The following is a 54,718-nucleotide window of genomic DNA, read 5'->3' on the forward strand; positions in this document are numbered from 1 at the left end:
GCGCCACAGCGCCAGCGCCCGGCCGAGCAGCGCCGAGGCCCGCTCGGCCGCCTGCGCGGCGGCGGCGGCGCGGGCGCGGTCGGCCAGGGCGTCGAACCGGTGCAGGTCCAGGGCCTCTTCGGGCACGTCGATGACGTACCCGCGCGCGCAGGTGCGGATCGGCCCACCGGCCGGACCGCCACTCAGGGTGCGGCGCACCCGCAGCACATAGTTCTGCAGGGCGTTGCGGGCGCCGTCCGGCGGGTCGTCCCAGAGCCGGGCGATCAGGGTGTCGATGGGGACGACGCTGTTGGCGTCCACGAGCAGCGACGCCAGAAGCGCACGCTGCTTGGCCGCCCGGATCGCCACGGGCCTGCCGTCGGACAGCACTTCGAGCGGCCCCAGAATCCTGTACTCGAACTCCGTCTCCCTCACCCCCCAGTCACGTTCCGTCATATTCCCATCACGACAAGTGAGTGTCGAGTGACTGCCGAGTGACCGGCGCGACAGAGCGACGCGGAAGCATCAGCAGGACAGACGGCGGTGCGCGCCCCGCACGCCGAGCCAGCACCCGAGAAGGAGAAAACACATGAACAAGATCAAGCAGCGCCGCTTCACCGGTCCCGCCCTCAGGCTCGCCACCGTGGCGGCCGCCGCGACGCTGCCGGTCGCCGCCGTCGCACCGAGTGCGGCGGCGGCACCGCCGGGGCAGGCCATGGTCGAGAACATCCTCACGTGCAGCACGGACACGGACGGCTGGACGGGCCACGCGCACTGCAAGAACAACACCAATGTGGTGCGGGCCTTCCGCGCCGTGGTGGTCTGCGGGGCATGGCCGGACGCCCGGGGCGCCTGGAAGACGCTGAAGCCGGGCGAGTCGAACGTGTCGAGCGCGCGCTGCTTCGGTGGCACGGGCGTCGGCAGCGTGTCCTGGCAAGAAGGATGACCACGCGCTAGCGCGGCTCGAACCAACGGGGGAGCCCACCCACCCGGCCCCTGCCTCGCAGCTCAAGGCGGGGTGAACAGCCGGGTGGGTGGACGGCCGCGTGCGGCATGAGGCGCAGGGCTGGTTCGGCCGTGAGTCGCTCACGCGCGGTGCGCCGCTGCTCAGGCGGGCCGCCCCTTGGGCCTCCGCAGCCCCGCCCCCGTGAGCCGCCGCACCAGCTCCTTCGACCCCACCTCCACGGCCCCCGCCCGCACCGCGTCCTCGTACCGGTGCGACGGAATGTCGTAGTGGTCGCGGTCGAAGGCGCGCGACGGGGCGCCGATGGACGCCGCGAACGCGTGCAACTCCCCGTACGAGACATCGCTGACCAGGTGGGACCACATGCGGCCGTGGCCCGGCCAGGTCGGCGGGTCGATGTAGACCGTCACGTCAGGCTGCCCACCCGGGCGACGACGACACCCGCCTTGCCGCACACCCAGTGCGGGTCGGGTCCAAGCTCCGGCTCCACTTCGAGGGCGTGCGGGTCACCCGAGCCGCACACGGGGCACAGCGGCCACCGCCCGTGCCGCTCCAGCAGCGCGTCCTGTACGTCCTGGGCGACGAGCCCGCTGACGTAGTCGATGCCCTCGGGCCACTGCTCGACCCACCAGCGGCGGTGCGCCACCGACTCCTCGACGAGCGAGACGACCTCGGCCTCGGCGACCTCACGGGCGACGAGATCGGCGAGAACAAGTGCGCGGGCGGCGTGCAACGCCTGCTCCAGGGGGTCGATCGTGTCCATGCAGCCATTGTCACCCCCACGTCTTGACCCCGCTCCGCCCTGAAAATACCTTCCAGGCGTGACCAATGAAGTGAAGGAAATTTTCGCGGGCACCGCACCCCCGGCCCCCGCCGCCCTCGCGGCCAAGGTGCGGACGCTCGCGCCGACGATGACCCGCTCCATGCAGCGCGTCGCCGAAGCCGTCGCCGGAGACCCCGCCGGCTGCGCCGCCCTCACGGTCACCGGTCTCGCCGAGCTGACCGGCACCAGCGAGGCGACGGTGGTCCGCACCGCCCGCCTCCTGGGCTACCCCGGCTACCGCGACCTGCGCCTCGCCCTCGCGGGGCTCGCCGCCCACCAGCAGTCCGGCCGGGCGCCCGCCGTCACCGCGGACATCGCCGTCGACGACCCCATCGCGGACGTCGTCGCGAAACTCGCCTACGACGAGCAGCAGACCCTCGCCGACACCGCCGCCGCACTCGACACCGCGCAGCTCGGCGCCGCCGTCGCCGCGCTCGCCACCGCGCGGCGCGTGGAGATCTACGGCGTCGCCGCCTCCGGCCTGGTCGCCCAGGACCTGGCGCAGAAGCTGCTGCGCATCGGCCACATCGCGCACGCGCACTCCGACCCGCATCTGGCCGTCACCAACGCGGTGACGCTGCGCGCCAAGGACGTGGCGATCGCGATCACCCACTCCGGTTCCACGGGCGACGTCATCGAGCCGCTGCGGGTCGCCTTCGAACACGGGGCCACCACGGTCGCGATCACCGGCCGTCCCGACGGAGCGGTCTCGCAGTACGCCGACCACATACTGACCACCTCCACGGCGCGCGAGAGCGAGCTGAGGCCGGCCGCGATGTCGTCCCGTACGAGCCAGCTCCTGGTCGTGGACTGCCTGTTCGTGGGCGTGGCACAGCGGACGTACGAGACGGCGGCCCCCGCGCTGGCCGCCTCCTACGAGGCGCTGGCGCACCGCCACAGCCAGCGCGGCGCCCGCTGACGCCGCCCCTGTCCCCCTGACCACTCCCCACCGGATACGAAAGAGCCACAACGCCATGACCTCCTCCACCGAGAACTACGGGGAGCTGCGCGCCCAGCTCGCCGCCCTCACCACCGAGGCGTTCCGCCCGGAGCTGTCCGAGATCGACCGGCTGGACACCCTGGAGATCGCGCGGATCATGAACGGCGAGGACACGACCGTCCCCGCGGCCGTGGCCGAACAGCTGCCCGCGATCGCCGCCGCGATCGACGGCACCGCCGAGCGGATGGCCCGCGGCGGCCGGCTGATCTACGCGGGCGCGGGCACGGCGGGCCGCCTCGGGGTGCTCGACGCCTCCGAGTGCCCGCCCACGTTCAACACCGGCCCGAGCGAGGTCGTCGGCCTGATCGCGGGCGGCCCGAGCGCCATGGTGCGGGCGGTCGAGGGCGCGGAGGACAGCAAGGACCTGGCGGCCGAGGACCTGGACGCACTGACGCTGACGGCGGACGACGTGGTGGTCGGCGTCTCGGCCTCGGGCCGCACCCCGTACGCGATCGGCGCCGTGGAGCACGCGAAGAAGCGCTACGGCGCGCTCACCATCGGCCTCTCCTGCAACGCGGACAGCGCGCTCGCGGCCGCCGCCGAGCACGGCATCGAGGTCGTCGTGGGCCCCGAGCTGCTCACGGGCTCCACGCGCTTGAAGGCGGGCACGGCCCAGAAGCTCGTACTCAACATGCTGTCGACGATCACCATGATCCGCCTGGGCAAGACCTACGGAAACCTCATGGTGGACGTACGCGCGTCGAACGAGAAACTGCGCGCCCGCTCCCGCCGCATCGTCGCCCTCGCCACGGGCGCCGCCGACGAGGAGATCGAGGCCGCGCTGGCCGCGACGGACGGCGAGGTGAAGAACGCCATCCTGACCATCCTCGGCGGAGTCGACGCCCCCACCGCCGCGCACCTCCTCACCACGTCGAACGGCCACCTGCGAGCGGCCCTTGACAAGGCCCGCGCGAGCTGAGCCTGCGGCTTCGGAGCGCAGGTGTACACGTCCACGCGTACACTAGAGGTATGAGCGAGAACGTCACCATCCGGGAAGCCCGTGCACACCTCGCCGAGGTCGTCGACAAAGCCGAGGCCGGCGAGGTGACCGTGCTGACCCGCAAGGGGAAGCGCGTAGCGGCCCTGGTGCCCATAGAGGTACTGGACGCGCTGGATGAAGCCGCCGACGAACTCGCGGCACGCGAGGCCGAGCGGCACCGCGACGACCCCACCGTCGGCATGGCCGAACTCCTGGCGGACCTTTTCGAAGGCGACGGCAAGGGCAGCGGCAAAGCCGAGGGCGACGCCGCGTGAAGTATGCCTTCCGCTTCACCACCCACGCTCAGCGTCAGCTCCGCTCCATCGACCGGCAACAGGCTCTGCGCATTCTGACGGCCCTCGCATCGCTCGGGGACGACCCGCATCGCGATGACACCGACACCAAGAAGCTCACCGGCCACGACGGGCTGTACCGGCTACGCGTCGGAAGCTTCCGAGTGGTCTACGAGATTCAGGGCGACGTCCTGGTGATCCTCGTTGTCCACGTCGGCAACCGCCGCGATGTGTACCGCGGCCTGTGAGAACCGGTCCGCCAGAGGAAGCTCCCCGAGTGCCTCGCCCAGGCCAGGATTTCCCGCATCGAGGGCGCGGGTCGGCCGCCCCGCCCGGCGCCTTCGCGACATACTTCCCCCGCTTCCGCGGGCGGATCCCGACCGGCCCGGCCGCCTCGATGGCCGACGCGCCGTCGAAGCCCGCCCGCTTCCCGGCCGCCGTCGCCCGAGCGCCCCTGGCCAGGAAGCCGGCTCCCCTCCCGCCCCACCCGTAAACGGCCGAAGCCGCGCTGTCCGAAAGGGCCCCGGCCGACTGTCGGCGGCCGACCGACGTACCCAAGATGGCGCGACGAACGGCACCGGCGCGCGTACGCCATCACGCGTCGACCAAGCGGCACCACCGGAGGGGACCCTCATGACCGACCCCAACCAGCCCGCCCAGCCCGGCCGACCCGCCCAGCCCGACCCGCTCAGCGAAGCCGACGCCCGGGAGATCTCCGAGGCCTTCGGGACCGCCGCCCGCGTCACGCTCGCCCCCGGACCGCGGGAGGCCCGGGAGGCCCCCGCCGCCGCGCCCGAGCCGGATGACGAGTGGACGCTGCCCGAAGGGCGTGCCTGGGTGTATCTCGCCGACCGGGAGCGGGGGCTGACCCGCCCCGTCATCCTCGGGGACGGCTTCAACTCGGGCCCGAGCGAGCTGGACTACTCCTGGGAGATCCTGGAGCGCGGCCCGTATCCGTTCGTCAGCGCCCTGCGGCAGCGCGGCTACGACGTCATCCTGCTCGGCTTCGACGAGCGCGGCGCCTCCATCCTCGACAACGCCAAGGTCGCGCGGGCCGCCATCCAGGAAGCCATCGCACGGCGCAACGGCAACCACCCGCTGACCGTCGGCGGCTTCAGCATGGGCGGCCTCGTCACGCGGTACGCGCTCGCCAAGATGGAGCACGACGGCGGCGAGGAGAACGACCACCAGACCGCCCTCTACTTCTCCTACGACAGTCCGCACCGCGGCGCCTGGATCCCCCTCGCCCTCCAGTCGTTCGCGCACTACATCCGGCGGCTCAACGCGGCGTTCTCGGACCAGATGAACAGCCCGGCGGCCCGCCAGCTGCTGTGGCAGCACATCGCCGAGTGGGACGACCTCCCCGAGACGGACAAGGAGCGCGGCACCTTCCTCGCCGAGCTGGAGCGGGTCGGCGGCTGGCCGGCGCGGCCGAAGAAGATCGGCGTGGCCAACGGCGTACGCATCGGGCAGAGCAACGGCGTCCGCCCGGGAGAGAGGGCCTTCCACGGCAAGGGCCTGGCCATCACCGGCACGCACCTGCACATCCAGTCCGCGGGCGAGGACCAGCTCGTCGCGCAGCTGAGGGTCGTGACGCTGCGCAAGCCCCGCATCCGCACCTCGGGGCTGCCGGAGATCGACGGCGCGCCGGGCGGCACCCTGGAGGGCTTCGGCATCCTCGCCGACGAGCTGAACAAGATCCCCGCGCTCATCGGTCTCGGCTCCGAGGCGGACATCCGCGCGCACTGCTTCGTGCCGACGGTCAGCGCCATCGCCCTGCGCGACATCGACACCCACGAGAAGCTGTACGAGCCGGTCACGGCCGCCGACGAGGAGCTGAGCGAACTCGACGAGTTCCGCTGCGCCTCCGAGAACGAGGGCCACACCCTGGTCACCGAGGAACTCTGCACCTGGATCATGGACCGGCTGCCGTAGCCCGTAGCCCGTAATCCGTAATCCGTCATTCGGAAACGCCCGAGGGCGGCACCCCTTCGTGAGAAGGAGTGCCGCCCTCGGAACGTACGGGACGTCGATCAACCAGAGGTCGATCAGAAGTCCATGTCACCGCCCGGCATGCCGCCGCCGGCCGGGGCAGCGCCCGCCTTCTCCGGCTTGTCGGCGATGACGGCCTCGGTGGTGAGGAACAGCGCGGCGATGGACGCGGCGTTCTGCAGGGCAGAGCGCGTGACCTTCGCCGGGTCGAGGATGCCCTCGGCGATCATGTCGACGTACTCACCGGTCGCGGCGTTCAGGCCGTGGCCGATGGGCAGGTTGCGGACCTTCTCGACGATGACGCCACCCTCAAGGCCGGCGTTGACCGCGATCTGCTTCAGCGGGGCCTCAAGGGCCAGCTTCACAGCGGCGGCACCGGTGGCCTCGTCACCCTCGAGCTCAAGCTTCTCGAAGACGGCGGAGGCCTGGATGAGGGCCACGCCGCCACCGGCGACGATGCCCTCCTCGACGGCCGCCTTCGCGTTGCGAACGGCGTCCTCGATGCGGTGCTTGCGCTCCTTGAGCTCGACCTCGGTCGCGGCACCGGCCTTGATGACGGCCACGCCGCCCGCGAGCTTCGCCAGGCGCTCCTGGAGCTTCTCGCGGTCGTAGTCCGAGTCGCTGTTCTCGATCTCGGCGCGGATCTGGTTGACGCGACCCTGGACCTGGTCGCTCTCACCGGAGCCGTCGACGATCGTGGTCTCGTCCTTGGTGATGACGACCTTGCGGGCGCGGCCGAGCAGGTCGAGACCGGCGTTCTCCAGCTTGAGGCCGACCTCCTCGGAGATGACGGTGCCACCGGTGAGGATGGCGATGTCGCCGAGCATGGCCTTGCGGCGGTCACCGAAGCCCGGGGCCTTGACGGCGACGGACTTGAAGGTGCCACGGATCTTGTTGACGACGAGCGTGGACAGCGCCTCGCCCTCGACGTCCTCCGCGATGATCAGCAGCGGCTTGCCCGACTGCATGACCTTCTCCAGGAGCGGGAGGAGGTCCTTCACGTTGGAGATCTTGGAGTTGACGATCAGGATGTACGGGTCGTCGAGCGACGCCTCCATACGCTCCATGTCGGTGGCGAAGTACGCCGAGATGTAGCCCTTGTCGAAGCGCATGCCCTCGGTGAGCTCAAGCTCGAGCCCGAAGGTCTGCGACTCCTCGACGGTGATGACGCCTTCCTTGCCGACCTTGTCCATCGCCTCGGCGATGAGCTCGCCGATCTGGGTGTCGGCGGCGGAGATGGAGGCCGTGGAAGCGATCTGCTCCTTGGTCTCGACATCCTTCGCCTGCTCCAGCAGAGCGCCCGAGACGGCCTCGACGGCCTTCTCGATGCCGCGCTTGAGGGCCATCGGGTTGGCACCGGCGGCCACGTTGCGCAGACCCTCGCGCACCAGGGCCTGGGCCAGGACGGTCGCGGTCGTCGTGCCGTCACCGGCGACGTCGTCCGTCTTCTTCGCGACCTCCTTGACCAGCTCGGCGCCGATCTTCTCGTACGGGTCCTCGAGCTCGATCTCCTTGGCGATGGACACACCATCGTTGGTGATCGTGGGGGCGCCCCACTTCTTCTCGAGGACGACGTTGCGACCCTTGGGGCCCAGGGTCACCTTGACGGCGTCGGCGAGCTGGTTCATGCCGCGCTCGAGGCCGCGCCGTGCCTCCTCGTCGAACGCGATGATCTTGGCCATGTGAAGTGGTCCTCCCGGACGGGGTGGAAACGCAAACGGACCGTGCTGGTGCCCGCGACGGACGGACTGCATGCCGTGTGGTTCCTTGCCCCACGCGGCCTGCGGACCTCACCGACCCGATCCAAGTTCTGTCACTCTCACTGGGAGAGTGCTAAGCCCAATGATTAGCACTCGACCCCCACGAGTGCAAGGTGCTCACGCCAGATCCGCCCCGCGCGGGGGAGCCGCGCGGGGAGCGCGGACGCACACGAGGGGCCCGTACCCCGATGGGATACGAGCCCCTCACGATGCTTGCTTCGGTGGTCGATCGCGCCGAGCTAGACGGCGAGCTTGACCATGTCCGCCTGCGGACCCTTCTGGCCCTGCGAGATCTCGAACTCGACTCGCTGACCTTCTTCAAGGGTGCGGTAACCGTCCATCTGGATCGCGCTGTAGTGGACGAAAACATCCGCACCACCGTCGACCGCGATGAAGCCGTACCCCTTCTCCGCGTTGAACCACTTGACGGTGCCCTGAGCCATGCCTAACTCCCCTATTACTGGCCCTTGCACAGGACCGCACTTCGCGGACCCGGGTCAGACCTCACCCCCCAATGGATGGGGGTGTGCGCCGGAACGCGTCGACCGCCGCTGAATGTATCTGTCCAACTGCCCTCTGCAACAGGTCAATCGGACGAGAATTCTGGGCACGCCTGATCGGTAATATGCGGAGAATTCGCCGGAATCCAGGGCAAGTCGGGCCGGGCAAATGCCACGTAGTGCTCAAAGGGGCGGCTCGCTTTGGCTGCTTCTTGTCGACTCGGGGCCGACTTCGTATATGCACTCGGCACAAACAGCGAAGCGTCTTTCCCAACTGTACCGCGCTCAACCATGCAGAATTGCCCCCTCCGTTTCTCTCCCGGAGGGGGCGATCGGGGTTATGCAGGGAACCTGCGGAAACGGATCATCCGCCGGCGACCGCCGGAATGATCGAGACGCCCGCGCCGTCCGGGGTGGCCGTCTCCAGGCCCTTTTCGAAGCGGACGTCGTCGTCGTTCACGTACACGTTGACGAAGCGGCGCAGCTTGCCCTGGTCGTCCAGGACGCGGGCCGCGATGCCGGTGTGGTTCTTCTCCAGGTCGGCGATGATCTCGCCCAGGGTCGCCCCCTCGGCGGCCACTTCGGCCTTGCCGCCGGTGTAGGTGCGAAGGATGGTGGGAATCCGGACGTTCACGCTCATGGGTTCACCTCGGTAGTTCAGGTCGGAAGGAAAGCTCAGGCCCTACGGCGGCTAACCGGCAAGCCCCGCGGCGCGGAACGCCTCGACACTGGGCCGGATCGTGGCAGTGGCCTGCGACGTCTCAGCGACGGCGTCCAGCGTCTTCAGGCCGTCCCCCGTGTTCAGCACGACCGTGGTCAGCGAGGGATCGATGAGCCCCGCCTCGACCAGCTTCTTCGTGACGCCCACGGTCACACCCCCGGCGGTCTCCGCGAAGATGCCCTCGGTCCGCGCGAGGAGCTTGATCGCGTCGACGACCTGCTCGTCGTTCACGTCCTCCACGGCGCCGCCCGTGCGGCGCGCGATGTCCAGGACGTACGGGCCGTCGGCGGGGTTGCCGATGGCGAGGGACTTGGCGATGGTGTTCGGCTTCTGGGGGCGCACGACGTCGTGGCCCGCCTTGAACGCGGCCGACACCGGAGAGCATCCCTCGGCCTGCGCACCGAAGATCTTGTACGGCTTGTCCGCCACGAGGCCGAGCGCGATCAGCTCCTTGAGCCCCTTGTCGATCTTCGTGAGCTGCGAGCCGGAGGCGATCGGGATGACCAGCTGGTCGGGCAGCTCCCACCCCAGCTGCTCGCAGATCTCGTACGCGAGGGTCTTGGAACCCTCGCCGTAGTACGGCCGGAGGTTGACGTTGACGAAGCCCCAGCCCTCGCCCAGCGGGTCGCCGATCAGCTCGGAGCAGAAGCGGTTCACGTCGTCGTAGTTGCCCTCGATGCCGACTAGCTCACCGCCGTAGACCGCGGCCATGACGACCTTGCCCTGCTCCAGGTCGTGCGGGATGAACACGCAGGAGCGGAAGCCGGCGCGGGCGGCGGCGGCGCCGACGGCGCCCGCGAGGTTGCCGGTGGAGGAGCAGGAGAGCGTGGTGAAGCCGAAGGCCCTCGCCGCCTCCAGGGCCTGCGCGACGACGCGGTCCTTGAAGGAGTGCGTGGGGTTGCCGGAGTCGTCCTTGACGAACAACTTGCCCTGCTCGACGCCGAGTTCCCGGGCGAGGTTGTCGGCCTTGACGAGCTTGGTCCAGCCGGGGTTGAGATTCGGCTTGTCGGCGACGTCGGCGGGGACGGGCAGCAGCGGGGCGTAGCGCCAGATGTTGGCGGGACCGGCCTCGATCCGCTTGCGGAGGGCTTCCGGGTCACCGAGGGGCAGGTCGTACGCGACTTCGAGGGGCCCGAAACACTCGGCGCAGGCGAAGATCGGGCCGAGCGGGAACTTGGTGCCGCATTCCCGGCAGGAGAGACCCGAGGCGGGACCGAGGTCAACGGTCGTGGCGGGGGTTTCGGTGGCGACAGTCTGCACAGCCATGGAGGGGAGGCCCTTTCTCCTCATCTTCCCCGCGGCGCATCTCGCCGCGAGACGGAATTGGCACCTTCCCTAGCCGGGAGCCTCGCGGCGCTTTCGCGCGAGACCGGCTGGAGGGTTGCCGGGGCTTCAACGGGCCGTATCCCTCTGCCCCTCTGGATGAGCGGTATTCGATTATGGGTTTCAGTTGTCGATCTCGACGTGGTTGTCGATCTCGAACGCGGCGGCGACCCCGACATGCGATGGTCACCGGCGTTGTTCAAGACTGTAACCGAAGCCCTGGACCCTTGAGATAGTCGTCCGCACCGCGAGATGGATCACATATGGGAGGACCCTGACCGTGCTGGAAGAGGTCGAGCGCTGGCTGAACGGACGTTCGTGGTCCGTCGCCGACCGCCCGCTGGACCGGTTGTCCGCCGCCAAGCGCGCGTCCGGCGCGTCGGTGAGCGTCGTGCTGCCCGCGCTGGACGAGCAGGAGACGGTCGGCGCGATCGTCTCCGAGATCCGCCGCGAGCTGATCGAGAGGGTTCCGCTGGTCGACGAGCTGGTGGTGATCGACTCCGGCTCGTCGGACCGAACGGCGCGGGTCGCTGGGGAGGCGGGCGCCAAGGTCGTCCACCGGGACGAGATCCTGCCGCGTATCGCGCCGCTGCCCGGCAAGGGCGAGGTGCTGTGGCGTTCGCTGCTCGTGACGAGCGGGGACATCGTCGCGTTCGTCGACGCGGATCTGCGGGAGTTCTCCGCGGACTTCGTCACGGGGATCGTGGGCCCGCTCCTGACCGACCCGGACGTGGCCTTCGTGAAGGCGATGTACGACCGTCCGCTCGGCGAGGCCGCGGGCCAGGGCGGCCGGGTGACCGAGCTGATGGCGCGGCCGCTGCTGAACATGCACTGGCCGCTGCTCGCCGGTTTCGTCCAGCCGCTGGGCGGCGAGTACGCGGCCCGCAGGTCGCTCCTGGAACGGCTGCCGTTCCCCGTCGGGTACGGCGTGGAGCTGGGGCTCCTCGTCGACGCGCTGCACACGGTCGGCCTGGACGCGCTGGCGCAGGTGGACGTCGGGGTGCGCAAGCACCGGCACCAGGACGGGCAGGCGCTCGGGCGGATGGCGGCGGCGATCTACCGGACGGCGCAGCTGCGGCTCGCGCGCGGACATCTCGTACGCCCGGAGCTGACGCAGTTCGAGCGGGGCGAGCACGGTTTCGTGCCGCGGACCCACGCCGTGGACACGGAGGAGCGGCCGCCGATGGCCGGCATCGCGGAGTACGCGCACCGGCGCGTGGCGTGACCGCTTCCGCTCGTACGTTTGCCCGGCCCCGGGACGGGCTACGTTTTGCCACATGGTCCCCGAGCCCCGAACAGCAGCAGCGCAAGCACAGGTACTCGTCGCGTCCAACCGCGGCCCCGTCTCGTACACCGTCGGAGAGGACGGGGAGCTGACCGCCAAGCGCGGCGGCGGCGGCCTCGTCTCCGGGCTGAGTGCCATCGGCGACGAGGCGGACGCCCTGTGGGTGTGCGCGGCGCTCGGCGAGGGCGACCGGGAGGCGGTGCGGCGCGGCGTCGGCGAGCCGGGCGTGCGGATGCTCGACATCGACGCGGGCTCCCGCGAGGGCGTGCACGCGGCGGCGTACAACGGCATCGCCAACTCGGTCCTCTGGTTCGTCCACCACATGCTGTACCAGACCCCCCTGGAACCGGCCTTCGGCCCGGAGTTCCGCGCGCAGTGGGAGGCGTACGAGACGTACAACCGCGCGTTCGCCCGGGCGCTGGCGGCGGAGGCGGCGCCGGGGGCGGCGGTCCTCGTGCAGGACTACCACCTGACGCTGGTGCCGGGCATGCTCCGCGAGCTGCGCGAAGACCTGCGGATCGGCCACTTCTCGCACACCCCGTGGGCGCCGGTCGACTACTTCCGGATGCTGCCGGACGACGTGGCGGAGCAGGTGCTGCGCGGGATGCTCGGCGCGGACCGGCTCGGATTCCTGACCGGACGCTGGGCGGACGCCTTCACGGAGTGCTGCGTGCGGCTGCTCGGCGGGACGTCCGGTACGCGCGTCGGGGTGCACGGCCTCGGCGCCGACGCGGACTTCCTGCGGGAGCGCTCACGGCGGGACGACGTCGAGCAGCGGATGGCGACGCTGCGGGAGCAGGTCGGCGAGGGCCGCAAGACGATCGTACGGGTGGACAGGACGGAGCTGTCCAAGAACATCGTGCGGGGCATGCTGGCCTACCGGGAGCTGCTCGACACCCGCCCCGAGTGGCGGGAGCGGGTCGTCCACGTCGCCTTCGCCTACCCCTCGCGGCAGGACCTCGCGGTGTACCGCGACTACACCGCGGAGGTCTCGCGCGTCGCCGAGTCGATCAACGCCGAGTACGGCACGCCCGGCTGGACCCCGGTGCTCCTCCACGTCGACGACGACTTCGCCCGCTCGCTCGCGGCGTACCGCCTCGCGGACGTGGCACTGGTCAACCCCATCCGCGACGGCATGAACCTCGTCGCGAAGGAGGTGCCGGTCGTCTCCGACGAGGGGTGCGCGCTGGTGCTCTCGCGGGAGGCGGGGGCGTACGAGGAGCTGGGCGAGGACGCGATCCCGGTCAACCCCTACGACGTGACGGCGACGGCCGCCGCGCTGCACGCCGGGCTGTCCATGCCGGTCGAGGAGCGGGCGGAGCGGACGAAGCGGCTCGCGGCGGCGGCTACGGCGTTGCCGCCGGCGCAGTGGTTCCTGGATCAGTTGCGGGCGCTGTAGGGCTTCACGTCCGCTCAGTCCAGGTGCTCTGTGATGGACGACAGCAGGCCCACCACGCCGAGGGGGCCGGGCACCACCAGGTCGGCGCGGTCCGCCAGTTCCGCGACCTCCGCGCTGCCGCTGCACACCAGCAGGCCCGCCACGCCGTCCGAGCGGAGTTTCTCGACGGCGGCGAAGGCGGGGAGGTCACCGAGGTCGTCGCCCGCGTAGAGGACGGATTCCGCGCCGACCTCGCGTAGGTACGCGGCGAGGGCCACGCCCTTGTCCATGCCCGGCGGGCGCAGCTCCAGGACCATGCGGCCCGGTTCGACGATCAGGCCGTGCCGGTGCGCCAGCTCGGCGAGCGGTTCGCGCAGCGCCTCGAAGGCGGCCTGCGGATCCTGCGCGCGGCGCGTGTGGACCGCGACGGCCCGCCCCTTCTCCTCTATCCACGTGCCGCGCCAGGCGCCGATCGTGTCGAGGAACCCGGGCAGCTCGGCGCGGACGGCCGCGACCCCGGGGTGCGGTTCGGCGGCGTGGACCGTGCCGGTCACCGCGTCCCAGCGCTCGGCGCCGTAGTGCCCGAGGACGACGAGGTGTTCGAGCCCCGGCACACCCGCGAAGCCGCCGTAGCGGACGGCGACGCCCGCCGGGCGGCCCGTGACCACGGCGACGGACCGCAGCCGCGGGGCGAGCGCGGCGAGCGCGGGCACGGCGTCCGGGTGGGCGCGGGCCTGCTCGGGGTCGGGCACGATCGCGGCGAGCGTGCCGTCGAAGTCGAGGGCCACGACGGACCTTTCGGGCCGCGCGAGGAGAGCGGCGAGGCCGTCGCGTCCCGCGGGCGTCACGGGCTCGGGCAGTCCGGGACGCCCGGGCCGGTCGGACTGCGCGTACGTTGGGTCACCCATGGGCCCGACCTTAACCGCGTCAGCGCTCTTCGCGCCGTGACTCCCGCACCCGGCGCAGCCGATTGACCGTAATCGGGTCGTGCGCGAGGGCCCGGGGGTCGTCCAGGAGGGCGTTCAGGAGCTGGTAGTAGCGCACCGGCACCATGCCGAGCTCCTCGCGGACGGCGCGTTCCTTGGCGCCGGGGCCCGGCCAGGAGCGCCGCTCCAGGGCGAGGACGGCGCGGTCCCGATCGGAGAGTCCCCGACCGGAGAGTCCCCGATCAGAGCGTTCATGGCCGGAGACTTCATGGCCGGGTTCGTGGTCGGTCATACGACCCACGCTATTCCGCGTTCTCCGCGGTCGCCGCCTTGTTCTGGATCTGGGAGAGGACCGAGGAGGGGTTGCCGTTCTTTCCGACGGTCCCGCCGATCTGCTTCTTGATGTCGGCCGAGACCTGCGCCCACGACGTCTTGCCCACCGGGTAGAGCTGCGAGGTCGGCAGCTCCTTGAGGAACTTGCCCAGCTCGGTGTGGCCGCGGTCCTTGGCCATCGTCTCGGACGCGGAGGTCGTCACGGGGAGAATGTCGTACTCGTTGGAGAAGTCGAGCACGTTCTTCTTGCTGTAGACGTAGTCGAGGAACTTGCCGGCCTCCTTGCGGTGGCCGTTCTGCTTGAACGCCATCATCCAGTCGGCGACGCCCATCGTGGCCCGCGCCTTGCCGTTGATGCCGGGCGCCGGCACCATGCCGAACTTCACGCCCTTCTTGGCGGCCATCTTCATCAGCGTCGGGTGACCGTTGAGCATGCCGACCTCGCCGCGCGAGAACGCGGCGAACGCCTCGGCGCGGTTCATCTCGCCGGGCGGCGTCGGGCCCGTCAGGCCCTTGCCGACCAGCTCGTCACGGAGCCAGGAGAACGTCTTCGCGTTCTGCTTGGAGTCGATGTCGTACGAGCCGACGTTGTCGGTGTAACCGCCGCCGCCGCTGAGCATCCACATCAGCGTCTCGGCGGGCGCCTCCTCGGGGCCGAGCGGCAGGGCGTACGGGATCTTCACGCCGCGCGCCTTGAGGGCCTTCGCGTCGCTCTGCAGCTCGCTCCAGCTCTGCGGCGGGGTGAGGTCGGCGTCCTTGAACAGCTTGGTGTTGTAGAAGAGCAGGCGCGTGGAGGAGGCGAACGGCATGCCGTACTGGATGCGGTTGACCTCGCCGGCCTGGGCGAGCGGGGCCAGGAAGTCGGCCTGGGTGGCGATGGAGAGGAGTTCGTCGGCCTCGTAGAGCTTGTCCTGCGCGGCGTAGTCGGCGTACGCGCCGATCTGCGCCAGGTCGGGGGCCTCGCCCTTCTTGACCATCTCCTTGACCTCGCGGTCCACGTCGTTCCAGGAGTGGACGGTCACCTCGACGTTGATGCCGGGGTTGTCCTTCTCGAAGCCCTCGACGACGTTGTCCCAGTACTTCTTGGAGCTGTTCGCCGCGGAGTCGCCGTAGTCGGCGGCCACCAGCTTGAGGGTGACGTCGCCGGAGTCGCCGGGACCGCCGCAGCCGGCGAGCACGCCCGCCATGCCCAGTGCGGCCACCGCCGCGGTCAGTCCTGTCACGCGCCGCTGCACAGCTGTCCCACCCTCATCGCTTCCGCGTACTTACTGGGGGCTTCTGCGTCCCAGCACTGTTGAACTGCGAGTTTCTCCCGAGTCCGGGCACAAGGTCTACACCACCCGAGTATCACTTGTGCAACGGGCTCCGGTGGGGGGAGGGCCGTTGCTCTGTGGAGGCCCTGGCTGCTATGCACGTCACGTTCACGAGCAGGTCCGAGCAGTCCGAGCACGTCCGAGCACGTCCGAAGTCCTGCAGCATCCCGCAGCAGTTCCGCACTGACGAGGAGCCTTGGCGCATGTCGCGTACCGCAGCAGAAATAGCCACTCAGCCCGCCTGCTGGCACCGGGCGGCGGAGGCAGCCGCATCGTTCGACGGACTGCCGGAGCCGGGTGAGCGGGTCGCCGTCACCGGGTGCGGGACATCGTGGTTCATGGCCATCGCGTACGCGGCTCTGCGCGAGGCCGCCGGGCAGGGGGAGACGGACGCCTTCGCGTCGTCGGAGTTCCCCGCCGGGCGGCGCTACGACCGGGTGGTGGCGATCACCCGGTCCGGCACGACGACGGAGGTCCTGGAACTCCTCGGACAGCTGAAGGGCACGGTCCCTACGGTCGCGCTGACCGCCGATCCGAAGACGCCGGTCATGGACGCGGCGGACACGGTGGCGGTCCTGGACTGGGCGGACGAGGAGTCCGTCGTCCAGACCCGCTTCGCCACGACCGCGCTCGCCTTCCTGCGGGCCGGGCTCGGCGACATCCCCGGCGTGAAGTCGGTGGCCGAGGCGGCGGTCGACGCGGAACTCGCGGTGACGGAGCCGCTGCCGCCGGCGGTGCTCGGGGCGGAACAGTGGACGTTCCTGGGCCGCGGCTGGACGTACGGACTGGCCCTGGAGGCGGCGCTGAAGATGCGGGAGGCGGCGGGGGCGTGGACGGAGTCGTACCCGGCGATGGAGTACCGCCACGGGCCGATCTCCATCACCGGCCCCGGCCGCGTGACATGGATGTTCGGCAAGCTTCCGGAGGGCCTCGCGGGCGACGTGGCCCGCGTCGGCGGCGAACTGGTGGCCCGCCAGGAGACGGACCCCCTGGCGGACCTGATCCGCGCACAGCGGCTCGCGGTGGCGCTGGCGGAATCCCGCGGCTACGACCCGGACCGGCCTCGGAACCTGACGCGGAGCGTGATTCTCAGCTGAGGCCGGCGGGGGCGCCTTGGCGGGCGGGTGGCTGTCCGGCTCGGCCGGCCGAAGGCGCCCCGACCCGCCGCTTCGCGGCGGATGTCTCCCACCCCCCACCCGTTCACCCCGCACCCAAGCCTCCACGTAGGAACACCCCCCGGGGGCCCGAAGAGGGGATCCCCGGCACTGGACAGCGAAGTGGACTAGACCTTTCGTAGGGTGACGCGCGAGACTGTCTGCGTGAGACACGTCATCGCCCTCGATGTGGGCGGCACCGGAATGAAGGCCGCCCTGATAGGGGCGGACGGCACCCTGCTGCACGAGGCGCGCCGCCCGACCGGGCGCGAACGCGGCGCCGACGCCGTGGTCGAAGGCATCCTCGGCTTCGCCGAGGACCTCCGCGCACACGGCATCGCCCACTTCGGCGAACCCGCGGCCGCGGCGGGCGTGGCGGTGCCCGGCATCGTCGACGCCGCCGGCGGCATCGCCGTGTACGCGGCCAACCTCGGTTGGCACGACGTACCCCTGAGGGACCTCCTCAGCGCCCGCCTGGGAGGCGCCCCCGTGGCGCTGGGCCACGACGTCCGCACGGGCGGCCTCGCGGAGGGCCGCATCGGGGCGGGCAAGGGCGCCGACCGGTTCCTCTTCGTACCGCTGGGGACGGGGATCGCCGGGGCCATCGGGATCGGCGGGGCCATCGAGCCCGGCGCCCACGGCTCGGCCGGCGAGATCGGCCACATCGTCGTACGCCCCGGCGGCCCGCCCTGCGGCTGCGGCCAGCGCGGCTGCCTGGAGCGCCTGGCGTCCGCGGCGGCGGTCAGCAGGGCCTGGGCCGAGGCGAGCGGCGACCCGGAGGCGGACGCCGCGGACTGCGCGAAGGCCGTGGAGTCCGGTGACCCCCGCGCCGAGGAAGTCTGGCGGAACGCCATCGACGCCCTCGCCGACGGCCTGCTCACCGCCCTCACCCTGCTGGACCCGCACACGCTGATCATCGGTGGCGGTCTGGCCGAGGCCGGGGAAACCTTGTTCACGCCGCTGCGGGCCGCCGTCGCTGCACGCGTCGTCCAGTTCCAGACGCTGCCGGAGATCGTCCCCGCGGCCCTCGGCGACACCGCCGGGTGCCTGGGCGCGGGCCTGCTCGCCTGGGACCTGCTCAACGAGAAGCCCACGCCCGACCCCAAGTCCGACCCAAAGACCGGCCCCACGCCCGACCCCACGGAGGAAACCGCCTGATGGCCACTAGCAAGGTTCTCGCCGGTGCCCAGGTGGTACTGCCCACCGGGACCGTCACCAACGGCCGCGTGACCGTCGACGGCGCGCGCATCGCCGGGAGTCCCACTCCCGGGGACGCCGAGACCGTCGACCTCACCGGCCACTGGGTGGTCCCCGGCTTCGTCGACCTCCACAACCACGGCGGCGGCGGCGCCTCCTTCACCTCCGGCACCGTCGACGACGTACTCAAGGGCGTCCACACGCACCGCCTGCACGGCACCACCACCCTCGTCGCCTCCACCGTGACCGGCGAAATGGACTTCCTCGCCCAGCGCGCCGGACTGCTCAGTGAGCTGGCCGAGCAGGGCGACATCGCCGGTATCCACTTCGAGGGCCCCTTCATCTCGCCCTGCCGCAAGGGAGCCCACAGCGAGGCGCTCCTGCGCGACCCCGACCCGGCGGACGTCCGCAAGCTGATCGACGCGGCCCGCGGCCACGCCAAGATGCTCACCCTCGCCACCGAACTGCCGGGCGGCATCGACTCGGTGCGCCTCCTCGCCGAGCACGGCGTCATCGCGGCCATCGGCCACACGGACGCGACGTACGAGCAGACGGTCGAGGCCATCGACGCCGGCGCCACCGTCGCCACGCACCTCTTCAACGCGATGCCGGGCCTCGGCCACCGCGCGCCCGGCCCGATCGCCGCCCTCCTTGAGGACGAGCGGGTCACCGTCGAGCTGATCAACGACGGCACGCATCTGCACCCGGCCGCCCTGGAGCTTGCCTTCCACCGCGCGGGCGCGGACCGCGTCGCCTTCATCACCGACGCGATGGACGCGGCGGGCTTCGGCGACGGCCGGTACATGCTCGGCCCGCTGGAGGTCGAGGTGAAGGACAGCGTGGCGCGGCTCGTCGAGGGCGGCTCGATCGCGGGTTCGACGCTGACCCTGGACCGCGCCTTCAAGCGCTCGGTGACCGTCGACAAGCTGTCCGTCGAAGCCACCGTCCGCGCCCTGTCGGCCAACCCTGCCAAGCTCCTGGGGATGTACGACCGGGTGGGCTCCCTGGAGCCCGGCAAGGACGCGGACCTGGTCGTCCTGGACGCGGACTTCGACGTCAAGGGTGTGATGCGCAAGGGCGCATGGGTGGTCGAGCCCGCTTAGACCGAGCCCGCTCGGACCCACTGGGCAAGTGGCGGAAGGCGGTTGGCCCTCACCCCTGGGCCAACCGCCTTCTGTTTGGCATGATCAGAACCGGAAGCAGGGCGACAGCCGGACAGGCACCGGCACCGGCACCGGCACCGGCAACAGCCGTACAGGCACTTCGGGGGTGGCAAAGGTGATCCTCACCGTCACGCTGAACACCGCCCTCGACCTCACCTACCGCGTCCCCGCCCTCACCCCGCACACCTCGCACCGCGTCACCGAGGTGACCGAACGCCCCGGCGGCAAGGGCGTGAACGTCGCCCGTGTCCTCGCGGCCCTCGGCCACGACGTGACCGTCACCGGTTTCGCGGGCGGCGACACGGGACGCGCCCTGCGCGAGCGCCTGGCCGCCGAGCCCCGCCTCACGGACGCGCTCGCCCCGGTCGCGGGCGCCACCCGCCGCACCCTCGCCGTGGTCGACGCGGCGAGCGGCGACACCACCCAGCTCAACGAGCCGGGCCCGAACGTCGCACCCGCCGAGTGGGCCGCTTTCCTGGAGACGTACGAGGAGTTGCTGCGCGCTCCCGGTACGACGGCGGTCGCGCTCTGCGGCAGCCTGCCGCCCGGCGTGCCCGTCGGCGCGTACGCTCTCCTGATACGTTCCGCGCGCACCGCCCGCGTACCGGTGCTGCTCGACACCAGCGGGGAGCCGCTGCGTCGCGGCGTCGCCGCCCGCCCCGACGTCGTCAAGCCCAACACCGACGAACTCGCCGAGCTGACCGGCTCCCACGAACCCGAGCGGGCCACCCGTGACGTCCGCCGCAGGGGCGCGCACGCCGTGGTCGCCTCGCTCGGCGCCGACGGCCTCCTCGCCCTCACGCCGGACGGCTGCTGGCAGTCGCGGCCGCCCGCGCTGGTGCGCGGCAACCCGACGGGCGCGGGCGACTCGGCGGTCGCGGGGCTGCTCTCCGGGCTCGCCGAAGGCCTGCCGTGGCCGGAGCGGCTCGCGCGCGCCGTCGCCCTGTCGGCGGCGACCGTGGCGGCACCGGTGGCGGGCGAGTTCGACCCGCCGACGTACGAAGACCTGCTGGCGCGAGTCACGGTGACCGCCCGTACCACCGCGGCGTAACAGACACAGCCCACCCACCACTCACCACCCACGACACACCGCCACGCACAACCGACGCACGCACCGCCACGCACCACCCACGAAGAGCCGTACCCGCACCGCACAACGGGGCGCAGCGCCCCGGGAATTGGGGAGCACGTGCCACTCGTCAGCACCGGCGAACTCGTCGCGGAGGCCCGCGCCGCGGGTCACGGCGTCGCCGCGTTCAACGTCATCACGCTGGAGCACGCCGAGGCGATCGCGCTGGGCGCCGAGCGTGCCGGGACCGCGGCGATCCTCCAGGTCTCCGAGAACGCGGTGAAGTTCCACGGCGGCCACCTGGGTGCCATAGCGGCGGCGACGGCGGCGGTGGCCCGCGCCTCGTCGGCCCGGCTCTCCCTCCACCTGGACCATGTGACGGACGTGGAACTGCTGCGGTCCGCCCACCCGGAGGGCTTCAGCTCCGTCATGTTCGACGCGTCGAAGCTGCCGTACGGCGAGAACGTGAAGGCGACGGCGGACGCGGTGCGTTGGGGCCGCGAGCGCGGCATCTGGATCGAGGCCGAGCTGGGCGAGGTCGGCGGCAAGGAGGGCGAGCCGCCGCTGGACGCGCACGCGCCGGGCGTGCGCACGGACCCGGTGGAGGCGGCCACGTACGTCGCCGACACGGGCGTGGACGCGCTCGCGGTGGCCGTCGGCTCCTCGCACGCGATGACGGAGCGCACGGCAGCCCTGGACCACGAGTTGATCGCGTCACTGGCGGCGGCCGTCCCCGCGCCCCTGGTCCTGCACGGCTCAAGTGGCGTACCGGACACGGAGATCCGCCGGGCGATCGCCTCCGGCATGGTGAAGATCAATGTCGGCACGGCGCTCAACACGGCGTTCACTACGGCCGTGCGCGAGTACCTGGCGGGCGCCCCCAAGGGCGTCGATCCGCGCAAGTACCTGGTCCCCGCCCGGGAGGCGATGGCAGAGACAGTGACGCACTTTCAGCAGATCTTGTTTGAATAATTTGCTGACCAGCAAGTAACTTAGCAAGATCAAAAGCTGACTGTGTTCAGCGTGTCACCGGCTTCCGCCGCAGCATGCGCAAAGGCCAAGGTCTGCATGTGGGCAAAGCAGGGCTTCGGCGGACCTCAGTCCGTCCGCAAGCTGTGGTCAACAGCGTTGCCGTTTGGGGCTGAAACACCCTCCTTGGTCCAGCCGAAGAGAGCGGGTAGCAGCCCGACGCGCAGCAACCCGCGTTGCCCCATGCAAGGCGCTCGACCGAGCGTCGGTCGAGCGCCTTGCATGGGACTCTTCGCGGTCAACCCTTCGCATGACCAGCCTTCAACCAGAACTGGTCCAGATTGGCGCCGCACTGGTCACCCTGCTGGCAAGAGACCGTGAGCGTGTTGGTGCCTTTGGCCAATTGGACGTACACGTAGGTCTGCGTCCACCCCTTGTCCCAGGCACCGTCCTCGGCATGGGCGAAGTTGTCCATGTTGAGCTTGCGTGCCTCCGGCTTGCCGTTGACCGTGAGCGTTGCCTTGGCAGGCTTACCAGGCACTCCATAGCCCACGAAGAGCGTGTAGGCGCCGTCCTTCGGAATGCCGTTGACGGTCCACGTCACCTGGGCGCCGACCTTGTCGAAGCCCGCCACGTAGACCCCGCCGGCGGCCTTGGCGCCGGCGACGTCGGACGCCGTGGTCGTGCCGCCCTCCAGCTTCAGGGCCTTCGCGTCGGTCTGGGGCAGCTCGGTCTTCTTCTCCGGCTTCTTCGTCGGCTTCTCGCTCGGCTTGACCGACTCGGCCCGCGTCGGCTCGGCGCCCGCTTCCTTCTCCCCGCCCTTGTCGTCGTCGCGGCCGAACAGCATGGCGGCGCCGATGCCGACGGCGACGACGGCCACCACGGCGATCGCGGCGATCAGCAGCCCCTTGGTGTTGGGGCCCCTGCCCCGGCCACCGCCACCGCCCACGCCCCCGGGCGCGTACTGCGGTGACGCGACGGGCGCGCCGCCGGGCTGTGCCTCGGGCGCGGTGTAGTGCGCGTTCGGTCGGCCGTAGGGCTGCTGGCCCTGCGGGGCCTGCTGCTGCGGGACCTGCTGACCGTACTGCTGGGTGGCCTGGGCCTGTCCGTACGAGGGGCGCCGGTCGCCGACCGCTCTCACCTGGTTGTAGGACCGGGGACCCGGGTACCCATAGCCGCCGCCACCGCTGGGCGGGGTCGCTCCGGCCGCCTGTCCGTCCTCGTACAGATAGCCGAACGGATCGTCGTCGCCCTGCGGCGCGCTCGGCGTGTTCTCGCCGTTATTGCCGGGCGTCATTCCCAGGTCACTCCCTCACATCGCTGACGCCGGGAGCCTACCCGGTCCGACTGGGCCCAAAGGGTGGCGTTGACCTCATCGAGACCGTCAGCCGGCCCGCCGCTGCTGCTTGGCACGTGAGCGTTTCTCCACGTACATCCGCTGGTCGGCGGAGTGCAACACTTCGTCGGCCGACATCCCGCAGTGCGCCCAGCCGATGCCGAAACTGGCCCCTACGCGCACGGCCCTGCCGTCGACGCGGATCGGCGGGATGATCGCGTTCCGCAGCCGGACCGCGAGGTCCTGGGCGTCGGCGCGGCCGAGGCCGTCGGCGAGGACGACGAACTCGTCGCCGCCGAGCCGCGCCACCGTGTCCCCGTCGCGAACACCGCTGGTGAGGCGCCTGGCGACCTCGATGAGGACGGCATCGCCGGTGTGGTGCCCGAAGCGGTCGTTGATCGACTTGAAGCCGTCGAGGTCGCAGAAGAGGACCGCGAGGCCCTTGGTGCCGTCGTCCACGTCCCCTTCCCTGCCCTGGGGCGCGACGGTGTGGACGTGGGGGTCGAAGCCCTCGTCCTGCTGCTGGTGCGAGGCGTTCCCGAAGTCGAAGCCGTGTTCGTAGGCGGCGTCGAGGGAGTCGACGGCGCTGGGCCGGCCCGCGTGCGGCCTGCGACAGAGACGGGAGCTGAGCCGGGCCCGCAGCTCGGCGGAGTTCGGCAGTCCGGTGAGGGAGTCGTGCGACGCGCGGTGGGCGAGCTGGAGCTCGCGGCGCTTGCGCTCCTCGATGTCCTCGACGTGCGTGAGCAGGAAGCGGGGACCGTCGGCGGCGTCCGCCACGACGGAGTTGCGCAGCGACACCCATACGTACGTCCCGTCGCGGCGGGCGAGGCGCAGCTCGGCGCGGCCGCCCTCGGCGGAGGTGCGCAGGAGCGTGCCGATGTCCTCGGGGTGGACGAGGTCGGAGAAGGAGTAGCGCCGCATGGCGGAGGCGGGGCGCCCCAGGAGGCGGCAGAGCGCGTCGTTCGTACGCAGGATGCGGCCGTGCTGGTCGCCGCCCATCTCGGCGATGGCCATGCCGGAGGGCGCGTACTCGAAGGCCTGCCGGAAGGATTCCTCACTGGCCCGCAGCGCCTGCTGCTCGCGCTCCAGGCGGACCAGGGCGCGCTGCATATTGGCCCGCAGCCGTGCGTTGCTGATCGCGATGGCGGCCTGGAAGGCGTACATCTGGAGGGCCTCGCGGCCCCAGGCGCCGGGCCTGCGGCCGTTGCGGGGCCGGTCCACGGAGATCACGCCGAGCAGCTCGCCGCCGGCGGCCCCGGTCGCGTACATGGGGGCGAAGAGGCGGTCGGCCGGGTGCCACTCGTCCTCGAAGCGGGGCTCGGGTCCTTCGGTGTACCACTGCGGGACGTCGTCGTCGTCGAGGACCCAGCCCTCGGTGTACGAGATGAAGCGCAGGGCGCCCCACGACTCGCCCATGGCGAGGCGGCGGTCCCAGGCGTCGCGGGAGCCGACGCGGCCGGTGATGAGGGCTTCGGCGGAGGGGTTGCCGGCGAAGGCGGCGACGACGAGGTCGCCGTCGGGGCGTACGAGATTGACGCAGGCCAGCTCATAGCCAAGGCCGTTGACGACGCCGTCGGCGACGGTCTGCAGCGTGTCCGCCAGGCTCCGGGCCGTGTTCAGCTCCGCCACCACCTGGTGCAGCTGCCGCAGGGTCGCAAGACGGACGTACGGCTCCGACTCGGTCTCCATGCTCGTTCTCCCCGAGACCTCGACAGCAACTCCAGGATTGCGCGGCGCCCGCAGTGATTTCTGTGCCCTTGTGCCCTCAGTGTCTTATTGCCACCGTCACTGAATCACAGCGAGCTGCCCACTCGGTACACAGGGTCAACAAAATATGGGTCCTGTGACTCAAGTCACAGGTGGGGCACCGGCGTTGGTCCAGTCCCTTGGCCTAGTCCACCGCACTTCGGGGCACCGCGTGCCACCTTGCGGGGTTCTTTACCAACGGCCAACGGCCGCGTCGACGAAGGGACCGCATCGGCGCCATCCGCCGCCGGTCCTAGGACCGGTCTCGGCCCAGGGCCCGATGTGGCGCGGCGGGCGTCCGGGCTAGCGTCGACACCGTGGCTCACGTACTGAAGACTCTCCCGGCCCCGCCTTCCCCCGGCCTCCCCTCTTCGGATGGGCATGCTGATGGGGTGAGCAACGACGAGTTCCGCGCGGCGATGTCCCGGCTGGCGGCGGGCGTGGTCCTGGTGACGGCGCGCGAGCCGTCCCTGGACCCCGACGATCCCAGCGCCCCGGCGGGCGAGGACGTGGGCATGACGGCCACGGCCTTCGTCTCCGTCTCGCTGGACCCGCCCCTGGTCATGGTGAGCCTGCGCGAGGGCTCCCGGATGGACGACCTGCTCGCCGAGCAGCCGAAGTGGGCGGTCTCGGTGCTCTCCGAGAGCCAGCGCCACATCGCGGGCCGCTTCGCGATGAAGGGGCGCATCAGCGACCGGCTGCTCTTCGAGGACATTCCCTACGCGCGCGGCACGGAGTCCGGCGCTCCGCTGATCGGCGGCGCGCTGTCGACGCTGGAGTGCAGCACGGAGAAGACGGTGACGGCGGGCGACCACACGCTGGTGATCGGCCGCGTCCTCACGGCGTCGCTGCCGAGCGCGGACGGGGGGCCGCTGATGTACTTCCGGGGCCGGTACCGACAGCTGGGCTGAGCGCTGCCGGGGTGGACCGCTGGGCTGAGCCCGCCCGGGGGCGGCCGCTGGGCTGAACCCGCCGGGGCCGACCGCTGAACTGAGCCCGCCCGGGTCGGCCGCTGGGCTGAGCCCGCCGGGGTCGCCCGCTAGCCCCAGCCCTGTCCCGAGCGGCCGCGCTTGGTCTCACTGCGCTGTTTCTTGTTCCGCAGCCTGCGTTCGTTGATCCCGCGCGGGATCTTGGTGGCGCGGCGCGGCTTGGGCGGCGGGGCGGTGGCCTCGGCGAGCAGGGACGCGAGCCGGGTGGCGGCCATCTCCCTGTTGCGCCACTGGGAGCGGTGCTCACTCGCTCGTACGCTGATGACGCCGTCGACGAGCCGGGACGCGAGCCGCTCCAGGGCCCGCCGCTTCCACACCTCGGGCAGCGCGTCGGTGTTCGCGAGGTCGAACCGCAGCTCGACCTGGGAGTCGCTGGTGTTGACGTGCTGACCGCCCGGCCCGGACGACCGCGAGAAACGCCACATGAGCTCGGCCTCGGGCAGGGAGACGGAGCCGCGGATGACATGGGGACCGGACATGTCCCCATGGTCGCGCGTCTGTCGGGCTCACGTCACGCTCTTTTCGGGAGCGGCCAACAGAGTTCGGTTGCGTAAAGAAAGTAAAGCGATGCGGAACCTTGGGGACCCCGGTCGGCGTTGGTACCAGTGAAGGTAGCTTCGTCCCCAGTACGAAGCCCGTACGCACTGGCTTAGGCGCGGTGCGTCGTAACGAGGGAAGGGACTCCCAACAATGGCAGTAAGCCTGTCCAAGGGTGGCAACGTCTCGCTCACCAAGGAGGCTCCGGGCCTGACCGCCGTCACCGTGGGGCTCGGCTGGGACGTCCGCACCACCACCGGCACCGACTTCGACCTGGACGCCTCCGCCATCGCGGTGAACACGCAGGGCAAGGTCTTCTCCGACCAGCACTTCGTCTTCTTCAACAACAAGGCGACGCCGGACCAGACCATCGTCCACACCGGTGACAACGTCACGGGCCAGGGCGAGGGCGACGACGAGCAGATCAACGTCAACCTGGCGGGCCTGCCGGCCGACATCGAGAAGATCGTCTTCCCGGTCTCGATCTACGACGCCGAGAACCGCTCGCAGAACTTCGGCCAGGTCCGCAACGCGTTCATCCGCATCATCAACCAGGCGGGTGGCACGGAGCTCGCGCGCTACGACCTCTCCGAGGACGCCGCCACCGAGACCGCCATGGTCTTCGGCGAGCTGTACCGCAACGGCGCGGAGTGGAAGTTCCGCGCGGTGGGCCAGGGCTACGCCTCGGGTCTGGTCGGCATCGCCCAGGACTTCGGCGTCAACGTCTGAGCTGTGACGGACATGCCCGGCTGAGCCCAGCTCATCCGACACCGACGAGGGCCCCGGCGGCGATGCTGCCGGGGCCTTCCGGCGTCTACGCGCACTCCCTAGCGGGGAGCCCGACCGGAGGCGTTCCGTAGGCCACGTATCAGCGCCGCGAGGCCTGCGGGGCTGACAGTGAGTATGTCGCCGGGGGCGTCGCTCTCGCGGATGAGTACGCGGTCCTCCTGTGGGGCCAGCTCGACGCAGTTCTCTCCTCCAGCGCCGGAGAAGGACGACTTCTGCCACTGAACAGACATGGTGCGGGCTCTCATACTTCTCTCGCGATGCGGTGGATGAACTTCCTGGACTCCTCGGCATCGAGTGCAGCGCGCTCTGCGATGTCGAGCAGAGTTCCGTACTTCTTCAGTTGTGCACCGACGCCGAGGTGAACGCCTCCCACGGCTGTGTCCACCTGGACAGTGTCCAGTTGAGGGACGACTCCCCCGGCGTAGAAGACCGGCTGAGTGGCCTCGACGAACTCCTCGCAGGCGAAGGGGATGACCCGCAGGGTGACAGTCGGCCATTCGGAGACTCTCAGCAGGTAGTCCAACTGCCCCTGTACGACCTTGCGTCCACCGGCTCGCATACGCAGCGCCGCTTCATGGATGACCACTCTGAACGAGGGCGCGACGTCACGGTCGAAGATGCGTCGGCGCTTCAGCCTGAACTCCACCCGGAGGTCCACCTCCTCCGCCGGGAGCAAGGGGATGTGCCCGCCATAGATGGTGCGCGCGTAGTCCTCCGTCTGGAAAATGCCAGGGAGCGTCATCGACTGTAGGGCGCGAAGATACGTGGCGTGGTGCTCAAGCTCTGCCATGTCCAGGAACCCGGGAGCAAGAACGCCTCGGTACTCGTCCCACCAACCCTGCCCCCGCGACTCTCGCGCAATGGCGCACAGCGCTTCGATCAGCTCCGCTTCGTCGCATGAGTAGAAGACCGCGAGTCGTCGGATTCGCTCCTCGCTGACGCCGATGCGGCCGGCCTCGATGTTGCTGATCTTTGCCTGGTCCGTCGACAGCAGCCCGGCGGCCTCCCGAGCCGTCTTGCCTGCTAGCTCCCTCAACTTCCGCAGCTCTGCTCCGAGTCGAGCCTGTCGAGCCGTGGGGTTGTCTCTCGGTGGCATGGTCCCTTCCCTTTCAGTGTCCGAGTCTGCCGCGTCTTGAGAAACGGGTCCACTCACTCGGGTAAATCTCGCCGACAAGCTTGCTCCGGGGCAAGTATGCCCCTAGCTTCAAATCGTCATCGCGCCGCACGCCAGTGATCCCGCAGAGCAGCCACCCCCAGGTGGCCGAGCCACGGTCGCACGCGGTTCAACCCATCCAGTGAGCCGGGAGTTGAATGCATGGACGCCCCACCGAACACCGCCCAGACGTACCACCTCACTACCCCCAGCACCCCCCTCTCCCCCAAGATCTGCCGAGATACCGTCACCCTCCTCCTGACCCTCGCCGGGAGGCCCGAACTCGCCGATACCGCCCGCACCCTCGTCTCCGAAGTCGTCACCAACGCCGTCATGCACACCAAGTCACCGACCATCGGCATGGAGGCCGTCGTCATGGCCGGAGGCGGCGTGCGCGTCTCCGTGTACGACGACTGCCCCACCGAACCGCTCGCCGCACTCGACGTGTCGCGCGACGACCGCGAGCACGGGCGGGGGCTTTTTCTCGTGCAGGCCCTCGCCCACGACTGGGGCACCGCCCCGTTGGGTCCCCCCTGCCTCAAACCCGGCGGGAAGAACGTGTGGTTCGAGCTGCGGCAGCGGCAGGAACCCGAGGATCCCGAGGATCCCCACGGCCACGAGCGCCCCGAGGTCGTGATGTGCAGTTCAGCGACTATTCTGAGTTCTTGAATAGTCCGGCAGACCGGACAGACCTAAGAAGGCCGGAGAGGGAACCGTGGCCGCTGATCAGTCCACCGCCTGGGCCCGCGCCGCGCTGCCCCTCTGTCTGCTCGGGGTCCTCGACGGTGAGGAGAAGAGTTACGGGTACGCCCTGCTCAGCCGGCTCGGTGATGCCGGGCTCGGTGGGGTCAAGGCCGCGACGCTCTACCCCGCCCTCACGCGCCTCGAAGAGGAAGGCGCCGTCGCCGTCGAGTGGGGTGCCGGGGAGGGCGGGCCCGGGCGGAAGTACTACCGGATCACCGAGGAGGGACGGGCGAGGCTGCGGCGTGACCAGGCCGCGTGGGGGGAATTCACCCGGATCGTCGCCTCTCTCATCGGTCTCATCGGCAAGGGTGAAGGCAAGGGGGAAGACATTGGGCACGACACGGACACCTGAGCTGGTCTGGGTGCGCGAGGAGGACCAGGAGTGGGCCGACTCCGTGCACGTACGGCTCGTACTCGATCATGACGCGCCCGCCGGGCTCGCCGACGAGGCGCTGGCCGAGGCCCACCAGGTCGTGGACGAAGCCGGGCTGCCCGCGCTCGAAGTCCTCGGTGACCCGGACGCGTACGCGCGTACCGTCGCCGCCGAGCGCATCAGCGAGGAACATCGGGCCAAGGTCGACGCGCACGGCATGACCCCCGGAGAGCGCGTCTCCGCCTCGCTCGCGACGCTCGGGTTCATCGGGTTCGTCCTCTGCGTCCTGGACTGGATCGAGGACGGGTTGTGGGCGGAGTGGAGCTGGGCCTCGCTCGCCGGATGCGTGACGGTCGTGGTCGTCGCCTTGCTCGGCACCCTCGCCTTCGTCGCTCGCGGCGCCGGACGGATCCGGGGCATATGGGGCATGTGGGGGTTCCTCGCGGGGGCCGTCTGCGCCGTCGCGGGCGGGGGGGCCGTCGCCGCCACCGCGCCCGGGGAGCGGCTGTTCAGCGTGCCCGTGCCGGTGCTCATGGCCGCGTGCGCCGCCTGGACCGTCGGCGCCTACGCGTTCCCCGACGCGACTCTCGACCGGTGGTTCACACCCCGGCCGCACGGTGGCGACGAGCAGTGGCTGACGCGGCTCGAAGGGCTGCTGCGGGGCCGGCACGCCATGACGGCCGCTGAGGCGCGCGGCCACGTCCGGGAGGCGCGGCAGCATCTCGCCGGGGCCGGCCGCGAGCACGCCGAGGACGCCTTCGGTGACGTCGAGGTCTACGCCATGCGGCTCGCCGAAGGGCCCCGCAAGCGGCAGCGCCTCGCACGGCACAAGCTGTACCGCGCCGCCGCGATGGCCATGCTGTTCGCCGTGCTGGCCGTGGACGAGGCGCTCGACACGCGGGGCCACTTCTCGGGCTGGGTCGCCTGCTACGTGGGCGCGGCCGGTTGCTGGGCCTGGAGCGCGATCAGCGAGTGGCGCCAGGCACGGGCGTCGGCCGGGACGGACCCGTCGTCCCGTTGACCCGTCGTCCCGTCGTCCCGTTGACCCGTTGACCCGTTGACGCGTTGACGCGTTGACCCGCCTTACCGGCCCACCCCGCAGGCCCTGCCCCGCCCCGCTAACCTGCCCCGCATGATCCTCGAACCGCTCGTCGCCGTCGACGGCGCTCTGCCCGGTCACCTCCTCACCGAGGTGACCGCGCTGTACGCGGCCAACCGTGAGTTCTCCGCGCTCAGCGGGGACTTCCCCGATCCGGACGACATCCGCGTCGAGCAGGTCGCCAAGGCCCTCGCGGACGAGCTCGCCCACCCCGACGCGGAGGTGCTGCTCGCCCGCTCCGAGGGGCGGCTCGTCGGGGTCGCCGTCACTCTCGCCCGCCACCCCGACCCCACCGATCCCGACCCATGGATCGGGCTGCTCATGGTGGCCCCGGAGGTCCAGCGCACAGGCGTGGGGCGGGAGTTGGCGACCCTCGTCGAGGCGCGGTTCCGGGACGCGGGGCGGGACGCCGTGCGCCTCGCGGTCCTGGAGAACAACCCCAAGGCGCTGCGGTTCTGGACCGCGCTCGGCTACCTCGTCATCGGGCACCGCGAGGACCGGGCCCGGCACCGGCCGTGCGCGGTGCTGCGCAAGCCGCTGTGAGGAAGGAAGTTCCGAGGGGCGGTCGGCTCAAGGGCGGCCCGGCTCAAGGGCGGCCCGGCTCAGGGGCGGTCCGGCTTGCCGTCCCCGTACAGCCAGTCCCCCCAGATCCGGCTGACCTTCTTCCGCGCCTCGTCGCCGCCCGCGTGCTCCTCGACGTACTCGGTGAAGTCCCTGGTATCCGCGTTCTTGTGCCGGTACGTCTTCGCCCAGCCCTGCACGATGTCGTAGAACGCGTCGTCGCCGACCGCCCGACGGATCTTGTGGATGACCATCGCGCCGCGCTCGTAGACCGGCGGCTCCGAGATGTGCGCGGCGTCGGTCGGCTTGGCGGGCGGGAAGTCCCAGATCGCCTCGTTGTCCTCCTCGTCCGCGTAGAGGTCCCCCTCGTACAGCGCGTCGAACGTCTCCTGCGCGCTGTCGCCGCCGTTGTCCTCCTCGTACAGCCACTCCGCGTACGTCGCGAAGCCCTCGTTGAGCCACATGTCGCGCCACGACTTGGGCGTGACGGAGTCGCCGAACCACTGGTGGGCCACTTCGTGGACGAGGGTCGTGGTGTCGAAGCTGTCGATGGGGAAGACGGGCCGGGTCTGGGTCTCCAGGGCATAGCCCGCTTCCTCGGCGCGGACGACGATGACGCCGGCCGACGAGAAGGGGTACGGGCCGAAGTTGGGCTCCGCCCACTCGATGACGTCCGGAAGCTTCGCGAGGACCTTCTTGCTCGCCTTCACCTGGGAGGGGTCGACGGCCGTGATGATCGGCAGCCCGTCGTCCGTCACCGAGGTCTCCATCTCGTACTTCCCGACAGCCACGGTCGCCAGATAGCTCGCCATGGGTTCGGCGCTGTGCCAGGCGAAGGTGGTGCGGCCGTTCTTGGTCGACTCGCGCGTCAGCTCGCCGTTGGAGACGGCCTTGAGGCCCTTGGGGACGGTGACCTCTATGTCGTACGAGGCCTTGTCGCTCGGGTGGTGGTTGCCCGGGAACCACGCCATGGAACCGGTCGGCTGGCCGAGCGCGAGCGCTCCGTCCGCCGTCTTGAGCCAGCCCTCCTTGGAACCGTCGGCGTCGGTGATGGTCTCCGGGGTCCCGGAGTAGCGGACGGTCGCCACGAACGTCTCGCCGCGGTCGAGTTCGTCGGCCGGGCGGACCTTCAGCTCGTGGCCCGCGCGCTGGAACCGGGCCGCCTTGCCCTCGACGGTGACGGCCGAGACGTCGAGCCCCTTCAAGTCGAGGCTGAAGGAGCTGAGGTTCTTGTCGGCGCGGGCGGTGATCTCGGCGGTGCCGGTGAGGTGGCGGGATTCGGGGTCGGGGTCGTAACCGAGTCTCAGGCCGTAGTGCGTGACGTCGTAGCCGCCGTTGCCCAGCTTGGGGAAGTACGGGTCGCGCACGCCGTCCGCGCCGGGGGTGCCGTCCACGCCGGACCCGCTGCACGCGCTGACGGTGGCGAGGAGGGTGAGGGCGAGGGCACAGGCGACGGTGCGGGGCGCGGCACTGGCTCCAGTACCGGTACCAGCACTGGTTCCGGTACCGGTCATGCTGGCGGCTCGGGTCATGGTGGCGGCTCGGGCGGCCGGAGATCGCAGGGGCACGCGGATGATCTTATGCGGCAATTGTTCGCCCAACGGCCGCTCATCGCGTCGGGGGTATCCGGGGTATCCGGGGTGCCCGGGGTATCCGGGGCCTCAGCGGTTGAGGGCCGCCACACCCGCCTTCGCGAACTTCTCGTCCAGGTCGCCGCTGGGGGCGCCCGCGACGCCGATGCCCGCGACGGGCGCGCCCTTGGCGGTCACCGGGGCGCCGCCCGCGAGGAACAGCGTGCCGGGGATGTCCTTCAGGTTCGGGGCCTGCTCCAGGCGCTTGGCCAGCTCGGAGGTGGGCGCGTTCCAGGAGACGGCGGTGTACGCCTTCTTCTCGGCGGACTCGTACGACTGCGGGCCCGCGCCGTCGCCGCGCTGGGCGTCGACACGCGGGCGGGCGCGGTGGCGGTGGCGAAGGAACAGCGTCTGCTGTCGTGAGGCAAACGGGCGGCACGCCCAGAACTGACCGAGAACTACCTCGAACACGCGAGCAGCGATGCGTTTCCGCAGGCCACAGGCCTTGGGCCCGTTTGAACCCTCGGGCCGTGACACCATCGACCCCGTGCTCGACATCGGCTACGCGCTCTCCCGCCGCTTCCCGGACCCTCCCCAGCTGGACTACAGCAGGGCGGACGTCCACACGCTCCGGCACGACCTCTTCTGCGGGGACGTGTATCTGGCGGACACCAAGGCCGACCGGGAACTGTCCACAGCCTGGGGATGGGTACCCGTGCTGGACTTCGCGTGGGCGCTGTGCGACATCGTGGAGAGCCTGGACAAGGATCCGCTCGGCAGCCGGGCATCCCGCCCCCAGTACGCGGAGCTCGACTTCACGGAGTCGACGGACCGGATGCTGTTCGCCCGGCGCTTCGGCTGGGTGGACATCGAGGCGGACTGGATGGATCCCGAGGAGCCGCCGCTGAGCTTCTCCCACGCGGAGCTGCGGCGCGAGGCCCGTGACTTCCTCCACGACCTCATCGCGGACCTCACCGACCTCCACGACTCCCTCGCGGACAACCCCACGCTCTGGTCCCTCCAGTCCCGCTTCCCCCGCACCTCCCCCTAACCCCTTCCACCCCGGCGTCCCCGCCCTAGGCCCCGGGGCCAGCCACCCGTACGCCCACCTCCGCCGCGAAGCCCCCCGCCAGCTCTATCAACTGCCCAGGACTGATGACCGCCCCGGCCATCGCCCCCACCCCCCGCGCGATCTCCAGCTGCCCCGCCGCCCGCAGATCGACGTCCTTCATCCGCACCCCACTGAAGTCGACGCCCCGCAGCACACAGTCCCGGAACTCCACCCGCTCCAGGGACGCGTGCCCGAAGTCCGGCTCCACCAGCACGCACTCCTCGAAGATCACATCCCGCAGCCGCGCCTTCCGCAGGTTCAGGTAGTCGATCTTCCCGCCCCGCACCACGACCCGTTCCAGCACACTTCCGTGCAACTGCACGCCACCGAGCCGGGCGTCGACGACCTCCACATCCCGCAGCGACGCCTCCGCGAGATCGGTCCCCACCCCCCGCAACTCGCTGAGCACGGAGTCGACGAACCGTGCCCGGGTCAGCCGGGTCTCCCCGACCCCGCACCGCACCATCGCGCAGTCCATGAAGAGCGCGCCGCCCCCGTCCTGACCTCCGAGGTCGAGGCCGCTGAACTCCACCCCGTCGTAGTCCCCGTCGGGCTCCAGCTCCCCTCCCTCGAAGGGCCGCAGCGGCGGCAACCGCACCTCGGCCCGCCGAGCCGCCTTGACCACACCCACAGCCTTCGCCTTCTCAACCATGCCCCCATCGTGCCCGCCCCCACTGACAACGCCCCGATGTCACATCCGGCCCGCCCCCACGCGTCGAGGAGACAAGGCCCCAGCCCAAGCACCCACAGAGGGAGCCCGACAAATGCCCCACGACACCCACAGCCCACGCCCACATCCCACCCGCACCCCCACCCCCCTAACCATCATCGGCGGCGGCATCGCCGGCCTCACCGCCGCCATCACCGCCGCCGAGGCCGGCGCCCGCGTCACCCTGCACGAGTCCCACCACACCCTCGGCGGCCGCGCCCGCACCGCCGAAGGTCCGTACAAGACGAACGATGGCCCGCACGCCCTCTACAACGGCGGCCCCCACTGGACCTGGCTCAAGCAGCGCGACCTCATCGGCCCTCTGGCGCCCCTCCCGCCCCTCGAAGGCGCCCGGCTCCGCCTCCACCACCACGGCACGCTGCACCGCATGCCGCCCCTCGCCATGCTCAAGCTGCTGCGCCGCAGGAGCGAACAGGCGCCGGTGGACCAGGACTTCACCACGTGGGCCACCGGCCAGGTCGGCGAGGAGGGCGCACGCGCCGCCGCGCACTACGTCGCCGTGGCCACGTTCCACCACGACCCCGGTTCGCTCTCCGCCCGCTTCGTCCAGGAGCGCCTGCGCCGCGCGACGAAGCTGCCTCCGGAGGCGCACTACCCGCGCGGCGGCTGGGCCTCGGTCATCGACCGCATGGCGGCGCTCGCCTGGAACCTGGGCGTACGCGTGGAGACGCTGGCCCGCGTCGACAGCCTCGCCGGCGTACCGCAGAACGGCCCGATCGTCGTGGCGACATCGCTCGACGCGGCCCGCCGCCTCCTCGGCGACGATTCCCTGCGCTGGGAGAGCGGCCGCACCGCACTCGTCGACGTGGCGTTCCGCTCCCGCAAGGGCGATGCCTTCGCCGTCTCCGACCTGGACCGGACGGGCTGGGTCGAGCGTTTCACCGCCCAGGACCGCACGCTGGCCCCCGAGGGCGAGCAGCTCGTCCAGGCCCAGATCCCCCTGTCCCCCGACGAGACGAAAGCGGTCGGCGTCACCCGCGCCGAGCACCTGCTCGACCTCGGCTTCCCCCACTGGCGGGAGCGCCTGACCTGGCGCCGCGCCTCGGTGGCGAACGGCCGTACGGGCGCGCTCGACCACCCCGGCACCACCTGGCGCGACCGCCCCTCGATCGACCGCGGCCACGGTGTCTACCTCGCGGGCGACCAGGTCGCGGCACCGGGCCTGCTGTCGGAGGTGTCGTTCAACAGCGCGGTGGAGGCGGTGACGCTGGCACTGACCAGGTCGAGGCTTGCGGGGCTTGACCTCAAGTCCGCTTCAGGTTGAAAGGTGGGACTCCACAGCCACCGGCATCCCCGACCGGCTGGGCCCGCCCGACCCACCCAAGGAGCCCACCATGCAGGCCAGTGCCACCATGCACGCCATCCGCCTCCACAGCTTCGGCCCCGCCGAGAACCTCGTATACGAGGAGACAGCCGTCCCCGAACCGGCCGCGGGCCAGGTCCGCGTCACCGTCGCCGCGGCCGGCGTGCACCTCCTGGACACCGCGATCCGCGAGGGCATGCGGGGCCCGCTGCCCGAACTGCCCGCCCTGCCCACGATCCCGGGCCGCGAAGTGGCGGGCACGGTCGACAAGGTGGGCGACGGCGTCGACCCGGGCCTGCTCGGCAAGCGCGTCGTCGCCCACATCGGCTTCGCCCCCGGGGGCTACGCCGAGCAGACCGTCACCGAGGCCGCCCGCCTCCACGAACTCCCCGACGGCCTGGACTTCGCCGAGGCGGTCGCCCTCATCGGCACGGGGCGTACGACGATGGGAATCCTGCGGTTCGCGGAGCTGACGCCCGACTCGGTGGCCGTCATCCCCGCCGCGGCGGGCGGCATCGGCACGCTCCTCACGCAGTACGCCAAGCACAGGGGCGCCACCGTCATCGGCCTGGCGGGCGGCCCCGAGAAGACGGCCCGCGTCCGCGCGAACGGCGCCGACCTCGCCGTGGACTACAAGAACCCGACCTGGCCCGAGGACGTACGTACGTATCTGAAGGAGGAACTCGACGGCCGCCCCGCGACCGTCGTCTTCGACGGTGTGGGCGGCGAGGCGGGACTGGCCGCGGTCGGCCTGCTCGGACCCGGCGGCGTGCACGTCGTCTTCGGCTGGTCCGGCGAGGGGCTGCACGACGGCGAGGCGCTGACGTTCAGCGAGGAAGAACTGGCCGCGCGCGGCATCACGCAGGTCAATGTCCTCGGCCCGGCGATGATGCGGAAGGCCGGCGGCGACAACCCCGTCCGCACCCTGGAGCTCGCCGCCCTCACCGAGGCGGCGACGGGCCACTTCACCCCGGCCGTGCAGCGCTACCCCCTGGCGGAGGCGGCGGCGGCGCACCGCGCGCTGGAGACCCGCGGCACGATGGGCAAGGTGGTCCTCACTCCCTGACGCCCCCACGCTCCCCCTTCCGCCACCCGCCGGGGCCGAAATTCAGCTGCCCACACCGCATCCGGGAACTACCGTCCGTTATATGGATATGGAACCCGTCCAGCCCCTCGCCCAGCGCTCCATTCAGTTCCGCGACGTCCCCGAGACGGAGATCGACCGCGCCCTGTCCCTCTCGTACCTCGCCTTCCACGAGAGTCCGGAGGACGAGAAGCGCAAGCACCACCACGACCTGCTGCTCGGCTACACCCGCATCGGTGCGTACGACGGTGACGAACTCGTCGGCTTCCTGGCGGCGTGTCCCTTCACGGTGTCGGTCCCCGGCGGCGAAGTGCCCTGCCCTTCCTTGACGTTCGTCTCCGTGGCGCCGACGCACCGGCGGCGCGGTGTGCTCTCCGGGATGATCGCGGAGCTGTTCGCCAGAGGCGCGGCCGACGGCGCGCCGATCGCCGCCCTGTGGGCGTCCGAGGACGCCATCTACGGCAGGTTCGGCTTCGGCCCCGCCACGCACGGCAACACCGTGGAGATCGACTCCCGCCGCCCGCTGGCCCTGCGCATCACGCCGGACGACCGCCCGCTGCGCCTGGTCGACCCGGCCGACGCCCCGGACGTGCTCGGTCCGTACTACGCCCGCACCCGCACCGAGCGCGCCGGCCGTCTCGTCCGTACGGAGGCGTGGTGGCGCGAGGAGTGGATGGTGAAGGAGGACGAGGAGGACGACGAGCTGTCCCCACCCCGCATCGTCACCCTCGCCGGAGACCCCGGAGACCCCGCCGGCTCCACCCACCCCATCGCCGGCTACGCCATCTACCGCACCAAGACCCGCGAAGACGCCCCCGGCCTGGTCCGCCTGGACGATCTGGAGGCGGACACCCCGGCCGCCGCGGCCGCCCTGTGGCGCTACCTCGCCTCGATCGACCTGACGGGCGTCGTCCGCGCCTGGGGCCGCCCCCTCGACGACCCGCTGCTGCTCTTCGCCGCCGACCGCGACCAGGTGCGGATCACCGGGCAGTTCCCGGCGCTGTGGGTCCGCCTCATCGACGTACGCGCCGCGCTGACCGCCCGCTCCTGGGCGGCTCCGGTGGACGTGGTCCTCGACGTCCGCGACGACCGCCTCCCCGCCAACGCGGGCCGCCACCGCCTGACGGCGTCCCCCGAAGGCTGTACGTACGAGAGGTGTGAGGAGTACGAAGGGTACGAGGATAGGCACGAGGGGATGGAGCGCCCGGTTCCGGCCGACCTCACCCTCGACGTACGCGACCTGGCCGCCGCCTACCTCGGCGGGACGAGGATCGCCGCCCTGGTCGACGCGGGCCTCGCCCAGGAGCACACCCCGGGCACGGCGACGGCACTGGACGCGGCGCTGGCCACCGCCCGGCTGCCGCACACGGTGGACGAGTTCTAGGCCCCGCCCGGCCTGGGCCCCGCCCGGCCTAGGCCCCGGCGGCCCGCGGTGAGCCCAGCTCGGTGAGCGCCTCGTCGGTCAGCCGGTACACGGTCCACTCGTCCTGCGGCCGCGCGCCGAGCGACTTGTAGAAGTTGATGGAGGGTTCGTTCCAGTCGAGGACGGACCACTCCAGTCGCTCGTAACCGCGCTCCACGCAGATGCGGGCCAGCTCGGTGAGGAGCGCCTTGCCGTGCCCGCCGCCGCGCGCCTCAGGACGTACGTACAGGTCCTCCAGGTAGATCCCGTGCACGCCCCGCCACGTCGAGAAGTTGAGGAACCACAGCGAGAAGCCCACCACGTCGCCGCTCGCGTCGTCCTGCGCGATGTGCGCGAACGCGGCGGGCCGCTCCCCGAAGAGCGCCTCGCGCAGCTGCTCCTCGGTGGCCTTGGCCTCGTCGGGCGCCTTCTCGTACGTGGCGAGGTCGCGCACCAAGGCGTGGATGACGGGGATGTCGGCGGGTGTGGCGGTACGAATCATGGGGGCAGGCTAGCCAGCGGCGGCCCACCGAGGTCAACGCCGTCTCACCAGCCGAGCGCCGCCTCGCCGGTGGAACCCCACCAGCCCGGCGGCGCCTCACCGCCCCAGCAGCCGCCGCGCGATCTCCATGTGGTCCGCCACCAGCGGCCGCCCGTCCTCGATCTCCCACAGCGCGTTCTGCAGCATCCGCCCGAGCGTCCAGGCGCGTGCCCGCTCACGGTCGAGCCCGAGTACCTCGGTCATCGCGTCGAACCGCCACAGCACCTCCTCCGCCTCGAAGCGGTTGTCGAGGGCGGGCCAGAGGTCGAACCCCGGGTCCCCGGCAAGGGGCTTGGGATCGATGGCGAGCCACGACTGTGACGGCCGCGAGGACTGGGAGGGCTCCCGCGCGGACGCCAGTACGTTCTCGAAGTGCAGGTCCCAGTGGAGCAGCCGGTCACCGGCCTCCCCCATGACCTCGCGCACCGCGCCCCCGCACCGCTCGACGATCGCACGCTCGGCCGGGTCGGGGATCGCCTTCAGGGCCGCCGGCAGGTCGTCGACCATCCGCGCCGCGATGTCGCCGAGCCGCCGCATGCCTTCCGGCGCGGGCCTCGCGGTCAGCCGGGCGAGGAGGCCGGCGATGACGAGGACGGCCTCGCGGGTGTCGGCCATCGTCGACAACATCCGCCCCGCGTCGAGGCGTTCGAGCAGCATCGTGCCGGTCGCGGCGTCGTGGTCCAGGAGCCGGACGGCTCCGTCGCCGCCCCACATCCGCAGCGCGACCGGCTCGCCCTCGGTCTCCTCGTCCAGCACCTGGAACTTGGCCACGGCGGGCGTGCCGTCGGCGCGCACCACGGGCAGCACGAGCGCGGCCTGGCCGTGCATCGGGTCCCCGTCGGGCGTCAGATCCCACCGTTCGACGAACTCCCGTACGCGCGTGGGCAGTACGTCGATGAAGGCGCGCCCCGCCGCACCGGCGTACATGTGCTGCGAGGCGACCAACTCGTCCGGAACGCGAATGTCGATCACCCCCGGCACGCTACCGACGCACGCGCGGCCCCGCATTCGCGTTTCCGGAGCCACGTTTCCGGAGCCGCGCACCCAGGGATCCCCGCGTCAGGAGATCCCCGCCGACTTGAGCTCCTTGGCGAACGCCCCCTGGTCGTAGAGCGAGTCACCCGCCGGCTTCTCACCGTCGACGAGGACGGTGGGCGTGCCCTGGATCCCGTCGTCGCTGAAGGTCGTCATCGCCTCGCCGACCCACTTCTTGTACGTCCCCTTGGTCACCGCCTTGTCGAAGGCGCCGCCCCGCAGCCCGTCGACCTTGTCGGCGATCTTCAGCAGGAAGGCCGGGGTGTAGGCGTCGTCCGACTCCTCCTCGGGCTGGTTGGCGAAGACGGCGGCGTGGAACTGCGGGAACTTGCCCGCGTCCACCGACGCCCGCAGCGCGTTCGCCGCGTTCACGGAGCCGCTGCCGCCGAGGTTCCTGTCGAGGAACGAGGCGATCACGTACTCGACCTTGACCTTGCCGTCGGCCACCGGCTCGACCAGCGCCTGCGCCCCGCCCTCCTCGAACTTCTTGCAGAACGGGCAGCGCGAGTCCTCGTACACCTTGACCGTGTGCCGGGCCTTCGGATCGCCGACGGTGATCACACCGCCCTTCACGGAGGCGGGCACCTTGGCGAGCCGGGCACTGGACGCCGACGGAGCCTTCGCCTCGGGAGCGCCAGGGGCATCGGACTCCGGCCCCGTCGACTCGGGCGCGGCAGACGACGACTTCCCGGCGCCACCACCCTTGTCACCACCCTTGCCACCGCCGTTGTCGCCACCGTCGGGACCACAGGCGGACGCGGCCACCCCGATCAGCGCCGCAGCGGCCACCGCGGTGGCGACGCGAGCGGCCTTGCGCCCGGCCTTGTGTACGGCCATGAGTAGCTCCTCCAAGTTTTCGACAGGTCCCGGATCCCAGTCCCAGTTCCGCTCAAAGTATCGGAACCGAACCTCCCCACCGCCCCCACCTGCGCAGTAACGTCCGCCCATGAGCAGCAGCACGACGAACACGGACACCTCGACCGGCACCGTCAACGGCGGCATATCGTTCTGGTACGCGGACGACGGCCTGCCCGCGGCGCGCGAACCCCTGACCTCCGACGCCACGGCGGACGTCTGCGTCGTCGGCGGCGGCTACACCGGCCTGTGGACCGCGTACTACCTCAAGAAGGCCGCCCCCTTCCTCCGCATCACCGTCCTGGAGCAGAAGTTCTGCGGCTACGGCGCCTCCGGCCGCAACGGCGGCTGGCTCTACAACGGCATCGCGGGCCGCGACCGCTACGCCAAGCTGCACGGCCACGAGGCCGCGGTCCGCCTCCAGCGGGCCATGAACGAGACCGTCGCCGAGGTGATCCGCACCGCCGCCGAGGAGTCCATCGAGGCGGACATCCACCAGGGCGGCGTCCTGGAGATCGCCTGCACCCCGGCCCAGTTGGCACGCCTCAAGTCCTTCCACGCGACGGAACTCTCCTACGGCGAGAAGGACCGCACCCTGCACGGCGCCCGCGAGACCGCCGAGCGCGTCCGCGTCGCCGGAGCCGTCGGCTCCACGTGGACCCCGCACGGCGCGCGCCTGCACCCGGCGAAGCTGGTCAAGGGTCTGGCGGAGACGGTGGAGGCCCTCGGCGTCACGATCCACGAGTCGACGCCGGTCACGGAGATCAAACCGAAGCACGCGATCACCCCCTACGGCACGGTCCGCGCCCCCTACGTCCTGCGCTGCACGGAGGGCTTCACGGCCTCTCTCCAGGGCCGGCGCCGCACCTGGCTCCCCATGAACTCCTCGATGATCGCGACGGAACCCCTGTCACCCGCCCAGTGGGATTCCATCGGCTGGGAGGGCCGCGAAGCCCTCGGCGACATGGCCCACGCGTACATGTACGCCCAGCGCACCGCCGACGACCGCATCGCACTCGGCGGTCGCGGCGTCCCCTACCGCTACGGCTCGAAGACGGACAACGACGGCCGCACCCAGCAGCCCACGATCGAGGCGCTCCACACCATCCTGACCCGCTTCTTCCCCCAGCTCGCCGGGGTCCGCGTGGCCCACGCCTGGTCCGGCGTCCTCGGCGTCCCCCGAGACTGGTGCGCGACGGTCACCCTGGACCGCGCGACGGGCCTCGGCTGGGCCGGCGGCTACGTCGGCTCAGGCGTCGCCACCGCCAACCTCGCCGCCCGTACCCTGCGCGACCTGCTCCAACAGGACTCGGGCCAGGCGGGCCCCACGGACCTCACCACCCTCCCCTGGGCCAACCACAAGGTCCGCAAATGGGAACCGGAACCCTTCCGCTGGCTCGGCGTCCACGGCATGTACGCCACGTACCACGCAGCCGACCGCCGCGAACAGACCACCCACACCACGAACTCCTCCCGCCTGGCCCGCCTGGCGGACCGGGTGGCGGGCCGGCACTGAACGCGCCGCGGCACCACGGACGGCACACGAACGCGAAAGGCCCAGGCCACCCTCAGGTGACCTGGGCCTTCGTCGCGCGGAGCCCCCTGTCGGATTCGAACCGACGACCTTCGCTTTACAAGAGCGGCGCTCTGACCAGCTGAGCTAAGGAGGCATGCACCGGACCGCACATGCATGTGGCCGTGCCCGTGCAGTGTAACCAACGACGTCCGGCGCCCGTCGAAAATTTCCGCGAAGGTCGGCCCGCCCCGACTACTGACAGACCCCGGACCTCCGGGGTACGGTCACGAGCAGTTCACTCAGGTGGACTACACCACTCCCTCTACTCGGATCGTCCGGCACGTTCCTGCCGGTGAAGGGGGCCCTCACCATGGCCACTGTTACGTTCGACAAGGCGACCCGCATCTACCCGGGTGGCGACAAGCCCGCCGTCGACGGCCTCGACATCGAGATCGAGGACGGCGAGTTCCTCGTACTCGTCGGCCCGTCCGGCTGCGGCAAGTCCACCTCGCTCCGGATGCTCGCGGGGCTGGAGGACGTGAACGCCGGTGCCATCCGCATCGGTGACCGCGACGTCACGCATCTGCCGCCGAAGGACCGGGACATCGCCATGGTGTTCCAGAACTACGCGCTGTACCCGCACATGACCGTCGCCGACAACATGGGCTTCGCCCTGAAGATCGCCGGCGTCAACAAGGCCGAGATCCGCCAGAAGGTCGAGGACGCGGCGAAGATCCTGGACCTCACCGAGTACCTGGGCCGCAAGCCCAAGGCGCTCTCCGGCGGTCAGCGCCAGCGTGTCGCCATGGGCCGCGCCATCGTGCGTGAGCCGCAGGTGTTCCTCATGGACGAGCCGCTCTCCAACCTCGACGCCAAGCTGCGTGTGTCGACGCGTACGCAGATCGCGAGCCTCCAGCGCCGCCTCGGCATCACCACGGTGTACGTCACGCACGACCAGGTCGAGGCCATGACCATGGGCGACCGCGTGGCCGTGCTCAAGGACGGTCTGCTCCAGCAGGTGGACAGCCCCCGCAACATGTACGACCGCCCGGCGAACCTCTTCGTCGCGGGCTTCATCGGCTCCCCCGCCATGAACCTCGTCGAGGTGCCGATCACCGACGGTGGTGTGAAGTTCGGGAACTCCGTGGTGCCGGTGAACCGCGATGCCCTGAGCGCCGCCGCCGACCGCGGGGACCGCACCGTCACCGTCGGTGTCCGCCCGGAGCACTTCGACATCGTCGAGCAGGACGGCGCCGCCGCGAAGTCCCTCTCCAAGGAGACCGAGGACGCCCCGGCCGGCCTCGCCGTCTCCGTGAACGTCGTCGAGGAGCTCGGCGCCGACGGTTACGTCTACGGCTCCGCCGAGGTCAACGGCGAGCACAAGGACCTCGTCGTCCGTGTGAACGGCCGCCGGGTCCCGGAGAAGGGCAGCCAGCTGCACGTCGTGCCGCGCCCGGGCGAGACCCACGTCTTCTCGACGTCGACGGGCGAGCGGCTCACCGACTGACGCACCACGCGCACTGCCTGCCAGGGGCCTCGCACCTTCCGGTGCGGGGCCCCTTGGCGTATCGGGCGGACACGTCACACTGTCGACAAATACCCCGGCAGACCGGTCATTTCGCACGGGCCGCGTCAACACCGCGCCAGAGCAAACCTCTTCGCCGTCCCTCGACCGAGTGACTAAATGTCGCCAAATCATCACCTAGCGCTACGCTCTCACGCGTGACGCACTCCGCCAACTACACCCAGAAGTCGCGCCGAGCCCACCGGGGCCCCGCCCGCCGCATCGGCCGCACGCTCGCTCTCGTCCTGCCCGTGATGCTGGTGCTTTCCGGGACCCTCGCGGTCACCAGCGTCAACTGGTCGGGAAGCTCCTCGGACTCGATGCTCACCGCATCCGCCGACAACCTCTCCGTACCGGCCAAGTCCCGCGCCCCGCAGGACATCCTGCGCGACCGGCTCCTCCTGGACCTCCAGGAGAAGAACCCCGGCATCGCGCTCACCCACCTCCAGCAGGAGGTGGACCGTCACCCGTCGCTCGCCCGGCACTGCGTGGCCATCGCCAAGGCCCTCGGCCGCGCCGCCGTGGAGAAGTACGGCCCGACGCGCGCCCAGTCGTACGCCAGGCCCGTGTGCGACACATCCTTCGCGTCGGGAGTGGCGGCCCACCAGAACCGCTGACCCGACCCGGCCGGACCGCCGCGTAGGGTTTCCGGCATGACCACGCTGAACCCCACGCAGGCCGTAGTCCTGGCCGGAGGCCAGGGCTCCCGCCTCCGGCCCTACACCGACGACCGGCCCAAGCCGATGGTCGAGATCCCCGGCACGGGGACCCCGATCATCGGCCATCAGCTTGCCTGGCTGGCCGCGGAAGGCGTGACGGACGCCGTCATCTCCTGCGGCCACCTCGCCGAAGTCCTCCAGGAGTGGCTGGACTCCGCCGACCTCCCGCTGAACGTCACCACGGTCGTCGAGAAGGAACCGCTCGGCCGCGGCGGCGGCCTCAAGCACGCCGCCCGCCACCTCCCGCACGCGGACCGCCCCTGGTACGCGACGAACGGCGACATCTGGACGCGCTTCTCGCTGCGCGACATGGCGGCCTTCCACGCCGAGCGCGACGCCACCGCGACCCTCGCCCTGGCCCGCCCCCGCATCCCATGGGGCGCCGTCGAGACGGACACGTTCGGCCACATCACGGACTTCATCGAGGCCCCGCCGTCCCCGTACCTCATCAACGCGGGCGTGTACGTCTTCTCCTCGTCCTTCACCGCGCTCCTGCCGGACCTCGGCGACCACGAGCGCACCACGTTCCCGCGCCTGGCCCGCGAGAAGCGCCTGGCGGGCTTCCCGCTGCCGCAGGGCGCCTACTGGCGCGCGATCGACACGGCGAAGGACCTCACCGAGGCCGCCAAGGAACTGGCCGCCCAGGCCCGTTGAGACCCCGCGTACGTCGAAGGGGCCCCGCACCTGCGCTGTGCGGGGCCCCTTCGACGTACCACCACGGGGTCAGCGGCCGAGGACACCGCCCAGCAGCCCGCCGGGCTCCTCGCCCCCGGCGCCGCCGGAGCCGCCCGAGCCACCGGCACCGCCCGTGCTCCCGCCGGAGCCGCCACCGGTGGACGACGGCCCCCCGGTCGAGGCCGGCGGCGGCTGCTGCTGTGGCTGCTGCCGCTGGGGCGCGGGCTGCTGCGGCGGGGCCTGGCCCGCCGTGCTGCTGCCCTGCGTCTGGCTCGGCTGCTGGACGGAACCGGCCGTACCCGTCTCGGGGGCCGCGCCCGGAGCCGTGGCGCCCGGTGAGGGCCTCGCCGAGCTGCTCTGCGTCGGGGAGCCGGAGGAGGAGGGGCTCTGCGACTTCCGCTCCTGCCGCTTCTTCGCGGGGTCCCCGGGGAGCGGGGAGCCCGGCAGCTCATTGCGCGGCGCCTCGCCGGGGCCGGGCACGGTGACCCGGTCCGCGTCCCGCACCGCGCCGCCGAGCAGCGAGCCGAGGAGCAGCGTGACGCCGATCGCGAACGCGCCGACCAGACCGCCGCGCCGCAGCACACGCCGCCGCAGCTGCCAGATGTCGGCGCGCGGCCCGAGCCTGCGCCAGGCCTCTCCCGCGAGGCGTCCGTCGACGGAGTAGACGGGGGCGCCCGCGATGATCAGCGGCGACCAGGCGGCGAGGTAGATGATGTCCGGCGCGTCGTAGGCGGGGACGGTCTTCCAGCTGACCGTGACGATGAGCGCGGCGGAGAGCAGCACGCCCACGGAGGCGGCGACCCGCTGCCAGAGCCCGAGCACCGTCAGGACGCCGACGATGACCTGGAGGAAGGCGATGCTGAGCCCGGCGCCCACCGGGTGCTGGAGGGCGAAGTCGCGCAGCGGTTCGGCGAGCGCCCACGGGTGCAGCGAGTTGAGCCACTTGACCATGGAGCCGCGCTCGCCGCCGTCGAAGTAGACGGGGTCGCAGAGCTTGCCCATGCCGGCGTAGATGGAGATGAAGCCGAGGAAGACACGGAGCGGGAGGAGGACGACGCCGAGGTTCATCCGGCGCCCGGGGTAGTAGGCGTGCCGGACCGGGTCGTTGCCGTGGCGGCGCCTGCGCTCCTCGGCCTGTTCCTCGTCGTCGCCCTCGTACGCCTCGTACGCCTCGTACGCCTGGAGCTCCTCGGTCTCGTGGGCGAGGCGCTCGTCGTAGTCGCTGCTGGGCATCCGCATCTGCGGCAGCAGCTGGGTCTGGGGGGCGGGGCCGCGCGGACCGGTGACAGCGGGCGTCCCGGCCGTCCCGGGGCCGTCGTCGAGGTCGATGCGCGGGATGACCTGGGTGGCACCCCCGTCGTCGTAGGGCCCTGCCTCTTCGGCCGAACGGCGCACGCCGCTGCCGCGTACGGCTTGCAGCAGTCCGGTCGCGCCGGGGTCGCCCGGCTCGGACTTCCCGCTCCAGACGAGGGGCGCGCGGCGCTTGACGGCCGGTCCCGCGGCGGGGACGCGTGCCGTCGTCTCGGGGAGGCCCAAGTGCCGTGCGATACGCGGGGATTGAATGCGCCCACCGGCGGGGAGCTGCACGCGGAAGCTCGCGTGCGCGACGATGACCTGCGCCGGGTCGCTCGGCACCTTCACCATGCTCAGCGCGGGAGCTTCGTCGAAGCCTGACGAGCTTCCCCCCGTGGGTGTGCGGGGTGTTCTGGTGTCCACACTCATCTAACCGAGTGATGTCTGTTTAGGACACTGCCTTGACCACGCGCAAATGTCCGGACCGCGTCAAGAGATCCCCGTCAAGAGACCACGCGGCCCGGACATCAGTACGCCCGACTACACCTGCGCGCGGCGCCGCGCGGCCTCGTAAAGCACCACACCGGCCGCGACGCCCGCGTTCAGCGACTCCGCGCCACCGGGCATCGAGATCCGCACCCGGTAGTCGCACGTCTCACCGACGAGGCGGGACAGGCCCTTGCCCTCGCTGCCGACGACGATGACGACCGGGCCGCTGAGCGCCTCCAGGTCACCGACCTCGTGCTCGCCGTCCGCGGCGAGGCCGACGATCGCGATGCCCGCCTTCTTGTACGCCTCCAGGGCGCGCGTCAGGTTCGTGCAGCGGGCGACCGGCGTACGCGCGGCCGTGCCCGCCGACGTCTTCCAGGCGCCGGCCGTCATGCCGGCGGCGCGCCGCTCGGGCACGAGGACGCCGTGGCCGGCGAACGCCGTCACCGAGCGGACGATCGCGCCGAGGTTGCGCGGGTCCGTCACGCCGTCGAGCGCGACGATCAGCGGGTCCTCACGGGCGTCGTACGCGGCGGCGGCGAGGTCCTCGGCGTGCGCGTACTCGTACGGCGGGACCTGGAGGACGAGGCCCTGGTGGTTGAGGCCGTTCGTCATGCGGTCCAGCTCGGGGCGCGGCGCCTCCATGAGGTGGATGCCGCCGCGCTCGGCCGCGAGCTGGAGCGCCTCGCGGACCCGCTCGTCGTTGTCGATGAACTGCTGGACGTAGAGCGTGGTGGCGGGCACGCCGTCGCGCAGCGCCTCGAAGACCGGGTTGCGGCCGACGACCATCTCGGAGGACGACTTGCCGCCGCGCCCCTTCGGCGCGGGACGGCGGCCGACGGCCTTCTTGGCCTTGGCGGTGGCGACGCGGTTCTTCACATGCCCCTTGCGCGCCTCGGCGGGCGGCGTCGGACCCTTGCCCTCGAGGCCGCGGCGCCGGTTTCCGCCGCTGCCGACCTGTGCGCCTTTCTTGCCGGACATGCGGCGGTTGTTAGCGGCCATGACCTACCTGTCTGTTGTGATGCGTGTGCGCGTACGTCCGTACGCGCGAAGGTGTACGTCTATGAAGTGTGCCGCCCACGGCGCCGGGCGGCACATCAGCGGGTGCTAGCGCGGACCGAGCGTCCAGCGCGGACCGGCCGGGCTGTCCTCGATGACGAGGCCCGACTGGCCCAGCTGGTCGCGGATGGCGTCGGCGGTGGCCCAGTCCTTGCGGCCGCGGGCGGCCTCGCGCTGGTCGAGGACCATGCGGACGAGGGTGTCGACGGCGCCGTGCAGGTCTTCACCCCGGTCGCTCCCGCCGCCGGCCCAGTGCGGGTCGAGCGGGTCGAGGCCGAGGACGCCGAGCATGGCCCGCACCTCGGCGAGGCGCGCCACGGCGGCTTCCTTGTCGTCGGCGGCCAGCGCGCTGTTGCCCTGGCGGACCGTGGTGTGCACGATGGCGAGCGCCTGCGGGACGCCCATGTCGTCGTCCATGGCGTCGGCGAAGGCGGGCGGCACCTGGTCGGCGGGCTCGACGACCCCGCCGGCCTTCTCCACCACGCGCTGCACGAAGCCCTCGATGCGGGCGAACGCGGACTCGGCCTCGCGCAGGGCCTCCTCGCTGTACTCGATCATCGAGCGGTAGTGCGGGGTGCCCAGGTAGTAGCGGAGCACGATCGGGCGCCACTGCTTGACCATCTCGCTGACGAGGACCGAGTTCCCGAGGGACTTCGACATCTTCTCGCCGCTCATGGTGACCCAGCCGTTGTGCGCCCAGTAGCGCGCGAACGCGTCGCCGAAGGCCTTGGCCTGGGCGATCTCGTTCTCGTGGTGCGGGAAGATCAGGTCGATCCCGCCGCCGTGGATGTCGAACTCGCCGCCCAGGTACTTGTGGGCCATCGCCGAGCACTCCAGGTGCCAGCCGGGACGGCCGCGGCCGAACGGCGTCTCCCAGGCGGGCTCGCCGGGCTTGACGGCCTTCCACATGGCGAAGTCGCGGGGGTCGCGCTTGCCCGCGACGCCCTCGTCGGGCTGGCGCAGGTCGTCGATGTCCTGGTTGGAGAGCTCCAGGTAGTCGGGCCAGGACCGCACGTCGAAGTAGACGCTGCCGTCGGCCTCGTAGGCGTGGCCGCGCTCGATGAGCGCGCGCATCATCTCGACCATCTCGGTGATGTGGCCGGTGGCGCGCGGCTCGTAGGTGGGCGGGAGGCAGCCGAGCGCGTCGTATCCGCTGTTGAAGGCGCGCTCGTTCTCGTACCCGATCGACCACCAGGGGCGGCCCTGCTCGGCCGACTTCTTGATGATCTTGTCGTCGATGTCGGTCACGTTGCGCACGAACGTCACGTCGTAGCCGCGGTAGATGAACCAGCGGCGCATGATGTCGAAGTTCAGGCCGGACCTGATGTGCCCGATGTGCGGGGCCGCCTGCACCGTGGCACCGCAGAGGTAGATCGAGACACAGCCTTCGTGGAGGGGGCTGAAGTCACGGATCTGCCGGGCGCTGGTGTCGTACAGGCGAATCGTCACCACTCCAGGGTAGTGGGCGCGGGACAGTGCCCCACGCCCCCTTCCGTCACCGGACACGCAACCGTGACGTGTGGGCCCCTCTCAGACCCTGCCGACCACCTTCCGCGCCGACACCCGCACCACGACCCGCTCGGAGTCGTCCTTCGACGCCGGGTTGAACTCCGCGTACTTCTTGCCCGTGTACTTCAGCGACAGCTCGTCGATCAGCTCCTGGCCGCCCTCCGTCGTCATCTCCGCCGTGCCGCGGATCTCCGCGTACGTATAAGGGGCGTCGAACGGCTGGAGCAGCACCGTCACGCGCGGGTCGCGGCGCAGGTTCTTCTCCTTGCGGCGGCCGACCGTCGTGGAGAACAGCACGTCGTCGCCGTCCCGCTTCACCCAGACCGGCGACAGCTGCGGGCTGCCGTCGGGCTGGATGGTGGCGACGACGATGAAGGACGGGGCGTCGAGGAGGGCTTTGAGCTGGTCGGACAGTGCGGCGGACATGGCTTCACTCCTTTGTGGGCAGCTGGCTGCGAGAGCCTCGCCTGTACGAGCCATACACCTACCCGATATCGCCCTCAGTGCGACGTACGTACGACCAACGCGGTGGCGACCGCGGCGAGCCCGTCGCCCCGGCCGGGGAAGCCGAGGCCGTCGGTGGTGGCCCCGGAGACCGAGACCGGCGCGCCCGCGGCGTCGGAGAGCACCTTCTGCGCCTCGTCGCGGCGCTTGCCGATCTTCGGGCGGGGGCCGATGACCTGGACCGCCACATTGCCGACGGTGAAGCCGGCGTCCCGGACGATGCGGGCCGCCTCGGCGAGGAGGGTGAGGCCCGAGGCGCCGGACCACTCGGGGCGGCCGGTGCCGAAGTGCGCGCCGAGGTCGCCGAGGCCGGCCGCGGAGAACAGCGCGTTGCACGCGGCGTGCGCGACGACGTCGGCGTCGGAGTGCCCGGCGAGTCCGGGTCCCTCGTCCTCCCACTTCAGACCGGCGCACCACAGTTCGCGGCCCTCTTCGAAGGCGTGGATGTCGGTGCCGATGCCGACCTGCGGCAGCAGAGGGACAGGGGGCGCCGCGGATGTCTCAGAAGCCATCGGTGGCCCTCCTGCGGGCGAGTACGGCCTCGGCCAGTACGAGGTCGAGGGGCCGCGTCACCTTGAAGGCCTCCTCGTGGCCGGGCACGACGACGACCGGCAGGCCCAGCTGCTCGACCATGCCGGCGTCGTCCGTGACGTTGCCGGTGACGGTCTCGTGGGCGCGCACGAGTGTGGCGCGGTCGAAGCCCTGCGGGGTCTGCACGGCGCGCAGCCGGGCCCGCTCGGGCGTGGCCACGACGGGCTCGGCCCCGCCGGGCGCCGCCGCGGGCTCGACCTGCTTGACGGTGTCGGCCAGCGGCAGCGCGGGCACCACGGCGGGCGCCCCGTCGCGTACGGCCTCGATGACGCCGTCGACCGTGTCGACGGGCACCAGCGGGCGGGCCGCGTCGTGCACGAGCACGATGTCGATGCCGGGCGGCAGCACGTCCAGGCCGGCCCGCACGGACTCCTGCCGGGAGGCGCCGCCGGGCACGACGAGGAAGTCGGTGCGCTCGGGCAGCGCGTGGTCGTCGAGGAGGGTCTTGACCTCGGGGACGCCGTCCGGGGGTGCCACGACGACGACGAGGGAGACGGCGCGGGACTCCGCCATGGCGCGGATCGCGTGGACGAGCATCGGGGTGCCGTTCAGCGCGCGGAGCGCTTTGGGGGCGCCAGGGCCGAGGCGCACGCCCCGTCCTGCCGCGGGGATGACCACCGCGGTACGGGATTCGCTAGACATCGGTTCCGTTCAGGTTTGTGTGCTCGGCCGACGTGGGTATGGCCTCACCGTGCCGTGCCGGGCGCGACATCTTGACCGGACCCTTCCGTGACATCTGGTCGAGCCAGCTGCCCGAGCCCGGCACGCCACACACGGCTCCCTGGGGCCGCCCTCACGTACGTATGCCTGGGTGCGAGAAATATCTGTCTGGGTACGAACATGCCGCAGCGCCCGGCGACTCCGGTTAAGGGTCAGCGGGCACCGCGGCATCATTGCGTCAAAACCATTGCGCCGAAGACAGACAGCCAAGGCGGGCGCCTCGGGCGGTCCGCGTCAGGACGCGAGGACCTCGTCAAGCAGGGCCTCGGCCTTGTCCTCGTTCGTGTTCTCCGCGAGGGCGAGCTCACTCACCAGGATCTGACGAGCCTTGGCGAGCATGCGCTTCTCACCGGCGGACAGTCCACGCTCACGCTCACGACGCCACAGGTCACGCACGACTTCCGCGACCTTGATGACATCGCCGGACGCGAGCTTCTCGAGATTTGCCTTGTAGCGACGCGACCAGTTCGTGGGCTCTTCGGCGTACGGCGCGCGCAGCACTTCGAAGACCCGGTCCAGCCCGTCCTGACCGACCACATCACGCACGCCGACGAACTCCGCATTGTCCGCTGGCACACGCACCGTCAGATCGCCCTGGGCGACCTTCAGCACCAAGTAGGTCTTGTCCACGCCTTTGATCTGGCGAGTTTCGATGGCCTCGATCAGCGCGGCCCCGTGATGGGGATAGACCACGGTGTCGCCAACCTTGAACGTCATGTGACAGGTACCCCTTCCGTGGCTATCCATCCTAACACGAGAATCGCCTCTTCTGAATGGCGTTTTCGCAGGTCAGGGCATATCTCGGGGCTTGACAACAGCAACAGGAACGTGCTGCGGAGGGCCGCCGGAACGGGGTATTCGCAGGTCGGAGCGGCTCTCCGGGGAGGGAGAAACGGGGGCGTTACGTCCCCCTCAAGAGCGCCCCGAGCGGCCGAACGTCCCGGTTTGCGCGGTTCCAAGCGGTGAACTTCCGCTACTCCGTTCGGTGACCGAAGAGGTGTACCGCACGCCGTCCGGCCAGATTCCGGAATTTATCAAGCCGCCGGTGATCAATTCTCCGGGCCGCCCGCATTCCTTACCGGAAATCCGCGAGAGGGTTCCGGCCGACTCCCGGCGACGCTTATGTGAATGGTGGACGAGTGGCCAATGGGGCGGTCGTGACACAGAGGCGGGCCGAACCGCCCGGGAAGAGGCTCGCGGGCCCAAGGGGCGGGTCGGGTGCGGCGGCGTGGGAACGGCTGGGTAACCTAAGCGCGCTGACACACCCTTAGGACGGCTTTACAGCCGTCCGCCCGTCCCGTATCGCCCACGTTCAAGGAGTTGCCGCCGCCGTGAGCCGCAGCCTTCGACGCGGCGCCCTCGCCGCCACCGCCATCGCGTTCTCGCTCGCCTCGCTCGCCGCGTGCGGCGCCGGCAGCAACGCCCAGACGCTGGGGGTCAAGCCGGACAACGCCGCGACCTCCGTCGGTGACATCAAGATCCAGAACGCCATGGTCATCACCCAGCCGGACCTGAAGGCCAAGGGCCCGGCCGTGGTCTCCGCGACGATCTTCAACGGAGGCACGACCGACCAGACCCTGGAGTCGATCAGGGTCAACGGCGCCGCCGAGAAGGCCAAGATCACGCCCGGCAAGGACGACAAGGCCTCCAAGGCGAACGGTCCGCTGACCATCCCGGCCGGCGGATCCGTCGTCATCGGCGGCAAGAACAACGCCACCGCCGTCCTGGACGGCGGCCGCGAGGCCGTCAAGGACGGCAACGCCCAGCAGGTCACCTTCGCCTTCAGCAAGACCGGCGACGTGAAGCTCAAGGCGTTCGTCGTGCCCGCCGAGAGCTACTTCACCAAGTGGGGCCCGACCAAGGTGCCGCAGGCGCCGGGCGCCGAGCCGGAGAAGTCCGGGAAGCCGGGAGCGCCGTCCACGGGCGCCTCCACCGACCCGTCGGGCCACGCGTCCGATGAGGCCTCCATGGAGCCCGGTACCGGTACTGGCACCGACGCCGGCACCGATGCCGATGGTGGCGCCGAGCACTGATCCACGTACGTACGCGCGTCGTACGAGGAAGGGCGGGACCCCCACCGGGGTCCCGCCCTTCCTCACGTCGGGCCGCTCGCGGTCTACGGCTCGAACTTGTAGCCGAGGCCGCGCACCGTCACCAGGTAGCGCGGGGCGCCCGGGTCCGGCTCGATCTTGGCGCGCAGTCGCTTCACGTGGACGTCCAGCGTCTTCGTGTCGCCCACGTAGTCCGCGCCCCAGACGCGGTCGATGAGCTGCATGCGGGTCAGGACGCGGCCCGCGTTGCGCAGGAGCATCTCCAGGAGGTCGAACTCCTTCAGGGGCAGGTCGACCTTGGAGCCGGAGACCGTGACCACGTGGCGGTCGACGTCCATGCGGACCGGGCCCGCCTCCAGTGCCTGCGGGGCGACCTCCTCCGGCTCGCCCCGGCGGCGCAGGACCGCGCGGATGCGGGCGACCAGTTCGCGGGACGAGAAGGGCTTGGTCACATAGTCGTCGGCTCCTATTTCGAGGCCGACCACCTTGTCGATCTCGCTGTCCTTGGCGGTGACCATGATCACCGGGACGTTGGAGCGGCTGCGCAGCTGGCGGCAGACCTCGGTGCCGGGCAGGCCGGGCAGCATCAGGTCGAGCAGGACGAGGTCGGCGCCGTTGCGCTCGAATTCGTCGAGTCCGTCCGGGCCGGTGGCCGCGATGGCGACCTCGAAGCCCTCTTTGCGGAGCATGTAGGACAGAGCGTCGCTGAAGGATTCCTCGTCCTCGACGACGAGCACTCGGGTCACGGAAGGACCTCCGGGGCAGGGATGGGTTCGTACGTAGTGGTCTCGTCGGTCGCGGCGTTCTCGGTGTTCCCGGTGTTCCCGGTGTTCTCCATGTCGAGTCCGCCGCCGTGACCTGATCCGCGCTCGCGGTGCGCGGCCGCCTCCGGCAGCCGCAGGGTGAAGGTGGAGCCCTGACCCTCGGAGCTCCACACCGTGACCTCCCCGCCGTGCGAGGCGGCCACGTGCTTGACGATGGCGAGGCCGAGGCCCGTGCCGCCGGTGGCCCGGGAGCGGGCCGGGTCGACGCGGTAGAAGCGCTCGAAGATGCGCTCCTTGTCCTTGTCGGAGATGCCGATGCCCTGGTCGGTGACGGCGACCTCGATGAAGTCTCCGCCGGGTGCGCTGACCTGTCGGGCGGCTATGCCCACGCGGGTGCGGGCGGGGCTGTAGTTCACGGCGTTCTCGACGAGGTTGCCGAGCGCCGCCGCGAGCTGGCCGCGGTTGCCCCAGATCTGGAGCTCGGCGGTGCCGCCCGCGGCCATGGTGATCTGTTTGTGGGAGGCCTGGTGCCGGCTGCGGTCGATCGCCTCCGCCACCAGTTCGTCGACCCGTACGGGTTCGGCGTCCTCCAGGGGGTCGTCGTTCTGGACGCGGGAGAGGTCGATCAGCTCCTGGACGAGGTTGGTCAGGCGGGTCGCCTCGATCTGCATGCGGCCCGCGAAGCGTTCGACGGCCTCGGGGTCCTCGGAGGCGTCCATGACGGCCTCGGAGAGGAGGCTGAGGGCCCCTACGGGGGTCTTCAGCTCGTGGGACACGTTCGCGACGAAGTCGCGGCGTACCGCCTCGATGCGGCGGGCCTCCGTGAGGTCCTCGACCAGGAGCAGCACGAGCCGGGAGCCGAGCGGGGCCACCCGCGCGGAGACCGCGAGGGCCTCGCCGCGGCCGGTGCCGCGCCGGGGGAGGTCCAGTTCGACCTGGCGTATCTCCCCGTCGCGGCGGGTGTCACGGGCCATCTTGAGCATCGGCTCGACGGCGAGCTTGCCGCCGCGGACGAGTCCGAGCGCGTACGCCGCCGAGCTGGCCTTGACGACGCTGTCCGCCTCGTCGAGGACGACGGCGGAGGAGCGCAGCACGGAGAGGACGGTGTCCACGCCCGGTGGCAGGACGGCGTCGGTGTGCAGGGAGGTCCGGGTGGGGCGTTTCTGGTCGCGCTCGCTCCAGCG

57 protein-coding genes, 1 tRNA gene, 1 pseudogene and 1 riboswitch (1 of these 60 cut by a window edge) are annotated in these 54,718 nt (G+C 71.1%); of the genes and pseudogenes, 28 read left to right on the forward strand and 31 right to left on the reverse strand.

Going from position 1 to position 54,718, the window contains the following annotated elements:
• Positions 1–435: AfsR/SARP family transcriptional regulator (locus ACWDZ7_RS27285; protein ID WP_451800554.1), on the reverse strand; the 435-nt coding region annotated here is incomplete at its 3' end.
• A gap of 133 nt (positions 436–568) precedes the next feature.
• Between ACWDZ7_RS27285 and ACWDZ7_RS27290 the strand changes: the two genes are divergently transcribed.
• Positions 569–925: a hypothetical protein gene (locus ACWDZ7_RS27290; RefSeq protein WP_451800556.1), complete on the forward strand. Its 357-nt coding sequence runs from the start codon at positions 569–571 to the stop codon at positions 923–925.
• A gap of 161 nt (positions 926–1,086) precedes the next feature.
• On the opposite strand, the gene ACWDZ7_RS27295 is transcribed toward ACWDZ7_RS27290, so the two are convergent.
• Complete coding sequence (locus ACWDZ7_RS27295; protein WP_451800557.1) at positions 1,087–1,353, reverse strand: DUF4031 domain-containing protein; 267 nt, start codon at positions 1,351–1,353, stop codon at positions 1,087–1,089.
• Positions 1,350–1,706, reverse strand: a complete 357-nt coding sequence (locus ACWDZ7_RS27300) for a hypothetical protein (RefSeq protein ID WP_451800558.1) — start codon at positions 1,704–1,706, stop codon at positions 1,350–1,352. The genes ACWDZ7_RS27295 and ACWDZ7_RS27300 overlap by 4 nt, the downstream gene beginning before the upstream one ends.
• A gap of 58 nt (positions 1,707–1,764) precedes the next feature.
• Between ACWDZ7_RS27300 and ACWDZ7_RS27305 the strand changes: the two genes are divergently transcribed.
• The 5 genes from ACWDZ7_RS27305 to ACWDZ7_RS27325 all read left to right on the forward strand — a co-directional run bounded on the left by ACWDZ7_RS27305 (position 1,765) and on the right by ACWDZ7_RS27325 (position 5,973).
• The gene (locus ACWDZ7_RS27305; protein ID WP_451800560.1) at positions 1,765–2,685 is read left to right on the forward strand and encodes a MurR/RpiR family transcriptional regulator; all 921 of its coding nucleotides are present in this window, start codon (positions 1,765–1,767) and stop codon (positions 2,683–2,685) included.
• Positions 2,686–2,740: 55 nt separating this feature from the next.
• A complete protein-coding gene (murQ, locus tag ACWDZ7_RS27310; protein WP_451800561.1) occupies positions 2,741–3,685 on the forward strand; it encodes an N-acetylmuramic acid 6-phosphate etherase in 945 nt (314 codons plus the stop codon).
• Positions 3,686–3,735: 50 nt separating this feature from the next.
• Positions 3,736–4,020 (forward strand): type II toxin-antitoxin system Phd/YefM family antitoxin, encoded by a 285-nt coding sequence (locus tag ACWDZ7_RS27315; protein WP_451800562.1) that lies wholly within the window; start codon positions 3,736–3,738, stop codon positions 4,018–4,020.
• Positions 4,017–4,286 carry a type II toxin-antitoxin system RelE family toxin gene (locus ACWDZ7_RS27320; RefSeq protein ID WP_451800564.1) on the forward strand — a complete coding sequence of 90 codons (270 nt, stop codon included), beginning with the start codon at positions 4,017–4,019 and terminating at the stop codon, positions 4,284–4,286. The genes ACWDZ7_RS27315 and ACWDZ7_RS27320 overlap by 4 nt, the downstream gene beginning before the upstream one ends.
• Positions 4,287–4,671: 385 nt before the next feature.
• A complete protein-coding gene (locus ACWDZ7_RS27325; RefSeq protein ID WP_451800566.1) occupies positions 4,672–5,973 on the forward strand; it encodes an esterase/lipase family protein in 1,302 nt (433 codons plus the stop codon).
• Positions 5,974–6,086: 113 nt separating this feature from the next.
• Here the strand turns inward: ACWDZ7_RS27325 and groL are convergent, their stop codons facing one another.
• From groL to thrC, 4 genes are all read right to left on the reverse strand, one after another.
• Positions 6,087–7,712: a chaperonin GroEL gene (gene groL, locus ACWDZ7_RS27330; RefSeq protein ID WP_451519070.1), complete on the reverse strand. Its 1,626-nt coding sequence runs from the start codon at positions 7,710–7,712 to the stop codon at positions 6,087–6,089.
• A 317-nt stretch (positions 7,713–8,029) separates the two neighbouring features.
• Complete coding sequence (locus ACWDZ7_RS27335) at positions 8,030–8,233, reverse strand: cold-shock protein (protein ID WP_005315736.1); 204 nt, start codon at positions 8,231–8,233, stop codon at positions 8,030–8,032.
• Between the two features lie 421 nt (positions 8,234–8,654).
• On the reverse strand, positions 8,655–8,930 hold the full coding sequence (locus ACWDZ7_RS27340; RefSeq protein WP_451800568.1) for a MoaD/ThiS family protein: 276 nt from the start codon (positions 8,928–8,930) through the stop codon (positions 8,655–8,657).
• A 51-nt stretch (positions 8,931–8,981) separates the two neighbouring features.
• Positions 8,982–10,277: a threonine synthase gene (gene thrC / locus ACWDZ7_RS27345; RefSeq protein ID WP_451800569.1), complete on the reverse strand. Its 1,296-nt coding sequence runs from the start codon at positions 10,275–10,277 to the stop codon at positions 8,982–8,984.
• A gap of 17 nt (positions 10,278–10,294) precedes the next feature.
• Positions 10,295–10,440, reverse strand: a riboswitch (SAM riboswitch).
• 174 nt (positions 10,441–10,614) lie between these two features.
• On the opposite strand from thrC, the gene ACWDZ7_RS27350 reads away from it, so the two are divergent.
• On the forward strand, positions 10,615–11,559 hold the full coding sequence (locus ACWDZ7_RS27350; RefSeq protein ID WP_451800570.1) for a glucosyl-3-phosphoglycerate synthase: 945 nt from the start codon (positions 10,615–10,617) through the stop codon (positions 11,557–11,559).
• Positions 11,560–11,611: 52 nt separating this feature from the next.
• Entirely contained in the window at positions 11,612–13,018 is a 1,407-nt protein-coding gene (locus ACWDZ7_RS27355; RefSeq protein WP_451800571.1) for an alpha,alpha-trehalose-phosphate synthase (UDP-forming), read from the forward strand.
• Positions 13,019–13,032: 14 nt separating this feature from the next.
• On the opposite strand, the gene otsB is transcribed toward ACWDZ7_RS27355, so the two are convergent.
• The 3 genes from otsB to ACWDZ7_RS27370 are packed head-to-tail and all read right to left on the reverse strand — an operon-like array spanning position 13,033 to position 15,491.
• Positions 13,033–13,905 carry a trehalose-phosphatase gene (gene otsB, locus ACWDZ7_RS27360; protein WP_451800572.1) on the reverse strand — a complete coding sequence of 291 codons (873 nt, stop codon included), beginning with the start codon at positions 13,903–13,905 and terminating at the stop codon, positions 13,033–13,035.
• A 19-nt stretch (positions 13,906–13,924) separates the two neighbouring features.
• Entirely contained in the window at positions 13,925–14,215 is a 291-nt protein-coding gene (locus ACWDZ7_RS27365; protein ID WP_451800573.1) for a DUF3263 domain-containing protein, read from the reverse strand.
• 10 nt (positions 14,216–14,225) lie between these two features.
• Positions 14,226–15,491, reverse strand: coding sequence for an ABC transporter substrate-binding protein (locus tag ACWDZ7_RS27370; RefSeq protein WP_451800575.1), 1,266 nt, complete (start codon positions 15,489–15,491; stop codon positions 14,226–14,228).
• Positions 15,492–15,772: 281 nt separating this feature from the next.
• Here ACWDZ7_RS27370 and ACWDZ7_RS27375 point away from each other — a divergent pair, with 281 nt between their 5' ends.
• The 5 genes from ACWDZ7_RS27375 (at position 15,773) to ACWDZ7_RS27395 (ending at position 21,124) form a co-directional block, all read left to right on the forward strand.
• Positions 15,773–16,666 (forward strand): SIS domain-containing protein, encoded by an 894-nt coding sequence (locus ACWDZ7_RS27375; protein WP_451800576.1) that lies wholly within the window; start codon positions 15,773–15,775, stop codon positions 16,664–16,666.
• A gap of 222 nt (positions 16,667–16,888) precedes the next feature.
• Entirely contained in the window at positions 16,889–17,881 is a 993-nt protein-coding gene (locus ACWDZ7_RS27380) for an ROK family protein (protein WP_451800578.1), read from the forward strand.
• A complete protein-coding gene (gene nagA, locus ACWDZ7_RS27385; RefSeq protein WP_451800580.1) occupies positions 17,881–19,023 on the forward strand; it encodes an N-acetylglucosamine-6-phosphate deacetylase in 1,143 nt (380 codons plus the stop codon). The genes ACWDZ7_RS27380 and nagA overlap by 1 nt, the downstream gene beginning before the upstream one ends.
• Before the next feature lie 175 nt (positions 19,024–19,198).
• A complete protein-coding gene (locus tag ACWDZ7_RS27390) occupies positions 19,199–20,134 on the forward strand; it encodes a 1-phosphofructokinase family hexose kinase (protein ID WP_451800750.1) in 936 nt (311 codons plus the stop codon).
• Positions 20,135–20,272: 138 nt separating this feature from the next.
• Complete coding sequence (locus ACWDZ7_RS27395; RefSeq protein ID WP_451800581.1) at positions 20,273–21,124, forward strand: class II fructose-bisphosphate aldolase; 852 nt, start codon at positions 20,273–20,275, stop codon at positions 21,122–21,124.
• A 295-nt stretch (positions 21,125–21,419) separates the two neighbouring features.
• On the opposite strand, the gene ACWDZ7_RS27400 is transcribed toward ACWDZ7_RS27395, so the two are convergent.
• Both ACWDZ7_RS27400 and cdgB read right to left on the reverse strand, forming a co-directional pair.
• The gene (locus tag ACWDZ7_RS27400) at positions 21,420–22,418 is read right to left on the reverse strand and encodes a carbohydrate-binding protein (protein WP_451800582.1); all 999 of its coding nucleotides are present in this window, start codon (positions 22,416–22,418) and stop codon (positions 21,420–21,422) included.
• Between the two features lie 87 nt (positions 22,419–22,505).
• Positions 22,506–24,146: a diguanylate cyclase CdgB gene (gene cdgB, locus ACWDZ7_RS27405; protein WP_451800584.1), complete on the reverse strand. Its 1,641-nt coding sequence runs from the start codon at positions 24,144–24,146 to the stop codon at positions 22,506–22,508.
• 476 nt (positions 24,147–24,622) lie between these two features.
• Here cdgB and ACWDZ7_RS27410 point away from each other — a divergent pair, with 476 nt between their 5' ends.
• Positions 24,623–25,114, forward strand: coding sequence for a flavin reductase family protein (locus ACWDZ7_RS27410; protein WP_451800751.1), 492 nt, complete (start codon positions 24,623–24,625; stop codon positions 25,112–25,114).
• A gap of 128 nt (positions 25,115–25,242) precedes the next feature.
• Here the strand turns inward: ACWDZ7_RS27410 and arfB are convergent, their stop codons facing one another.
• Positions 25,243–25,671: an alternative ribosome rescue aminoacyl-tRNA hydrolase ArfB gene (gene arfB / locus ACWDZ7_RS27415; protein ID WP_451800586.1), complete on the reverse strand. Its 429-nt coding sequence runs from the start codon at positions 25,669–25,671 to the stop codon at positions 25,243–25,245.
• 211 nt (positions 25,672–25,882) lie between these two features.
• On the opposite strand from arfB, the gene ACWDZ7_RS27420 reads away from it, so the two are divergent.
• Positions 25,883–26,458: a TerD family protein gene (locus ACWDZ7_RS27420; protein WP_392142827.1), complete on the forward strand. Its 576-nt coding sequence runs from the start codon at positions 25,883–25,885 to the stop codon at positions 26,456–26,458.
• Between the two features lie 98 nt (positions 26,459–26,556).
• On the opposite strand, the gene ACWDZ7_RS27425 is transcribed toward ACWDZ7_RS27420, so the two are convergent.
• Together ACWDZ7_RS27425 and ACWDZ7_RS27430 are read right to left on the reverse strand one after the other, a co-directional pair.
• On the reverse strand, positions 26,557–26,763 hold the full coding sequence (locus ACWDZ7_RS27425; protein ID WP_451800588.1) for a DUF397 domain-containing protein: 207 nt from the start codon (positions 26,761–26,763) through the stop codon (positions 26,557–26,559).
• Entirely contained in the window at positions 26,760–27,614 is an 855-nt protein-coding gene (locus ACWDZ7_RS27430) for a helix-turn-helix domain-containing protein (protein ID WP_451800589.1), read from the reverse strand. The genes ACWDZ7_RS27425 and ACWDZ7_RS27430 overlap by 4 nt, the downstream gene beginning before the upstream one ends.
• A 219-nt stretch (positions 27,615–27,833) precedes the next feature.
• On the opposite strand from ACWDZ7_RS27430, the gene ACWDZ7_RS27435 reads away from it, so the two are divergent.
• The 4 genes from ACWDZ7_RS27435 to ACWDZ7_RS27450 all read left to right on the forward strand — a co-directional run bounded on the left by ACWDZ7_RS27435 (position 27,834) and on the right by ACWDZ7_RS27450 (position 30,430).
• Positions 27,834–28,340, forward strand: coding sequence for an ATP-binding protein (locus tag ACWDZ7_RS27435; RefSeq protein ID WP_451800590.1), 507 nt, complete (start codon positions 27,834–27,836; stop codon positions 28,338–28,340).
• A gap of 46 nt (positions 28,341–28,386) precedes the next feature.
• Positions 28,387–28,767 carry a PadR family transcriptional regulator gene (locus tag ACWDZ7_RS27440; RefSeq protein ID WP_451800591.1) on the forward strand — a complete coding sequence of 127 codons (381 nt, stop codon included), beginning with the start codon at positions 28,387–28,389 and terminating at the stop codon, positions 28,765–28,767.
• Positions 28,745–29,809: a hypothetical protein gene (locus ACWDZ7_RS27445; RefSeq protein WP_451800592.1), complete on the forward strand. Its 1,065-nt coding sequence runs from the start codon at positions 28,745–28,747 to the stop codon at positions 29,807–29,809. The genes ACWDZ7_RS27440 and ACWDZ7_RS27445 overlap by 23 nt, the downstream gene beginning before the upstream one ends.
• Before the next feature lie 111 nt (positions 29,810–29,920).
• Positions 29,921–30,430, forward strand: coding sequence for a GNAT family N-acetyltransferase (locus ACWDZ7_RS27450; RefSeq protein ID WP_451800594.1), 510 nt, complete (start codon positions 29,921–29,923; stop codon positions 30,428–30,430).
• A 59-nt stretch (positions 30,431–30,489) separates the two neighbouring features.
• Here the strand turns inward: ACWDZ7_RS27450 and ACWDZ7_RS27455 are convergent, their stop codons facing one another.
• Both ACWDZ7_RS27455 and ACWDZ7_RS27460 read right to left on the reverse strand, forming a co-directional pair.
• Positions 30,490–31,962 (reverse strand): M1 family metallopeptidase, encoded by a 1,473-nt coding sequence (locus ACWDZ7_RS27455; protein WP_451800595.1) that lies wholly within the window; start codon positions 31,960–31,962, stop codon positions 30,490–30,492.
• Positions 31,963–32,109: 147 nt separating this feature from the next.
• A pseudogene (locus tag ACWDZ7_RS27460) lies at positions 32,110–32,379 on the reverse strand (GlcG/HbpS family heme-binding protein); the annotation flags it as partial.
• Positions 32,380–32,566: 187 nt separating this feature from the next.
• Here ACWDZ7_RS27460 and ACWDZ7_RS27465 point away from each other — a divergent pair.
• Positions 32,567–33,070, forward strand: a complete 504-nt coding sequence (locus ACWDZ7_RS27465) for a hypothetical protein (protein ID WP_451800597.1) — start codon at positions 32,567–32,569, stop codon at positions 33,068–33,070.
• 25 nt (positions 33,071–33,095) lie between these two features.
• Here ACWDZ7_RS27465 and ACWDZ7_RS27470 read toward each other — a convergent pair whose 3' ends face one another.
• Complete coding sequence (locus ACWDZ7_RS27470) at positions 33,096–33,782, reverse strand: pentapeptide repeat-containing protein (protein ID WP_451800598.1); 687 nt, start codon at positions 33,780–33,782, stop codon at positions 33,096–33,098.
• Positions 33,783–33,894: 112 nt separating this feature from the next.
• On the opposite strand from ACWDZ7_RS27470, the gene ACWDZ7_RS27475 reads away from it, so the two are divergent.
• The 3 genes from ACWDZ7_RS27475 (at position 33,895) to ACWDZ7_RS27485 (ending at position 37,631) form a co-directional block, all read left to right on the forward strand.
• A complete protein-coding gene (locus ACWDZ7_RS27475; protein ID WP_451800599.1) occupies positions 33,895–35,124 on the forward strand; it encodes an NAD(P)-binding protein in 1,230 nt (409 codons plus the stop codon).
• A gap of 88 nt (positions 35,125–35,212) precedes the next feature.
• Positions 35,213–36,229 (forward strand): zinc-binding dehydrogenase, encoded by a 1,017-nt coding sequence (locus ACWDZ7_RS27480; RefSeq protein ID WP_451800752.1) that lies wholly within the window; start codon positions 35,213–35,215, stop codon positions 36,227–36,229.
• Between the two features lie 82 nt (positions 36,230–36,311).
• A complete protein-coding gene (locus ACWDZ7_RS27485) occupies positions 36,312–37,631 on the forward strand; it encodes a GNAT family N-acetyltransferase (RefSeq protein WP_451800601.1) in 1,320 nt (439 codons plus the stop codon).
• 28 nt (positions 37,632–37,659) lie between these two features.
• On the opposite strand, the gene ACWDZ7_RS27490 is transcribed toward ACWDZ7_RS27485, so the two are convergent.
• The 3 genes from ACWDZ7_RS27490 to ACWDZ7_RS27500 form a co-directional block, all read right to left on the reverse strand.
• Positions 37,660–38,151 carry an N-acetyltransferase family protein gene (locus tag ACWDZ7_RS27490; protein ID WP_451800602.1) on the reverse strand — a complete coding sequence of 164 codons (492 nt, stop codon included), beginning with the start codon at positions 38,149–38,151 and terminating at the stop codon, positions 37,660–37,662.
• 96 nt (positions 38,152–38,247) lie between these two features.
• Positions 38,248–39,198 (reverse strand): aminoglycoside phosphotransferase family protein, encoded by a 951-nt coding sequence (locus tag ACWDZ7_RS27495; protein ID WP_451800603.1) that lies wholly within the window; start codon positions 39,196–39,198, stop codon positions 38,248–38,250.
• Positions 39,199–39,249: 51 nt separating this feature from the next.
• Positions 39,250–40,062 (reverse strand): DsbA family protein, encoded by an 813-nt coding sequence (locus tag ACWDZ7_RS27500; RefSeq protein WP_451800604.1) that lies wholly within the window; start codon positions 40,060–40,062, stop codon positions 39,250–39,252.
• Between the two features lie 109 nt (positions 40,063–40,171).
• Between ACWDZ7_RS27500 and ACWDZ7_RS27505 the strand changes: the two genes are divergently transcribed.
• A complete protein-coding gene (locus ACWDZ7_RS27505) occupies positions 40,172–41,596 on the forward strand; it encodes an NAD(P)/FAD-dependent oxidoreductase (protein WP_451800605.1) in 1,425 nt (474 codons plus the stop codon).
• A gap of 80 nt (positions 41,597–41,676) precedes the next feature.
• On the opposite strand, the gene ACWDZ7_RS27510 is transcribed toward ACWDZ7_RS27505, so the two are convergent.
• Positions 41,677–41,750 (reverse strand) — tRNA-Thr (locus tag ACWDZ7_RS27510).
• A gap of 216 nt (positions 41,751–41,966) precedes the next feature.
• Here ACWDZ7_RS27510 and ACWDZ7_RS27515 point away from each other — a divergent pair.
• The 3 genes from ACWDZ7_RS27515 (at position 41,967) to ACWDZ7_RS27525 (ending at position 44,533) form a co-directional block, all read left to right on the forward strand.
• A complete protein-coding gene (locus ACWDZ7_RS27515; RefSeq protein ID WP_451800606.1) occupies positions 41,967–43,103 on the forward strand; it encodes an ABC transporter ATP-binding protein in 1,137 nt (378 codons plus the stop codon).
• A 215-nt stretch (positions 43,104–43,318) separates the two neighbouring features.
• A complete protein-coding gene (locus tag ACWDZ7_RS27520; RefSeq protein ID WP_451800608.1) occupies positions 43,319–43,777 on the forward strand; it encodes a hypothetical protein in 459 nt (152 codons plus the stop codon).
• A gap of 36 nt (positions 43,778–43,813) precedes the next feature.
• Positions 43,814–44,533, forward strand: a complete 720-nt coding sequence (locus ACWDZ7_RS27525; protein WP_451516482.1) for a nucleotidyltransferase family protein — start codon at positions 43,814–43,816, stop codon at positions 44,531–44,533.
• Positions 44,534–44,602: 69 nt separating this feature from the next.
• On the opposite strand, the gene ACWDZ7_RS27530 is transcribed toward ACWDZ7_RS27525, so the two are convergent.
• The 7 genes from ACWDZ7_RS27530 to ACWDZ7_RS27560 all read right to left on the reverse strand — a co-directional run bounded on the left by ACWDZ7_RS27530 (position 44,603) and on the right by ACWDZ7_RS27560 (position 51,436).
• Entirely contained in the window at positions 44,603–46,276 is a 1,674-nt protein-coding gene (locus ACWDZ7_RS27530) for a DoxX family protein (RefSeq protein WP_451800610.1), read from the reverse strand.
• 111 nt (positions 46,277–46,387) lie between these two features.
• Entirely contained in the window at positions 46,388–47,338 is a 951-nt protein-coding gene (gene rlmB, locus ACWDZ7_RS27535; RefSeq protein WP_451800612.1) for a 23S rRNA (guanosine(2251)-2'-O)-methyltransferase RlmB, read from the reverse strand.
• A 105-nt stretch (positions 47,339–47,443) separates the two neighbouring features.
• On the reverse strand, positions 47,444–48,844 hold the full coding sequence (gene cysS / locus ACWDZ7_RS27540) for a cysteine--tRNA ligase (RefSeq protein WP_451800614.1): 1,401 nt from the start codon (positions 48,842–48,844) through the stop codon (positions 47,444–47,446).
• Positions 48,845–48,925: 81 nt separating this feature from the next.
• Positions 48,926–49,330 (reverse strand): PPOX class F420-dependent oxidoreductase, encoded by a 405-nt coding sequence (locus tag ACWDZ7_RS27545; protein WP_451800616.1) that lies wholly within the window; start codon positions 49,328–49,330, stop codon positions 48,926–48,928.
• A gap of 74 nt (positions 49,331–49,404) precedes the next feature.
• Positions 49,405–49,920 (reverse strand): 2-C-methyl-D-erythritol 2,4-cyclodiphosphate synthase, encoded by a 516-nt coding sequence (ispF, locus tag ACWDZ7_RS27550; RefSeq protein WP_451516477.1) that lies wholly within the window; start codon positions 49,918–49,920, stop codon positions 49,405–49,407.
• Entirely contained in the window at positions 49,910–50,641 is a 732-nt protein-coding gene (gene ispD / locus ACWDZ7_RS27555) for a 2-C-methyl-D-erythritol 4-phosphate cytidylyltransferase (RefSeq protein WP_451800617.1), read from the reverse strand. The genes ispF and ispD overlap by 11 nt, the downstream gene beginning before the upstream one ends.
• A gap of 312 nt (positions 50,642–50,953) precedes the next feature.
• Positions 50,954–51,436: a CarD family transcriptional regulator gene (locus ACWDZ7_RS27560; protein ID WP_003953493.1), complete on the reverse strand. Its 483-nt coding sequence runs from the start codon at positions 51,434–51,436 to the stop codon at positions 50,954–50,956.
• A gap of 614 nt (positions 51,437–52,050) precedes the next feature.
• On the opposite strand from ACWDZ7_RS27560, the gene ACWDZ7_RS27565 reads away from it, so the two are divergent.
• Positions 52,051–52,752: a DUF461 domain-containing protein gene (locus ACWDZ7_RS27565; protein ID WP_451800618.1), complete on the forward strand. Its 702-nt coding sequence runs from the start codon at positions 52,051–52,053 to the stop codon at positions 52,750–52,752.
• Between the two features lie 83 nt (positions 52,753–52,835).
• Here ACWDZ7_RS27565 and ACWDZ7_RS27570 read toward each other — a convergent pair whose 3' ends face one another.
• Both ACWDZ7_RS27570 and ACWDZ7_RS27575 read right to left on the reverse strand, forming a co-directional pair.
• Positions 52,836–53,516, reverse strand: coding sequence for a response regulator transcription factor (locus tag ACWDZ7_RS27570; RefSeq protein ID WP_030362171.1), 681 nt, complete (start codon positions 53,514–53,516; stop codon positions 52,836–52,838).
• On the reverse strand, positions 53,513–54,718 hold the 3' portion of the coding sequence (locus ACWDZ7_RS27575) for a sensor histidine kinase (RefSeq protein ID WP_451800619.1). 78 nt of this gene lie beyond the right edge of the window; the window shows 1,206 of its 1,284 coding nt (coding positions 79–1,284); its start codon lies off the right edge, out of view; its stop codon occupies positions 53,513–53,515. Before ACWDZ7_RS27575 ends, ACWDZ7_RS27570 begins: the two co-directional genes overlap by 4 nt.

Source organism: Streptomyces sp. NPDC003032 (genome assembly GCF_053591415.1).

Coding starts and splice junctions, on each gene's coding strand:
- ACWDZ7_RS27290 (WP_451800556.1), top strand. CDS start 569: ATGAACAAGATCAAGCAGCGCCGCTTCACCGGTCCCGCCCTCAGGCTC.
- ACWDZ7_RS27300 (WP_451800558.1), bottom strand. CDS start 1,706: ATGGACACGATCGACCCCCTGGAGCAGGCGTTGCACGCCGCCCGCGCA.
- murQ (WP_451800561.1), top strand. CDS start 2,741: ATGACCTCCTCCACCGAGAACTACGGGGAGCTGCGCGCCCAGCTCGCC.
- ACWDZ7_RS27315 (WP_451800562.1), top strand. CDS start 3,736: ATGAGCGAGAACGTCACCATCCGGGAAGCCCGTGCACACCTCGCCGAG.
- ACWDZ7_RS27325 (WP_451800566.1), top strand. CDS start 4,672: ATGACCGACCCCAACCAGCCCGCCCAGCCCGGCCGACCCGCCCAGCCC.
- groL (WP_451519070.1), bottom strand. CDS start 7,712: ATGGCCAAGATCATCGCGTTCGACGAGGAGGCACGGCGCGGCCTCGAG.
- ACWDZ7_RS27335 (WP_005315736.1), bottom strand. CDS start 8,233: ATGGCTCAGGGCACCGTCAAGTGGTTCAACGCGGAGAAGGGGTACGGC.
- ACWDZ7_RS27340 (WP_451800568.1), bottom strand. CDS start 8,930: ATGAGCGTGAACGTCCGGATTCCCACCATCCTTCGCACCTACACCGGC.
- thrC (WP_451800569.1), bottom strand. CDS start 10,277: ATGGCTGTGCAGACTGTCGCCACCGAAACCCCCGCCACGACCGTTGAC.
- ACWDZ7_RS27355 (WP_451800571.1), top strand. CDS start 11,612: ATGGTCCCCGAGCCCCGAACAGCAGCAGCGCAAGCACAGGTACTCGTC.
- otsB (WP_451800572.1), bottom strand. CDS start 13,905: ATGGGTGACCCAACGTACGCGCAGTCCGACCGGCCCGGGCGTCCCGGA.
- ACWDZ7_RS27365 (WP_451800573.1), bottom strand. CDS start 14,215: ATGACCGACCACGAACCCGGCCATGAAGTCTCCGGCCATGAACGCTCT.
- ACWDZ7_RS27375 (WP_451800576.1), top strand. CDS start 15,773: ATGTCGCGTACCGCAGCAGAAATAGCCACTCAGCCCGCCTGCTGGCAC.
- nagA (WP_451800580.1), top strand. CDS start 17,881: ATGGCCACTAGCAAGGTTCTCGCCGGTGCCCAGGTGGTACTGCCCACC.
- ACWDZ7_RS27400 (WP_451800582.1), bottom strand. CDS start 22,418: ATGACGCCCGGCAATAACGGCGAGAACACGCCGAGCGCGCCGCAGGGC.
- cdgB (WP_451800584.1), bottom strand. CDS start 24,146: ATGGAGACCGAGTCGGAGCCGTACGTCCGTCTTGCGACCCTGCGGCAG.
- ACWDZ7_RS27410 (WP_451800751.1), top strand. CDS start 24,623: ATGTCCCGGCTGGCGGCGGGCGTGGTCCTGGTGACGGCGCGCGAGCCG.
- arfB (WP_451800586.1), bottom strand. CDS start 25,671: ATGTCCGGTCCCCATGTCATCCGCGGCTCCGTCTCCCTGCCCGAGGCC.
- ACWDZ7_RS27420 (WP_392142827.1), top strand. CDS start 25,883: ATGGCAGTAAGCCTGTCCAAGGGTGGCAACGTCTCGCTCACCAAGGAG.
- ACWDZ7_RS27425 (WP_451800588.1), bottom strand. CDS start 26,763: ATGAGAGCCCGCACCATGTCTGTTCAGTGGCAGAAGTCGTCCTTCTCC.
- ACWDZ7_RS27430 (WP_451800589.1), bottom strand. CDS start 27,614: ATGCCACCGAGAGACAACCCCACGGCTCGACAGGCTCGACTCGGAGCA.
- ACWDZ7_RS27435 (WP_451800590.1), top strand. CDS start 27,834: ATGGACGCCCCACCGAACACCGCCCAGACGTACCACCTCACTACCCCC.
- ACWDZ7_RS27450 (WP_451800594.1), top strand. CDS start 29,921: ATGATCCTCGAACCGCTCGTCGCCGTCGACGGCGCTCTGCCCGGTCAC.
- ACWDZ7_RS27455 (WP_451800595.1), bottom strand. CDS start 31,962: ATGACCGGTACCGGAACCAGTGCTGGTACCGGTACTGGAGCCAGTGCC.
- ACWDZ7_RS27470 (WP_451800598.1), bottom strand. CDS start 33,782: ATGGTTGAGAAGGCGAAGGCTGTGGGTGTGGTCAAGGCGGCTCGGCGG.
- ACWDZ7_RS27475 (WP_451800599.1), top strand. CDS start 33,895: ATGCCCCACGACACCCACAGCCCACGCCCACATCCCACCCGCACCCCC.
- ACWDZ7_RS27480 (WP_451800752.1), top strand. CDS start 35,213: ATGCACGCCATCCGCCTCCACAGCTTCGGCCCCGCCGAGAACCTCGTA.
- ACWDZ7_RS27485 (WP_451800601.1), top strand. CDS start 36,312: ATGGATATGGAACCCGTCCAGCCCCTCGCCCAGCGCTCCATTCAGTTC.
- ACWDZ7_RS27490 (WP_451800602.1), bottom strand. CDS start 38,151: ATGATTCGTACCGCCACACCCGCCGACATCCCCGTCATCCACGCCTTG.
- ACWDZ7_RS27495 (WP_451800603.1), bottom strand. CDS start 39,198: ATGCGGGGCCGCGCGTGCGTCGGTAGCGTGCCGGGGGTGATCGACATT.
- ACWDZ7_RS27500 (WP_451800604.1), bottom strand. CDS start 40,062: ATGGCCGTACACAAGGCCGGGCGCAAGGCCGCTCGCGTCGCCACCGCG.
- ACWDZ7_RS27505 (WP_451800605.1), top strand. CDS start 40,172: ATGAGCAGCAGCACGACGAACACGGACACCTCGACCGGCACCGTCAAC.
- ACWDZ7_RS27515 (WP_451800606.1), top strand. CDS start 41,967: ATGGCCACTGTTACGTTCGACAAGGCGACCCGCATCTACCCGGGTGGC.
- ACWDZ7_RS27525 (WP_451516482.1), top strand. CDS start 43,814: ATGACCACGCTGAACCCCACGCAGGCCGTAGTCCTGGCCGGAGGCCAG.
- ACWDZ7_RS27530 (WP_451800610.1), bottom strand. CDS start 46,276: ATGAGTGTGGACACCAGAACACCCCGCACACCCACGGGGGGAAGCTCG.
- rlmB (WP_451800612.1), bottom strand. CDS start 47,338: ATGGCCGCTAACAACCGCCGCATGTCCGGCAAGAAAGGCGCACAGGTC.
- ACWDZ7_RS27545 (WP_451800616.1), bottom strand. CDS start 49,330: ATGTCCGCCGCACTGTCCGACCAGCTCAAAGCCCTCCTCGACGCCCCG.
- ispF (WP_451516477.1), bottom strand. CDS start 49,920: ATGGCTTCTGAGACATCCGCGGCGCCCCCTGTCCCTCTGCTGCCGCAG.
- ispD (WP_451800617.1), bottom strand. CDS start 50,641: ATGTCTAGCGAATCCCGTACCGCGGTGGTCATCCCCGCGGCAGGACGG.
- ACWDZ7_RS27560 (WP_003953493.1), bottom strand. CDS start 51,436: ATGACGTTCAAGGTTGGCGACACCGTGGTCTATCCCCATCACGGGGCC.